59 protein-coding genes, 1 tRNA gene, 1 other RNA gene and 2 pseudogenes (2 of these 63 cut by a window edge) are annotated in these 57,412 nt (G+C 39.7%); 27 read left to right on the forward strand and 36 right to left on the reverse strand.

Translation table 11 applies throughout. The features are described from left to right. The 8 genes in view from OFN67_RS02260 to OFN67_RS02295 are tightly spaced (at most 14 nt apart) and all read left to right on the forward strand, a layout consistent with a single transcriptional unit that may run on beyond the window. Positions 1–290: the 3' portion of a quinone-dependent dihydroorotate dehydrogenase gene (locus tag OFN67_RS02260; protein ID WP_270868013.1), read on the forward strand. 769 nt of this gene lie to the left of the window's left edge; 290 of the gene's 1,059 nt are visible here — the last part of the coding sequence; the start codon falls outside the window, past its left edge; it ends in the stop codon at positions 288–290. A gap of 7 nt (positions 291–297) precedes the next feature. Beyond that, positions 298–1,551: a M16 family metallopeptidase gene (locus OFN67_RS02265; protein WP_270868014.1), complete on the forward strand. Its 1,254-nt coding sequence runs from the start codon at positions 298–300 to the stop codon at positions 1,549–1,551. After that, positions 1,544–2,440, forward strand: coding sequence for a 4-hydroxy-tetrahydrodipicolinate synthase (dapA, locus tag OFN67_RS02270; protein WP_270859452.1), 897 nt, complete (start codon positions 1,544–1,546; stop codon positions 2,438–2,440). Before OFN67_RS02265 ends, dapA begins: the two co-directional genes overlap by 8 nt. Then, positions 2,440–3,228 (forward strand): enoyl-ACP reductase, encoded by a 789-nt coding sequence (locus OFN67_RS02275; RefSeq protein ID WP_270868015.1) that lies wholly within the window; start codon positions 2,440–2,442, stop codon positions 3,226–3,228. The genes dapA and OFN67_RS02275 overlap by 1 nt, the downstream gene beginning before the upstream one ends. 14 nt (positions 3,229–3,242) lie before the next feature. Then, positions 3,243–3,815, forward strand: a complete 573-nt coding sequence (gene pgsA / locus OFN67_RS02280) for a CDP-diacylglycerol--glycerol-3-phosphate 3-phosphatidyltransferase (RefSeq protein WP_270868016.1) — start codon at positions 3,243–3,245, stop codon at positions 3,813–3,815. Positions 3,816–3,818: 3 nt separating this feature from the next. Next, complete coding sequence (rseP, locus tag OFN67_RS02285) at positions 3,819–4,937, forward strand: RIP metalloprotease RseP (protein WP_270868017.1); 1,119 nt, start codon at positions 3,819–3,821, stop codon at positions 4,935–4,937. Continuing rightward, positions 4,934–5,578: a YggS family pyridoxal phosphate-dependent enzyme gene (locus tag OFN67_RS02290; RefSeq protein ID WP_270868018.1), complete on the forward strand. Its 645-nt coding sequence runs from the start codon at positions 4,934–4,936 to the stop codon at positions 5,576–5,578. Before rseP ends, OFN67_RS02290 begins: the two co-directional genes overlap by 4 nt. Next, complete coding sequence (locus OFN67_RS02295) at positions 5,575–6,003, forward strand: hypothetical protein (protein ID WP_270862413.1); 429 nt, start codon at positions 5,575–5,577, stop codon at positions 6,001–6,003. The genes OFN67_RS02290 and OFN67_RS02295 overlap by 4 nt, the downstream gene beginning before the upstream one ends. A gap of 189 nt (positions 6,004–6,192) precedes the next feature. Here the strand turns inward: OFN67_RS02295 and OFN67_RS02300 are convergent, their stop codons facing one another. The 8 genes and pseudogenes from OFN67_RS02300 to OFN67_RS02335 all read right to left on the reverse strand — a co-directional run bounded on the left by OFN67_RS02300 (position 6,193) and on the right by OFN67_RS02335 (position 13,533). Beyond that, positions 6,193–6,549, reverse strand: coding sequence for a LysR family transcriptional regulator substrate-binding protein (locus OFN67_RS02300; RefSeq protein ID WP_270868019.1), 357 nt, complete (start codon positions 6,547–6,549; stop codon positions 6,193–6,195). Further along, the gene (locus tag OFN67_RS02305; RefSeq protein WP_270868020.1) at positions 6,458–6,865 is read right to left on the reverse strand and encodes an EamA family transporter; all 408 of its coding nucleotides are present in this window, start codon (positions 6,863–6,865) and stop codon (positions 6,458–6,460) included. The genes OFN67_RS02300 and OFN67_RS02305 overlap by 92 nt, the downstream gene beginning before the upstream one ends. A gap of 205 nt (positions 6,866–7,070) precedes the next feature. Continuing rightward, positions 7,071–8,162 carry a glycerophosphodiester phosphodiesterase family protein gene (locus tag OFN67_RS02310; protein WP_270868021.1) on the reverse strand — a complete coding sequence of 364 codons (1,092 nt, stop codon included), beginning with the start codon at positions 8,160–8,162 and terminating at the stop codon, positions 7,071–7,073. 149 nt (positions 8,163–8,311) lie between these two features. Continuing rightward, positions 8,312–8,425 (reverse strand): annotated as a pseudogene (locus OFN67_RS02315) (methionine ABC transporter ATP-binding protein); the annotation flags it as partial. Between the two features lie 162 nt (positions 8,426–8,587). Further along, positions 8,588–9,337, reverse strand: coding sequence for a hypothetical protein (locus OFN67_RS02320; RefSeq protein WP_270868022.1), 750 nt, complete (start codon positions 9,335–9,337; stop codon positions 8,588–8,590). A 65-nt stretch (positions 9,338–9,402) separates the two neighbouring features. After that, positions 9,403–10,386 (reverse strand): diaminopimelate dehydrogenase, encoded by a 984-nt coding sequence (locus OFN67_RS02325; protein ID WP_270868023.1) that lies wholly within the window; start codon positions 10,384–10,386, stop codon positions 9,403–9,405. 116 nt (positions 10,387–10,502) lie between these two features. Further along, on the reverse strand, positions 10,503–10,871 hold the full coding sequence (locus tag OFN67_RS02330; RefSeq protein ID WP_270864912.1) for a DMT family protein: 369 nt from the start codon (positions 10,869–10,871) through the stop codon (positions 10,503–10,505). 43 nt (positions 10,872–10,914) lie between these two features. Further along, on the reverse strand, positions 10,915–13,533 hold the full coding sequence (locus OFN67_RS02335) for a valine--tRNA ligase (RefSeq protein ID WP_270868024.1): 2,619 nt from the start codon (positions 13,531–13,533) through the stop codon (positions 10,915–10,917). Between the two features lie 168 nt (positions 13,534–13,701). Between OFN67_RS02335 and OFN67_RS02340 the strand changes: the two genes are divergently transcribed. Further along, entirely contained in the window at positions 13,702–15,333 is a 1,632-nt protein-coding gene (locus OFN67_RS02340) for a cation:proton antiporter domain-containing protein (RefSeq protein ID WP_270868025.1), read from the forward strand. A 46-nt stretch (positions 15,334–15,379) separates the two neighbouring features. Further along, positions 15,380–16,345, forward strand: coding sequence for a methionine ABC transporter ATP-binding protein (locus OFN67_RS02345; protein ID WP_270859442.1), 966 nt, complete (start codon positions 15,380–15,382; stop codon positions 16,343–16,345). 115 nt (positions 16,346–16,460) lie between these two features. On the opposite strand, the gene OFN67_RS02350 is transcribed toward OFN67_RS02345, so the two are convergent. After that, the gene (locus OFN67_RS02350) at positions 16,461–17,873 is read right to left on the reverse strand and encodes a DegQ family serine endoprotease (RefSeq protein ID WP_270868026.1); all 1,413 of its coding nucleotides are present in this window, start codon (positions 17,871–17,873) and stop codon (positions 16,461–16,463) included. Between the two features lie 166 nt (positions 17,874–18,039). On the opposite strand from OFN67_RS02350, the gene OFN67_RS02355 reads away from it, so the two are divergent. The 3 genes from OFN67_RS02355 (at position 18,040) to OFN67_RS02365 (ending at position 19,779) form a co-directional block, all read left to right on the forward strand. After that, positions 18,040–18,927: a DnaJ C-terminal domain-containing protein gene (locus OFN67_RS02355; RefSeq protein WP_270868027.1), complete on the forward strand. Its 888-nt coding sequence runs from the start codon at positions 18,040–18,042 to the stop codon at positions 18,925–18,927. Positions 18,928–18,936: 9 nt separating this feature from the next. Continuing rightward, the gene (locus OFN67_RS02360; RefSeq protein ID WP_270866408.1) at positions 18,937–19,245 is read left to right on the forward strand and encodes a heat shock protein transcriptional repressor HspR; all 309 of its coding nucleotides are present in this window, start codon (positions 18,937–18,939) and stop codon (positions 19,243–19,245) included. A 156-nt stretch (positions 19,246–19,401) separates the two neighbouring features. Beyond that, the gene (locus OFN67_RS02365; RefSeq protein ID WP_270868028.1) at positions 19,402–19,779 is read left to right on the forward strand and encodes a hypothetical protein; all 378 of its coding nucleotides are present in this window, start codon (positions 19,402–19,404) and stop codon (positions 19,777–19,779) included. Between the two features lie 283 nt (positions 19,780–20,062). Here the strand turns inward: OFN67_RS02365 and ftsZ are convergent, their stop codons facing one another. The 4 genes from ftsZ to OFN67_RS02385 all read right to left on the reverse strand — a co-directional run bounded on the left by ftsZ (position 20,063) and on the right by OFN67_RS02385 (position 24,767). Next, positions 20,063–21,223 (reverse strand): cell division protein FtsZ, encoded by a 1,161-nt coding sequence (gene ftsZ, locus OFN67_RS02370; RefSeq protein ID WP_270868029.1) that lies wholly within the window; start codon positions 21,221–21,223, stop codon positions 20,063–20,065. A 20-nt stretch (positions 21,224–21,243) separates the two neighbouring features. Further along, entirely contained in the window at positions 21,244–22,623 is a 1,380-nt protein-coding gene (gene ftsA / locus OFN67_RS02375; protein ID WP_270873942.1) for a cell division protein FtsA, read from the reverse strand. Next, positions 22,616–24,073, reverse strand: a complete 1,458-nt coding sequence (locus tag OFN67_RS02380; RefSeq protein ID WP_270866418.1) for a peptidylprolyl isomerase — start codon at positions 24,071–24,073, stop codon at positions 22,616–22,618. The genes ftsA and OFN67_RS02380 overlap by 8 nt, the downstream gene beginning before the upstream one ends. A 127-nt stretch (positions 24,074–24,200) precedes the next feature. Beyond that, complete coding sequence (locus OFN67_RS02385; RefSeq protein ID WP_270873943.1) at positions 24,201–24,767, reverse strand: class II aldolase and adducin N-terminal domain-containing protein; 567 nt, start codon at positions 24,765–24,767, stop codon at positions 24,201–24,203. 63 nt (positions 24,768–24,830) lie between these two features. On the opposite strand from OFN67_RS02385, the gene rsmH reads away from it, so the two are divergent. Further along, positions 24,831–25,766 carry a 16S rRNA (cytosine(1402)-N(4))-methyltransferase RsmH gene (gene rsmH, locus OFN67_RS02390; protein ID WP_270873944.1) on the forward strand — a complete coding sequence of 312 codons (936 nt, stop codon included), beginning with the start codon at positions 24,831–24,833 and terminating at the stop codon, positions 25,764–25,766. Between the two features lie 128 nt (positions 25,767–25,894). Beyond that, a complete protein-coding gene (locus OFN67_RS02395; RefSeq protein WP_270866420.1) occupies positions 25,895–26,272 on the forward strand; it encodes a hypothetical protein in 378 nt (125 codons plus the stop codon). 48 nt (positions 26,273–26,320) lie between these two features. On the opposite strand, the gene OFN67_RS02400 is transcribed toward OFN67_RS02395, so the two are convergent. The 13 genes from OFN67_RS02400 to dsbD form a co-directional block, all read right to left on the reverse strand. Continuing rightward, positions 26,321–26,515 carry a hypothetical protein gene (locus OFN67_RS02400; protein WP_270873945.1) on the reverse strand — a complete coding sequence of 65 codons (195 nt, stop codon included), beginning with the start codon at positions 26,513–26,515 and terminating at the stop codon, positions 26,321–26,323. Between the two features lie 148 nt (positions 26,516–26,663). Beyond that, an RNA gene (rnpB, locus tag OFN67_RS02405) (RNase P RNA component class A) lies at positions 26,664–26,990 on the reverse strand. 466 nt (positions 26,991–27,456) lie between these two features. Continuing rightward, positions 27,457–29,277, reverse strand: a complete 1,821-nt coding sequence (gene mrdA, locus OFN67_RS02410; RefSeq protein ID WP_270873946.1) for a penicillin-binding protein 2 — start codon at positions 29,275–29,277, stop codon at positions 27,457–27,459. Then, positions 29,274–29,762, reverse strand: coding sequence for a hypothetical protein (locus tag OFN67_RS02415; protein ID WP_270866422.1), 489 nt, complete (start codon positions 29,760–29,762; stop codon positions 29,274–29,276). The genes mrdA and OFN67_RS02415 overlap by 4 nt, the downstream gene beginning before the upstream one ends. Then, positions 29,729–30,328: a GNAT family N-acetyltransferase gene (locus OFN67_RS02420; protein WP_270873947.1), complete on the reverse strand. Its 600-nt coding sequence runs from the start codon at positions 30,326–30,328 to the stop codon at positions 29,729–29,731. Before OFN67_RS02420 ends, OFN67_RS02415 begins: the two co-directional genes overlap by 34 nt. Next, positions 30,325–30,963 carry a GTP-binding protein gene (locus tag OFN67_RS02425; protein ID WP_270864898.1) on the reverse strand — a complete coding sequence of 213 codons (639 nt, stop codon included), beginning with the start codon at positions 30,961–30,963 and terminating at the stop codon, positions 30,325–30,327. The genes OFN67_RS02420 and OFN67_RS02425 overlap by 4 nt, the downstream gene beginning before the upstream one ends. After that, a complete protein-coding gene (gene lptA, locus OFN67_RS02430; RefSeq protein WP_443101028.1) occupies positions 30,960–31,475 on the reverse strand; it encodes a lipopolysaccharide transport periplasmic protein LptA in 516 nt (171 codons plus the stop codon). Before lptA ends, OFN67_RS02425 begins: the two co-directional genes overlap by 4 nt. Further along, the gene (gene lptC, locus OFN67_RS02435; protein ID WP_270873190.1) at positions 31,439–31,969 is read right to left on the reverse strand and encodes an LPS export ABC transporter periplasmic protein LptC; all 531 of its coding nucleotides are present in this window, start codon (positions 31,967–31,969) and stop codon (positions 31,439–31,441) included. Before lptC ends, lptA begins: the two co-directional genes overlap by 37 nt. Next, positions 31,960–32,448, reverse strand: a complete 489-nt coding sequence (locus tag OFN67_RS02440; protein WP_270869808.1) for a KdsC family phosphatase — start codon at positions 32,446–32,448, stop codon at positions 31,960–31,962. The genes lptC and OFN67_RS02440 overlap by 10 nt, the downstream gene beginning before the upstream one ends. Before the next feature lie 105 nt (positions 32,449–32,553). After that, entirely contained in the window at positions 32,554–32,778 is a 225-nt protein-coding gene (locus OFN67_RS02445; protein WP_270868039.1) for a hypothetical protein, read from the reverse strand. 209 nt (positions 32,779–32,987) lie between these two features. Continuing rightward, complete coding sequence (locus tag OFN67_RS02450; protein ID WP_270868040.1) at positions 32,988–33,950, reverse strand: hypothetical protein; 963 nt, start codon at positions 33,948–33,950, stop codon at positions 32,988–32,990. Between the two features lie 163 nt (positions 33,951–34,113). Beyond that, a complete protein-coding gene (locus OFN67_RS02455; protein WP_270868041.1) occupies positions 34,114–34,920 on the reverse strand; it encodes a hypothetical protein in 807 nt (268 codons plus the stop codon). A gap of 206 nt (positions 34,921–35,126) precedes the next feature. Next, positions 35,127–36,905 carry a protein-disulfide reductase DsbD gene (gene dsbD, locus OFN67_RS02460; RefSeq protein WP_270873948.1) on the reverse strand — a complete coding sequence of 593 codons (1,779 nt, stop codon included), beginning with the start codon at positions 36,903–36,905 and terminating at the stop codon, positions 35,127–35,129. Between the two features lie 101 nt (positions 36,906–37,006). On the opposite strand from dsbD, the pseudogene ppk2 reads away from it, so the two are divergent. The 3 genes and pseudogenes from ppk2 (at position 37,007) to OFN67_RS02475 (ending at position 40,403) form a co-directional block, all read left to right on the forward strand. Continuing rightward, positions 37,007–37,928: pseudogene (ppk2, locus tag OFN67_RS02465) on the forward strand (polyphosphate kinase 2). A 122-nt stretch (positions 37,929–38,050) separates the two neighbouring features. Beyond that, a complete protein-coding gene (locus tag OFN67_RS02470) occupies positions 38,051–39,643 on the forward strand; it encodes a long-chain-fatty-acid--CoA ligase (RefSeq protein ID WP_270873949.1) in 1,593 nt (530 codons plus the stop codon). Positions 39,644–39,851: 208 nt separating this feature from the next. Then, a complete protein-coding gene (locus tag OFN67_RS02475) occupies positions 39,852–40,403 on the forward strand; it encodes a hypothetical protein (RefSeq protein ID WP_270868044.1) in 552 nt (183 codons plus the stop codon). Between the two features lie 93 nt (positions 40,404–40,496). Here the strand turns inward: OFN67_RS02475 and OFN67_RS02480 are convergent, their stop codons facing one another. Both OFN67_RS02480 and OFN67_RS02485 read right to left on the reverse strand, forming a co-directional pair. Then, positions 40,497–40,622, reverse strand: a complete 126-nt coding sequence (locus OFN67_RS02480) for a hypothetical protein (RefSeq protein ID WP_270859421.1) — start codon at positions 40,620–40,622, stop codon at positions 40,497–40,499. Position 40,623: 1 nt separating this feature from the next. Further along, positions 40,624–40,869 (reverse strand): XRE family transcriptional regulator, encoded by a 246-nt coding sequence (locus OFN67_RS02485; RefSeq protein WP_270859471.1) that lies wholly within the window; start codon positions 40,867–40,869, stop codon positions 40,624–40,626. A gap of 338 nt (positions 40,870–41,207) precedes the next feature. Here OFN67_RS02485 and OFN67_RS02490 point away from each other — a divergent pair, with 338 nt between their 5' ends. From OFN67_RS02490 to OFN67_RS02530, 9 genes are all read left to right on the forward strand, one after another. Beyond that, on the forward strand, positions 41,208–41,996 hold the full coding sequence (locus tag OFN67_RS02490; protein ID WP_270859420.1) for an HrcA family transcriptional regulator: 789 nt from the start codon (positions 41,208–41,210) through the stop codon (positions 41,994–41,996). Further along, complete coding sequence (locus OFN67_RS02495) at positions 41,993–42,613, forward strand: nucleotide exchange factor GrpE (protein WP_270868045.1); 621 nt, start codon at positions 41,993–41,995, stop codon at positions 42,611–42,613. The genes OFN67_RS02490 and OFN67_RS02495 overlap by 4 nt, the downstream gene beginning before the upstream one ends. A 54-nt stretch (positions 42,614–42,667) precedes the next feature. Beyond that, positions 42,668–44,539: a molecular chaperone DnaK gene (dnaK, locus tag OFN67_RS02500; protein WP_270866449.1), complete on the forward strand. Its 1,872-nt coding sequence runs from the start codon at positions 42,668–42,670 to the stop codon at positions 44,537–44,539. Between the two features lie 293 nt (positions 44,540–44,832). Then, complete coding sequence (gene napA / locus OFN67_RS02505) at positions 44,833–47,610, forward strand: nitrate reductase catalytic subunit NapA (protein ID WP_270868046.1); 2,778 nt, start codon at positions 44,833–44,835, stop codon at positions 47,608–47,610. Positions 47,611–47,612: 2 nt separating this feature from the next. Next, positions 47,613–48,353, forward strand: coding sequence for a ferredoxin-type protein NapG (gene napG, locus OFN67_RS02510; protein WP_270866451.1), 741 nt, complete (start codon positions 47,613–47,615; stop codon positions 48,351–48,353). Continuing rightward, positions 48,350–49,129, forward strand: coding sequence for a quinol dehydrogenase ferredoxin subunit NapH (gene napH / locus OFN67_RS02515; RefSeq protein WP_270866452.1), 780 nt, complete (start codon positions 48,350–48,352; stop codon positions 49,127–49,129). The genes napG and napH overlap by 4 nt, the downstream gene beginning before the upstream one ends. Then, positions 49,126–49,845: a nitrate reductase cytochrome c-type subunit gene (locus OFN67_RS02520; RefSeq protein ID WP_270866453.1), complete on the forward strand. Its 720-nt coding sequence runs from the start codon at positions 49,126–49,128 to the stop codon at positions 49,843–49,845. Before napH ends, OFN67_RS02520 begins: the two co-directional genes overlap by 4 nt. A 55-nt stretch (positions 49,846–49,900) precedes the next feature. Continuing rightward, positions 49,901–50,803, forward strand: coding sequence for a WD40 repeat domain-containing protein (locus OFN67_RS02525; protein WP_270868048.1), 903 nt, complete (start codon positions 49,901–49,903; stop codon positions 50,801–50,803). After that, entirely contained in the window at positions 50,800–51,138 is a 339-nt protein-coding gene (locus OFN67_RS02530; protein WP_270859412.1) for a chaperone NapD, read from the forward strand. Before OFN67_RS02525 ends, OFN67_RS02530 begins: the two co-directional genes overlap by 4 nt. A 50-nt stretch (positions 51,139–51,188) precedes the next feature. Here OFN67_RS02530 and OFN67_RS02535 read toward each other — a convergent pair whose 3' ends face one another. The 8 genes from OFN67_RS02535 to ftsH all read right to left on the reverse strand — a co-directional run. Next, complete coding sequence (locus OFN67_RS02535) at positions 51,189–51,614, reverse strand: hypothetical protein (protein ID WP_270868049.1); 426 nt, start codon at positions 51,612–51,614, stop codon at positions 51,189–51,191. 14 nt (positions 51,615–51,628) lie between these two features. After that, positions 51,629–52,072 carry a hypothetical protein gene (locus tag OFN67_RS02540; RefSeq protein ID WP_270868050.1) on the reverse strand — a complete coding sequence of 148 codons (444 nt, stop codon included), beginning with the start codon at positions 52,070–52,072 and terminating at the stop codon, positions 51,629–51,631. After that, positions 52,066–52,575, reverse strand: a complete 510-nt coding sequence (locus OFN67_RS02545) for a hypothetical protein (protein WP_270868051.1) — start codon at positions 52,573–52,575, stop codon at positions 52,066–52,068. The genes OFN67_RS02540 and OFN67_RS02545 overlap by 7 nt, the downstream gene beginning before the upstream one ends. 152 nt (positions 52,576–52,727) lie before the next feature. Beyond that, positions 52,728–52,813: transfer RNA gene (locus OFN67_RS02550), tRNA-Leu, on the reverse strand. A gap of 32 nt (positions 52,814–52,845) precedes the next feature. Then, positions 52,846–53,184, reverse strand: a complete 339-nt coding sequence (gene atpE, locus OFN67_RS02555) for an ATP synthase F0 subunit C (protein ID WP_270859398.1) — start codon at positions 53,182–53,184, stop codon at positions 52,846–52,848. 146 nt (positions 53,185–53,330) lie between these two features. Then, entirely contained in the window at positions 53,331–54,848 is a 1,518-nt protein-coding gene (locus tag OFN67_RS02560) for a 2-isopropylmalate synthase (protein ID WP_270868052.1), read from the reverse strand. Between the two features lie 82 nt (positions 54,849–54,930). Beyond that, positions 54,931–55,668: a CDP-diacylglycerol--serine O-phosphatidyltransferase gene (gene pssA, locus OFN67_RS02565; RefSeq protein WP_270859396.1), complete on the reverse strand. Its 738-nt coding sequence runs from the start codon at positions 55,666–55,668 to the stop codon at positions 54,931–54,933. A 1-nt stretch (position 55,669) separates the two neighbouring features. After that, positions 55,670–57,412, reverse strand: partial view of an ATP-dependent zinc metalloprotease FtsH gene (gene ftsH / locus OFN67_RS02570; protein WP_270868053.1) — the 3' portion only. It continues 195 nt past the right edge of the window; only the last 1,743 of its 1,938 coding nucleotides appear in the window; the start codon falls outside the window, past its right edge; it ends in the stop codon at positions 55,670–55,672.

Consider the following 57,412-nt stretch of genomic DNA (forward strand, 5'->3'; position numbering starts at 1 on the left):
TTGGCGGAATTAGCGGCAAGTTAATTACGCAAAAATCACGCGAACTTTTCCGCGCTGTCGCAAAAGAGCTATTTGGAAAAACAGTGCTTATTAGCTGTGGTGGTATCAGCGACGGCAAAGAGGCCTACACCCGCATAAAAGACGGCGCAAGCCTAGTGCAAATTTTCACAAGTTTTATTTTCAAAGGCCCTAAAATAGCCTATAATATCAACTCCGAGTTGGCTTCACTCTTGCGCCAAGACGGCCTTTCAAATATCACAGAAGCAATCGGTTTAAATTTAAAAAAATGAGGTTTTTATGTTTGCAAAATTCAATAAAATCACGCTAGAAAACGGCTTAGCCGTCTATCACATACCGGTAAATTTAGGTAGCGATGTCATCAGCGTCGATCTATTTTACGATGTGGGCTCAAAGGACGAAGTCATGGGCAAAAGTGGCATAGCCCACATGCTCGAACACCTAAATTTCAAATCCACAAAAAACCGCAAAGCTGGCGAATTTGACGCCATTGTAAAAGGTTTTGGTGGCGTGAATAACGCAAGCACAGGCTTTGATTTCACGCACTATTTCATCAAATGCGAGCGCTCGAATCTAGCCACCTGCCTCGATTTATACGCAGATATCATGGAAAATTTAAAGCTCGAAGAGAGCGAGTTTTTGCCAGAGCGAAATGTGGTTTTAGAAGAGAGGCTTTGGCGCACGGATAACGATCCATTTGGGTATCTGTTTTTTAGGCTGTATAACAGCGCCTTTATTTATCACCCATATCACTGGACACCGATTGGATTTAGAAGCGATATAGAGGGCTGGAAAATCGAGGATATCAGGGAATTTCACGCTAAATTTTATAATCCAAACAACGCAGCACTTCTAATCAGTGGCGATATCGATGAAAATAGCGCGTTTGAACTAGCCAAAAAGAGCTTTTCGCATATCAAAAATCGTTGCGAAAAATCGCATGTTTGCGCGCCAGAACCAGAGCAAGACGGAGCTAGATTTAATCTCATACACAAAGACTCTCATGTCCAAATCGTGGCAACCGCCTTTAAAATCCCGCCATTTAACCACGCTGACGCGGCCAGCATAAACGCTCTTTGCGACTATCTTGGCGGTATGAAAAGTTCGCTTTTGCAACGAATTTTAGTCGATGAGAAAAAACTAGCCAATCAAATCGATGTCTATAATCTAGCCAGCAAATATGAAAATTTAATGATAATTTTCGGCGTCTGCAACGCTGGGGTCAGTGGCGAGAGGCTAAGAGATGAAATTTTTGCTATCCTAGAAAATGCCAAAAATTCTCAAATCAGCGATGATGAAATCACAAAACTCAAAAATTCAGCCAAATCAAGCCTAATTTACTCCATGGATAGCGCTAGCAAGGTGGCTAGCATTTATGGCTCATATATCATCAGAGGCGATTTGGACGCGCTGTTTAGACTCCAAAACGATATCGAAAACATCTCAGCGCAAAATTTAAACGAAACTATGAAAAAATATCTCAAATTTAAAAATTCAACCACATTGATTTTACGAAAGGAAAACGATGAATAAAAATGTAATTATCGGTTCAATGACCGCATTAATCACGCCGTTTAAAGATGGCAAACTTGACGAGCAAACCTACGCCAAACTCATAAAACGCCAAATCGATAACGGCATAAATGTCCTAGTCCCTGTCGGCACCACAGGCGAGAGCGCCACATTGACCCACGATGAGCACAAAGTCTGCATAGAAATCGCAGTCGATACCTGCAAAAACACAGGCGTCAAAGTCCTAGCGGGTGCCGGCTCAAACGCTACGCACGAGGCTGTGGATTTAGCTAAATTTGCGCAAGCGCATGGAGCTGATGGAATACTCTCTGTCGCGCCATACTACAACAAACCGACCCAAAAAGGCTTGTATCTGCACTACAAAGAGATTGCAAACTCTATCGAAATTCCAGTGCTTTTATACAATGTCCCAGGCAGAACAGGGTGTAATATCGACACAGAAACCATAATCAAGCTTTTTAACGATTGCGACAACATTTACGGCGTAAAAGAGGCAAGTGGCAGTATCGATAAATGCGTGGATTTGCTAGCGCACGAGCCGAAACTAAGCGTGATTAGTGGCGAGGACGCGATAAACTACCCTATCCTATCAAACGGCGGAAAGGGCGTCATCTCAGTAACTGCAAATTTATTGCCTGATTATATTTCAAAGCTCGTAAATTTCGGACTAAATAGCGATTATATCAAGGCAAAAGAGATCAATGATGATTTGTATGCTATAAATAAAATTCTCTTTTGCGAAAGCAACCCAATCCCGATAAAAGCGGCAATGTATATCGCTGGGCTAATGCCAGCTTTGGAGTATCGCTTGCCACTTTGCGAGCCTAGCAAGGAAAATTTAGCTAAAATTGAAGCTGTTATGAAACAATACAATATCAAAGGATTTTAATGATAGAAACTATCAACGAATTTAAAGGAAAAACCCTAGTAATCAGCGGTGGAACGCGCGGAATCGGTCGCGCGATTGTTTTAGAATTCGCCAAAGTTGGCGCAAATGTCGCCTTTACCTACAACTCAAACGAAGAGTTAGCCAAAACCCAAGCAGCGGAGTTAGAGAAGGAATTTGGCATAAAAGCAAGGGCGTACGGCTTAAATATCTTAGAGCCAGAAACCTACAAAGAGCTATTTGAAAAGATCGATGCGGATTTTGATAGAGTGGATTTTTTCATCTCAAATGCCATTATTTCGGGTCGCGCGGTGGCTGGCGGATACACTAAATTTATGAAGCTAAAACCACGCGGGATTAACAATATCTTTACCGCGACCGTAAATGCCTTTGTCGTGGGCTCACAAGAAGCAGCCAAACGCATGGAAAAGGTAGGCGGCGGCAGTATAATCAGCCTAAGTTCGACTGGAAATTTAGTCTATATCGAGCATTACTCAGGACACGGCACTGCAAAAGCGGCAGTTGAGGCTATGGCAAGATACGCCGCAACCGAGCTTGGCGAGAAAAATATCCGCGTAAATGTCGTAAGTGGCGGACCAATCGAAACAGACGCGCTAAGAGCTTTTACGAATTATGAAGAAGTGCGCGACAAAACAGCCGAACTAAGCCCGCTTAATCGCATGGGACAGCCGACAGATTTAGCAGGTGCGTGCCTGTTTTTGTGTTCGAGCAAGGCTAGTTGGGTTACAGGTCATACATTTATCGTCGATGGCGGAACGACATTTAAATAAAATTTGGAAAAAATATGTGGAATTTACCAAATATATTAGCAATTTTTAGGGTTTTACTAGCGCCTTTGTTTTTTTATCTCATTTTGCTTGCTGGCAATGCCGATAGTAGCGGTATGGTTGGCGCGGTGCATGTCAGCTGGATAAACTACTTCGCCGCCCTAACCTTCGTAATCGCCTCCGTGACGGACTTTTTCGACGGATTTATCGCTAGAAGCTGGAATCAAATCACCAAATTTGGCGGTATCATCGATCCTCTGGCTGATAAAATGCTAACCTTGGCTGGATTTTTAGGGCTTATGTATATTGATAGAGCGAGCCCATGGGCCGTGTATCTAATCCTAATCCGCGAGTTTTTTATCACAGGTTTTCGCACGGTTATGGTGAGCGAAAATATCAGCGTCTCAGCCTCAATGGCGGGCAAGGTAAAAACGGTGTCGCAAATGTTTGCCATAGGATTTTTGACCATGGGGTGGAGTGGCGGAAATTTCTTGCTATGGGTCGCAGTAGCACTCACGCTGTATTCGGGACTAGAATACATTTTAGCTTATGCTAAAAATCACAAAAAAAATGCAAAAGCAACGGAGTGATGTTTGAAAAGCATACTTTTAACCATAGGAATTTTGCTTTGTGGATTGTATTTTTACGGGTTACATTTTTTTGTAACGATTTTAGCCATTAGCTTTTTGATATTTTTCCACGAACTTGGCCATTTTAGCGTTGCACGCCTGCTTGGCGTGGGCGTAAATGTATTTAGCGTGGGCTTTGGCGAGAAAATTTACACCAAACAAATCGGCGCGACACAGTATTGCATAAGCGCAATCCCGCTTGGCGGATATGTCAGCCTAAAAGGTCAAGAGGATTTAGATCCAAGTGCGAAAAATTTCGACCCCGACAGCTACAACACCAAAGGCCCGCTAGCGCGCATTGCCATACTTGTGGCTGGGCCTGCGTTTAATATAATTTTAGCGTTTTTAATCTACATTAGCCTAGGCTATATCGGCGTAGAGCGTATCGCGCCAATCGTAGGCGCAGTGAGCGAAAACTCAGCCGCACAAAGTGCTGGAATCATGGTCGGCGATGAAATTTTATCAATAAATGGCGCGCAAATCAGGGAGTGGGACGATATCTCCAAAAATGTCGTGGCGGGGGATTTAAACCTGCAAATCAAGCGCGCAGGTGAAATCAAAAACCTAAATTTAACCCCAAAAATGGGCGAGAAACTAAACATTTGGCGAGAGCGTATCCAAACCCCGCTAATAGGAATTTCTCCTGGAAAAGAGCCCAAATATATCACGCTCTATCACACGGGCGCTAGCTCGCTTGGCTTCGCGCTAGATGAGACAATCCAATCGAGCAAAATCATCTTGGTGGGGCTTGAAAAACTAGTCTCAGGCGTCGTTTCTCCCAAAGAAATGGGCGGAATCGTCGCTATCACCGATATCACAACCAAGGCCGTAAGCTACGGAGCTTCGGTAGTTTTGCTCCTTGTCGCGCTGATTTCTGTGAATTTGGGCATAATAAATCTATTCCCAATCCCTGCTCTTGATGGCGGACATATTTTGTTTAACCTAATCGAGCTTGTGTTTCGCCGCCCAGTGCCAGAGAAGGTTTTCATCGGCGCTAGCTACGCTGGAATTGCGATTTTGGCAATGCTGATGATTTTTACGATAGTAAATGACTTCGCGCGCATGCTAGGATTTTATCAATGAATTTAGCGCAAATTTTAGAGCGCATAGACAGCGCAAAAATTTCATCTGGCGTGCAGAGCGTGCGTCTAATAGCTGTGAGCAAAAATGTTGATACTGATGCAGTGGAAAATCTCTACTCGCAAGGGCAAATCGAATTTGGCGAAAACCGCGTCCAAGAGATGAAGCGAAAATGCGAAATTTTAAGCAACCTGCCCCTAAAATGGCATTTCATCGGCTCACTGCAAAGCAATAAAATAAATCATTTGCTCTCCTTACGCCCGTGCTTGTGGCAAAGCTGCAACTCTTTTGAGCTTGCGTGCGCCGTGAATAAACGGCTAAATTTCACGCTAGATACGCTTTTGGAGATAAACTCAGCTAACGAAAGTAGCAAAAGCGGGCTTGAAATTTCGCGCGCAATTGATGAGTTTTTGCAGATAAAAGAGAGTTGCAAAAATCTAAATTTATGCGGTGTGATGAGTATCGGCGCACACTCGGACGACTTGGGCGAAATACAAAAAAGCTTTGAAATTACCTATAAAATTTTTGAAAGTCTACGACCGCACGGCGCAAAAATCTGCTCAATGGGCATGAGCGATGACTTCGAACTAGCCATAAAATGCGGGTCAAATATGGTGCGTTTAGGGCGAATTTTGTATCGATGAAAAACGATATCGTAATATTTTTGCTAGGCATTTGCTGTATAGCGTTTCCAGCCCATGATAATTTGTTCATCTGCTTTGAAATTTTGCTTTTTAATATTCTAGCTTGCGCCCTATTTATAGCGATTGCGTATAAATTTCAAATCTTGCAAAAACGCTACTTCGCGTTATTTTTTTTGATTTTGGCAAATCTTGCAACATTGGCGAATATCTGGGGGATGCCGTGGCCTTCTAACGGATACGAAGGCACTATCGTCCGAATCGAGATTTTCAAGGCAATTTCGGTTTTTAACTTTTGGCTAGTTTATGCTGGATTTTGGCTCTTAGCGGTGCCGATTGTCATCTATATATTCTTTTTGGATCTGCTTGGCAGAATTAGCCTAAAAATACTTTCTAGCAAAAAATCTATCCAAAATTCGAATATTTAAAACAAAATTCTGCAAATTTCGCTATCGCAACTTGGGGATACTGCGCCGAAATTTTGCCGAATTTCGCTTTTAAGTGTCATTGCGAGAATTTTTGCTTGCAAAAATTCGAAGCAATCGCAAAAGCAAAAAATATAGGCCGCTAAAATGGCAAAATTCTGCGAAATGCAAAATTTTGCCAAATTTTACTCACTATCTTTTATCTTCAAAGCAAAATTTATAAAACTCTTTTTCAACTCTGTTTAGTTGTTTGCCCTTTTTGTAAGCCAAAACTAGGGTTTTAGCATCGGGTGCGTCTGCAAGTTCAAAAAGCTTAATAAGGCTTGCCTTGTCGGATTTTACCATTTGCGGTATGGTAAAACACGCCCCGCCGCCGCTTGCGACAATGGAGTTTGCGATATCAAAAGTCTCGGTTTCGCACAAAATTTTTGGCTCAAATCCAGCCTTTTTAAACAACTCATTGTAGCCTTTGCGAGAGCGTAAATTTGAGTTTGGCAGGATAAATCTCTCGTTTTTTAGCGCTCCAAGCGAAATTTTGGGCGTTTTCAACGCTTAAAATAACGCTAGAAACGCAGATTAAAATAATGCCAATCCAAAGGCGAAAAGATATAAATTCCTTAAAAATAACCAAAGCAATCACAGCGGTGGCGACTATTTCGAAGTTGCTAAGGAGTGCAGCGTTTGCAGAGTTTGCCTTTAAAATGCCAAACATAAGCAAAATCGGAGCGATAATATCAAGCACAATCATAGCCAAAACATAAGGAAAATCGACTTTTTCAAGGTTTGAAGTGCTTTGTTTTTTGAAATTTAAAAAGTGAATTACACCCATGCCAAAACCTGCACCAAGATACAAAAACGAAGCCAAAAATGTCGCTTATATGGTGTCTAGCAGTATTTTTGAAAATGGAATTCCCGCTCCGTAAAAAAGTGCTGCCAAAAAAGCAAAAATCAAAGCAGGTAAATTTGATTGCATTATTTTCCTTTTATAAAATTTAAATTTGGCTAGTGTTTGTGAAAAACGCAAATTTAAAGAGTGTTAGTTTTCTACAAAACCTCGTTTGTCATATTTACTACTTTTTAGTTTGTTTTTCGTTGTATTCAACCGCATCGTTTATAAACTCGGTAAAAACACCGCTCACGCCGATACTAGATAGCAAATCAAGCATTTCATTTACATTATTTACACCTTTTGGCAAGGCATCTTTTCGTAGTGTCCAAGCGTGAATTTTTACATTTTTTTCCATAAGTTTTTTGGCAAATTCTGTCGGTTTTTTCTGCTTAAAATCGATTAGCGAAGCAAGACCGACGCCGAAATTATCTGTATATTTGAGCACTTCATCGATATTTGTGCAAAATTTATTTTTATAGTTTTTAAATTCACCTACACAACCATCTATCAAAAACACCAAAGGCAAATCCATACCGAGCTTTGGCATTAGCTCTGTTTTAATGCGTTTTAACTCGTTAAAATCAAAAACTTGCAAATAGATTAAATCATTTTTATCTTTATAGCCATATTTTTTCAATGTCTGTAAAACTTGCAAACTTATATCTTTTCCACGCTTGTGAAAAAAATATGGCATTTTGATTTCTGGATAAATTCCGATTTTTTTGCCAGTGGATTTCTCTAAACCACGAATAAATTCGAGCTCTTCCTCAAATGTATGAAACCTAAAATTTGATTTGTGAAGCGGAAATCTATCCTTAAATCTTGGGGTATCAGGTTTCTCTTTTTGAAATTCACTCGTTACATTTAACGATTTTATCTCATCTAGCGTAAAATCAAAAATTGCAAATTTATGATTTATATATTCAACACCAACACTTCTAAGTTCCTTAAATTCCACTGGTGGCGTGGTTTGGTTAGTATCACGCATTTTGTGCGGATACTTCGTATGCACATCACTAACTCGCTCAAATTCATGGGCGACTATGAGATGATTATCGCTACTTAAATACAAATCTTGTTCTAAAAAATCAGCCCCAAGCCCGAAAGCAAGAGCCTTAGCTTCAAGTGTGTGTTCAGGTAAATATCCACTAGCTCCACGGTGTGCAATGACTAAAAATTTATCACTCTCTTTTGAATTTTTGTTTAAATTTAATAAAATTTCCCCACCCACTATAATGATACACACGAATAAAATTTTATAAATATTTGCCATAAATAACCTTTGATTAAATTTCATTTTTCGCCGTGCGAATTCGCCAAATTTGGCATTTCACACGGCAAGTAAATTTACAAAAGCTCTTTTCTGAGCTCGCTAGGGGTTTTTGGCGAGATTAGAGCCGGTGCGATGTCAAAAATGCTAAACGCGCCACTATGCCCCACAATAGCGAAAATTTCGCCTTTTTTAATATCGGCTGAAACACCTTTTATAATCTCGTTATTGCCAAAACTTTTATGCAAATTTTCAATTTTTATCACTAGATTTTCCTTTTAAATTTTCAATCCAATGATTTTAACTAAATTTGCATAAATAGTGAATAAAAGCTAATTTATAGCAAATTTCACATTTATATGAAATGGTGTATGAATTTAAAAATTTTAGAAATCATGATTTTTTAAGAAGTTAGTCATATATTCTATTTAATTAAAATAGAATTTTTTCAAATTTTGTATATCAATATTTTGTATTAAAAACCATTTTTTGATTTCATTATATTCTTTGTCACTAACGCAAATTAGATAATTTCTTAATTTAGGATAAAAAAATCCTTTTTCTCGTATTATTTGTGGCGTGTTAGCTAAAATGGCTGGGAAAAGCGTGAAATTTTTGAAGCTATGATTTATGTTAAAAAAATAAAATAACTTCAATATAAAATTACCTACAAAAATAAAAATCATAAATAGAAATATTTTTATATCTATAAAATAATCTATAATTGTGATTGTAAAATATACTATACCAATTACAACATTCCAAATTCTATCATTTAAACCACTACCCCAAAATGGCTTTATAATATTTTCTTTAATTGTAGAATTATGAATTTGTCGTTCTTGCACACCATTTCTATAAAAAATAATGGAATTTTGATAAAAACAAATTTTGTCATCAAATGACGAACAATGATTAAAAATCACTCGCATAATAACAATAAAAATAAGAGCAAAAATAATTAAAAACCCAACGCTAACTTTATCGTTATTTGGTAAAAACAATGTCGCCACAGATACAAGATAAGCAGAAATCATTACAGATAAAACACACCCGCTTCTTATAAGTATTATAAATAATCTTTCATAATTTTTGATAATTAAAGGCTCTTTATCATAATCTCGCAAAATTTTATTTTTATTAAAAACATTATTTTTTAAATTTTTGTTTTCTACCAAGAAATTCCTTTTAATCTTCGCCGTGCGAATTCGCCAAAATTTGGCATTTCACACGGCAAGTAAATTTACAAAATCTCTTTTCTAAGCTCGCTAGGGGTTTTTGGCGAGATTAGCGCAGGTGCGATGTCAAAAATGGTGAATGCGCCACTTTTGCCGTCCTTATGCAGTCGGTGCGCCGCTCTTGCATACGCCACAAGCACGCTAGCCGTAAATTCAGGGTTTGAATCAAGTTTTAGGCTAAATTCGATTAGGTGTTTTGTCTCACCGTGCTCTCCTGTGCTACCGCTTCTTAGCACGAAGCCACCATGCGGGATTCCGCCGTGTTCGCGTTTAAGCGTTTCAAGGTCGATAAAATGCACGGTCGTATCATAATCAGCGAAATAATTTGGCATTGTTTTGATTTCATTTTCGATTTTTACTTTATCTGCGCCGTCTTCGGCGACCACGAAGCACTCACGCAAATGCTTTTCTCTCGTGCTTAAATTTGGATTTTCGCCATTTCTTACCCTTTTTAAGGCACTTTCTATCGGCACAGTGTATTGTCTAGCATCGACTACGCCTTTGATTCGGCGGATAGCGTCAGAATGCCCTTGGCTCACGCCTTTGCCCCAAAATGTATAGCTTTCGCCACTTTCTAGCACACTTTCGCCCACAAGGCGATTTAGCGAAAACAGACCCGGATCCCAGCCAATAGCGATAATGCCGACATTTCCGCCGCTTTTGGCTGCGTTATCGACATTTGCGAAGTGTTCAGGGATTTTGGCGTGTGTATCGAAACTATCGACGACGCAGAAGTTTTTGGCAAACTCTGGCGTTTGAGTTGGCAAATCAGTCGCCGAGCCACCGCAAAGCACCAAAACATCGAATTTACCTTTGAAATTTAATATTTCATCTATGCTATAAACACTCGCGCCGCAGGTTTTCACGCTAGCTGGCTCACGCCTAGAAAATACGCCGAAAACTTCCATATCGCTTGTGTTTCGCACGGCTAGTTCGACGCCACGACCTAAATTTCCATAACCTAAAATTCCTACTTTTATTTTACTCATTTTTTATCCTTTTTATTAAATTTTATTTTTGAATTTTGCCTATTTTTGGGCTTTCACGGCACCATTTCAAACCGCCAAAATCGTTTTGAAAAACCAAAAAATATCACCCTAAATTCCTATTTTTTAAACATAAAATACACAGCCAAAACTAGGAAAACAAAGCTTATAATGTGGTTTATGCGAAAGGCTTCGCTTTTGAAAATCAGCAGTGCAAACACGCTAAAAACGCTAAGTGTGATGACTTCTTGCAGGACTTTTAGCTGCCAAATGTCAAACGAACCGCCGTTGCCGATGTAGCCGTATTTGTTCGCAGGGATTAGCAGACAATACTCGAAAAACGCCACGCACCAGCCAAATAGAATAATCCCGAAAAGCCCAAGGTTGCTAAAAAACGGGATTTTGGTAAATTTCAGGTGCGCATACCACGCAATCGTCATCAAAACATTTGAAAAAATCAGTAAAATTATGGTGTAGTATGGTTTCATTTTGCGCCACCTAAATTTTTAATTTTATACTCTTTCGCATTTTTCACTTCACTCCCAAATTTGCAAGTTCGGTGCAAACTTTGTTAAACTGCTCTTTTGCGGCGGCAAGTCCATTTTGGTTAGTTTCGATGACGCTAGCAGGGGCTGAGGCCATAAATTTCTCATTTCCTAGCATATTTTCTAGCTTTGTGATTTCTTTTTCAAGCTTGGTTTTTTGCGAATTTAAGCGATTTATGATAGGGTTTAGATCTACGCCTTCAAGCGCAACAAAGCTTTCTAAATTCGCACTCACATCACGCACGGCATTTGCCACAGGAGCGCTTACAAACTCGATTTCATCGCATTTGGCAAGGGTTTTGATATAATCTTTTGCCCCGCTTAAATCAAATGAGCTTAGCACAAAAGCCTTTGCGATTTTAGCATTTCCTAAATCAATCGTCGCTTTTGCACGACGAATGCTCACAATCGCTTCAATCACGCGCTCAAAAAGCTTTTCAATTCCTTCGTTTTGCGCCGAAGTTTTTGGGTATCTCATCATGGTTACGGATTCTCCGCTCTCCAACGAAGTCCCGCTAAGCTCGTGATATAAATACTCGCTGATAAACGGCATAAATGGACTTAAAAGCTTCAAGGCTTCTTTAAAAATCATACCAAGCTCAGGGATTGCGGCTTTGTTTGCTTTACTTAGCTCAATCCCCCAGTCGCAAAATTCGTCCCAGAAAAATTTGTATAAATCTGTCGCAGCGTCGTTGAAGCGGTATGCGTCGAGATTTGCCCTGACCGAATTTACACACGCCTTAAAACGGCTTAGCATATACTCTCCAAGCTTTGTTTTAACCAAATTTTCGTCCAAATCACCGAATTTAGCCGAATTTAAAAGCAAAAATTTACTTGCGTTGTAAAGTTTATTTACGAAATTTCGATAAATCAAAAGCTTATCGTCGCTTAGGCGCAGATCCCGTCCCTGCACGCATAAAACGGTCAGCGTAAATCGCAAAATATCGGCTGAATACTCATCGATTTTATCGAGCGGATCAACGATATTTTTGCTTGATTTGCTCATTTTTTTACCGTCTTTGTCCTTAACTAGGGCGTGAAGATAGACATCTTTAAACGGCAATTTAGAAGTAGCATTTTCGCATTGGAAAAACATTCTTGCGACCCAAAAGAAAAGTATATCAAAGCCCGTAATAAGCATAGTATTTGGGTAAAATTCTTTCAAATCGCTTTCATGCCATTTTTCATCTTTTAGCGCGTCGCCGTTGCCCCAGCCAAGTGTCGAAATCGGCCACAAGCCGCTTGAAAACCAAGTATCAAGGACATCTGGATCTTGCGTAAATTTCGCACTACCGCATTTCGGGCATTGGCTTGGGCTTTCATTTTCGTCCGCCCACTCGTGTCCGCACTCGCAGTAAAACACAGGAATTCTGTGTCCCCACCAAAGCTGACGGCTAATGCACCAGTCTTTTAACTCCCTCATCCACGCATTAAAGCTATTTATCCAGTGCGCTGGGAAAAACTCAGCTCCGCCGTCATTTACCATTTTTATGGCGTTTTTAGCGATGTCTGATTTCACAAACCACTGCTTTGAAATATAGGGCTCGACGACATTTTTACAGCGGTAGCAATACCCGACTTGATTTTCGTAATCTTCGATTTTTTCGATAAAGCCTAGCTCATCAAGTTTTGCGACGATTTTATCTCTGGCTTCAAGGCGTTCAAGTCCAGCAAATTCGCCACAATATTCGTTTAAAATTCCCTTTTCGTCAAAGATTGTGATAAATTCCAAATCGTGGCGATTGCCGACTTCGTAGTCGTTTTGATCGTGAGCTGGTGTTACTTTTACGCAGCCTGTTCCAAATTCCATATCAACATGCTCGTCGGCGATGATTTTGATTTTTCGCCCTATAATAGGGAGCTGGACAAATTTTCCGATTAAATTTTTATAGCGTTCGTCATTTGGATTTACCATTACCGCCGTATCACCAAAGTAAGTTTCTGGTCTAGTCGTAGCCACAACTATAAATTTATCTTTTTCGCCGTCCAAATAATAACGCACATAATAAAGTTTGCCTTTATTTGCTTTGTGTTCGACTTCAACATCGCTAAGGGCGCCGTCGTGAGTGCACCAATTCACCATATAATTGCCACGCACGATTAAGCCCTTTTCGTATAAATTTACAAAGGCTTTTCGCACGGCATTTTTAAGCCCGTCGTCCATGGTAAATCTCTCTCTACTCCACGCTGGACCCACGCCAAGACGGCGGATTTGGCGAACTATCGTGCCGCCGCTTTGCTCTTTCCATTTCCAAACATGTTTTAAAAACTCATCTCTGCCGATTTCTTCTTTTTTAATTCCTTTGGCTAGAAGTTCGCGTTCTACGACATTTTGAGTAGCGATTCCTGCGTGATCAAGTCCTGGTTGATACAGCGCTTTGTATCCGTCCATGCGTTTATAACGCGTCATAATATCTTGCAAAGTGCAAGTAAGAGAGTGTCCGATGTGCAAAACGCCCGTTACATTTGGCGGTGGCATCATAATGCAAAAAGTTTTGCCCTTTTCTTGGATATTTTTGTTGCCGTCGATCTCGAAATAACCGCGTTCTTCCCAAATTTTATAAAATTTTTCTTCAACTTCTTTTGGATTGTAAAAATCTGCCATTTTAACTGCCTTTTTATTTGATTTTAAAAACTGATGATTATAGTTAAATTTCACTAAAAACCAGTTAAAATTCGAAATTTTATCGCCAAATTTGCCCTAAATTTGCGATATTTTAAGCAAAATTTTAGTAAAATTAAAGATTTAAAATTTTCCCCAGAAAGGTTGCAAATGGATTTTGCTATCGAGCTATTTTTGACGATTACTGCACTTGCAATCGTTCTAAACATAGTTTTCAAAGTCTTTGAAATCCCTAGCATTATCGGATATATCGTCGCAGGTGTGTGTTTTACGCAGATTTATAGTCTTACGCGCGACGAGAGTATGTATATGTCGCAAATCGCCGAATTTGGCGTGGTTTTTCTGATGTTTAGCATAGGATTGGAGTTTAGTTTCAAACACTTGATGAGTATGAAAAAAGATGTCTTTTTCAACGGATTTTTGCAGGTTGCAGGCACTGGGCTGATACTCACTCTCATAATAGATCAAGTTTTGAGCGAAAATATCAAAACCGCCATTATTATCGGCCTTGCCCTATCTTTAAGTTCTACTGCTATCGTGCTAAAAAGTCTAAATGACTCTGGCGAAATAAATCGCAATCACGGAAGAAAAGTGCTTGGAATTTTGCTTTTCCAAGATTTGGCGGTGATTCCGATTTTACTGATGATTGATATTTTTGCCTCCACAGATAGCACGCCTGTAAATGAGCTGATTTTGCACACCGCCATAAGTGCTGCGATTGTGATAGTCTCGCTCATAATTCTTGGCAAATTTGTCATAAATAGCCTTTTTACCTATGTCATCAAGGCAAATTCGAGGGAAATTTTTATCGCTACGGTTTTATTCGTGGTAATTGGTGCTAGTTTTTTAGCACATATTTTTGGGTTTAGTTATACTCTTGGCGCATTTATCGCCGGTATGATTATCGCCGAAACCGAATACAAGCGCGAAATTGCAGCCGGCATGAGTTCGCTCAGAGATATTTTGCTTGGTCTATTTTTTATTACCATTGGAATTCAGATTAAATTTGACATTATCGCCAACCACTACGGCGTGATTTTGTTAGGAATTATCATTATAATGGCGCTAAAAGCAGGTATTGTGTATGCGATTTTAATCCTTTCAACCCACAAAAGAATCGCGCTCAAATCAGCCCTATCTCTGGCGCAAATCGGCGAATTTGCCCTAGCGATTTTCGCACTTTTAATCTCCAAAAATTTAATAAACAAAGAAAACGCGCAAATTCTAATCGCAATCGTCGTTGCCACAATGATTTTAACGCCATTTATCCTAAAAAACCTAAACCGCATCGCAAACCGCTTCGAATCCAATGTCGAAAAACTCGAAGACGAGGTGCATAAGGTCAAAATTTCGCCTATGAAAAACCACTTCGTCATCGTCGGATACGGCAGAGTCGGTCAAGAAATACTGCTTAGACTGCGCGATAACGGCCTGCCATATATCGTGGCTGAAAGCGATTTGGAGCTTGTGGATCTTGGTAAATCGCGCGGAGAAAATGTGCATTTTGCCAATATGATGCAAAAAAGCGTCATCGACGAATTTAGCCTGCGTCAGGCATCTGTGATAATACTGACAATCACAAACCAAGAAAAACTCGATATCGTTACAAATATGCTAAATAAGGAAAATTTAAGCGCAAAAATCATTGTAATGTATTCAGGGCCATATCGCAAGGTCGAATTAGAGGGCGAATTCGGAGAGAATTTTATATTTATGAAGGAAGAGCGCATGCTAGCTGGCTCGCTTTTGCAAGAGGCGTTAAGACAAAAATTACAAAGCTAAAATTTTAAAAATTTAAGTAGAATATAGAAAAAATAAAGGAAATTTAGTGATAAAAATCGAAAATTTGCATAAAAGTTTCGGAAAATCCGAAATCATAAAAGGTGTCAGCGCCGAGATCAAAAAAGGCGAAATTTTCGCTATCGTGGGACAAAGTGGCGCGGGCAAAAGCACCCTACTTCGCTGTATAAACGGACTAGAAAATTACCAAAGCGGCAGTCTAAAAGTCGCTGGCAAAGAGGTGGCGGATTTAAAAGGCGATGAAGTGCGCGAATTTCGCAAAAATATCGGTATGATTTTTCAACATTTCGCGCTGATGAGCCGAAAAACGGTCGCCGAAAATGTCGCCACACCGCTTAGGTTTTGGAAATTTGAGGAAGGATATATCAAAGAACGCGTGGCCGAACTGCTCGAACTAGTCGGCCTCAAAGACAAAGCAAACGCCTATCCTAGCGAGCTTAGCGGTGGTCAAAAGCAAAGAGTAGCCATTGCTAGGGCATTGGCGCTAAAACCGCAAATTTTACTTAGCGACGAGGCGACATCTGCGCTCGATCCAAACACAACGACGCAAATTTTAAATTTGCTTAAAGAAATCAACCGCTCGCTTGGCATTACGATAGTTTTGGTAACGCACGAAATGGAGGTCGTCAAAAGCATAGCCAACCGCGCCATGCTCCTAAAACATGGCGTTGTCGTGGGCTCTGGCGATATCGTGGAGCTGTTTTTGCACCCTGATGAGCATATGAAGGAATTCCTAGGCGAAGAGGAAGTGCTACCACCAAATAATATAAATGTAAGGCTGTTTTTCCCGCCAGATGTCGCGTTTGATAGCATTATCACGCACATGGCGCACGAGCTTGGGATAAATTTTAATATCGTCTGGGGTAAGTTAGAGCGCCTGGATAAAAGCGTCGTGGGCTCGCTCGTGATAAATGTCCTACCAACCCAACTCGAAGCCGTGGAGAAATATATCAGCGAAAAGGGCGTGATTTACGAAGTCGTGGAGAAAAAATAATTTTTCCCAAAAAATTATAATTAAAATTAAAAAATAAAATCGGCGAAGTCGTTTGAAATTTGACTTCGCCAAATGAAAATTTGGCAAAGCCTAAGCCCTGCCAAATTTGCCAAATTTAGCGGATTACTAGCCCTTGTGGGATACCGTTTCTAATAACCCAAACTAGGACTTTTTTGCCTTTGTAAGCTTTGATATATTTATTAAAATCATCGATATTTTCGACATCGTTTTGACCGATTTGGATAATTATATCGCCCTTTCTAAACCCATACTCGCTAGCTTTTGAATCAGCTTTTACATTTGTTACGATTGCGCCTTTTAGATCTTTATTTAGCGCATATTTTGAGCGAATTTCATCATCTAGGTTTTTAAGGCTAAGTCCCTCTAATGCGCCCTCATCGACATTTGAGCTACCAGCGTTAGATGATTTATCCATGCTATCTAGTTTAAGGGTTACTTTTTGGTTTTTGCCGTCGCGCTCGAACTCGATTTCGACCTTGCTACCCGGATTCATCGAGCCGACCAAATTTTTAAGCTCGTTTGCATTTTTGACAGGTTTATCATCGACTTTTATAATCAAATCGCCCCTTTTAATGCCCGCTTTATCCGCCGGCAAGCCCTCTTCCACGCTCGAAATCAGCGCACCTTCTTTACTATTGTAAATCTCTTTTTGCTCTTTTGACATATCGCTAATCGTTACGCCGATATATCCGCGCTCGATTTTGCCGTCGCTAATGAGCTTTTTGGCGATATCTTTGACCATATTTGACGGGATTGCAAATCCTATGCCGTTATTTCCGCCACTTCTGCTTAAAATCGCCGAATTTATACCAATGAGCGCGCCACGGCTATCGACTAACGCACCGCCTGAGTTACCCGGGTTTATCGAAGCGTCTGTTTGGATAAAATTTTCGTATTGATTAAGCCCGATATTGTTTTTATTAAGAGCTGAAATTATGCCTTGCGTAATCGTGCCACCCACGCCAAATGGATTTCCGATAGCAAACACTATATCGCCCTCCACAGCCATTGACGAATCAGCAAATTTAATCGCAGATAGCCTTTTTTCCTCGATTTTGATAATCGCCAAATCGGTTTTCGAATCCGTTCCTACGACCTTGGCTTTATACTCTTTGTCATTATCGAGCAGTGTAACTACGATTTCATCGGCGTTTTCGACGACATGGTTGTTTGTGACGATGTATCCGTCATCTGAGATAATCACGCCCGATCCCAAAGAGCTGACCTCGCGCTCTTGTCTAGGCAGGTTAAAATCGAAAAATTGCTTAAAAAACGGATCGTTAAACATCTCCGCCATTGGGTTGTTTGCGACTTTGTGTTTTGATTTGGTCGAGATATTTACGACAGATTTTTTCGCCTCGGCAATCGAGCTGTGGTATGAGAGAACGACATCCTTGCTAAACTCAGGATTTACACGATCAAATTTCGCCCCAGCCTCGCTGATATCAATATTCGCGCCAAAAAGCGAAGCGCTAAGTGCCAAAGATAGCAAAATGGTTTTTTTCATTTAAATTCCTTTTGAATAAAATTTTTGTGCAATTATAAATTTCTAGGGCTAATATTTGTTTAATGTAATTACAAGATTTATAAACAAAATATATTAAACTTGATTGACATAGACTAAACTTTTATGATATAATCAATATAAAATTTAGACAAAAAAGGAAGGTAAAATGGCAAATTCTAGCCTTTATGAGACTCTCGGCATTAGCAAATCTGCCAGTGCTGACGAGATTAAAAAAGCCTATCGCAGGCTCGCTAGAAAGTATCACCCAGATATCAACAAAGACCCTGGCGCAGAGGAAAAATTCAAAGAAATCAACGCAGCGTATGAAATTTTAAGCGATGAGAAAAAACGCGCTCAGTATGACCAATACGGCGATTCTATGTTTGGCGGTCAAAATTTCCACGATTTCGCCAAGGGTTCGGCTGGCATGGGCGATTTAAACGACATTTTAAACAGCATTTTTGGTGGATTTTCTGGCGCAAAAAGCTCTCGCGGGGGCTTTGATTTTGGTGGCGGGTTTAATCCGTTTGGATTCGGTGCTGGGTTTAGTGGCGGATTTGGCGCGGATTTAGACAAACACAGCGCGATCGAAATCCCCTTTGACACCGCGATAAATGGCGGAGAAATGAGTATAAATTTAGGCGGCGAAAATGTGAAATTCAAGATCCCAGCGGGGATTAACACAGGCGAGAAACTGCGCATTAGGGGCAAAGGCAACTCAAACGGCGAGCAAAGCGGGGATTTGATTTTGGAGATTAAAATTTCGCCAAGCGCTGAGTATGAGCGCAACGGCGATGATTTGAGCAAAAAAATCGATGTCCCGCTAAAAACTGCGCTTTTTGGTGGCAAAATCGAGGTCGCCACACCCAAAAAAACAGCCACGATTAAAATCAGCAAAAACACCAAAAACGGCCAAAAATACCGCCTCAAAGGCTATGGCGTGCAAAACCGCAAAACCAAAATTTTAGGCGACCTCTACGCCGTAGTAAATATCGTCTTGCCAGATGCCGATAGCCTAAGCGACGAGGTTCGCGAGGCATTAGAAAGCTTATAAGGAGAGAATATGCACGATTATGACGAGCCGGTTTATCTAATCTCAATCGTAGCCAAAGTCCTTGATATCCACCCCCAAACCCTGCGCCAATACGAGCGCGAAGGGCTAGTCAAGCCGGGCAGGACGGACGGGAAAATGAGGCTGTATTCGGCGCGCGATATGGATAAAATCCGTATGATAGTAAATCTCACAAAGGAGCTCGGCGTGAATTTAGCGGGCGTGGATGTGATTTTTAGACTGCAAGATCAAATCAGCGAATACGAAAAAGAGATCGAAATTTTGCGCGGGAAGATTTTAGAACTCGGCGGGGAGATTTGAAATTTATAAATTTTATTCAGTAAATAATCAAAATGACCCAGTTCGTACTCCACACACGATATTGAACCCAAAAACTTGGGAATATGGCAATCCATTTTATTATCAGCATGTTGAGGCTTATGGTGGAGTTGGAAATGTATTTCAAGGAAGTGAGAAATGAAAAAATATGTATTATTAATTCCTTTTGCGATTTTTTTAAATTCTTGTAGTATAAATAATAAATTTTTAGATTGGGGAAAGTATGGATTTGTCAGCAAGTGTGGTTTTGCAAAACAGACTATTGATGACGAAAAAATTTATATCAGCAAAAATAAAGAATATTTAGATGTTTATGTTTATACGGACTATAAATTTAAAGATAATTTTTATACAAAGATTGATGTTTTTTCTCATCACAACGGCAAATTACCGATAATCCCGATAGAAACTTGCACCAACGAGTGGTGTAAAATTTATTATCCTTGTGGCGATACAGAATATTTTGTAAAAAAAGATGATATAGAACAATACAAAACTTGGGGTCATAAAAAATGACTAAATTTATAAATTTGTTTATAATAATTTTATTGGTTGTATCAAATTTGCAAGCAAATTTAACCCATGAAAACCTAGCAAATACTAGTTTAATAAAGGCTAGAATTTAGGTTTAATGGTGCTTTTAGGAATTCAAATCTCAAAAAGATAAAAAATCGCGTTGCAACTGTATTTGGAGGAATCGCAAAAGGCTTATAAAATTTTCTAAATTTTAAAATTTATCTAAATCAAACCGGTGCGCGGGGTGCACACCGATAATAGAAGAATTGCTTTTAAAGGATTATTAATCCATTTGTTTGCGTAAAAATGTCGGCTCTTCTAACTCATCATAAGTTTCATCGCCGTTGAAATCGCCACTAGCTACTTTTTGTTTAGCGAAAAATGAGCTTCTAGCGTAGCTTTCTAGGATAGCTTGTCTGCTATCAGCGACGCTTTGTTTAGTTACTTGCTTTTTTTCAGCGGCGCTCTTTTCAAAGCCAGTAGCTATCAGAGTTACCTCTACGCGGTTATTTTCGATACTATCATCTGTTGTCGTTCCAAAGATTATGTCCGCGTCCTCGCTGACAGCCTCTTTGACGATATTCATAGCAGACTCAATTTCCCAAAGCGGACAATCAGGTGAAATTTTGCAATGAACCAAAACGCCTTGTGCGCCCTTGATTGAAACATTATCAAGTAGCGGTGATTGGATAGCTGCTTTTATCGCTTCCTCTGCTGCATTCTCGCCCTCGCATACACCTGTGCCCATTAGCGCCATACCGCGGTGTTGCATTACCTTGCGAACATCAGCGTAATCCACATTCATATCGCTATCGCCTGATTCTAAAATCACAGAAATCATACCATTTACAGCTTGTGCTAGGACATTATCGACCTTTTTGTAAGCCTCTTTAATACCTGTTTTTTTATCAATGATTTTCAACAAATTTTGATTTGGGATTACGATTACAGAATCGCACTCTTTTTTAAGCTCTTCCAAGCCCTCTTGCGCTAGGCGCATGCGTTTTTTACCCTCGAAATCAAACGGAGTTGTAACGATACCGATTGTTAGAGCTTTTTTCTCCTTAGCGGCTTTTGCTACGATTGGAGCCGCGCCAGTGCCTGTGCCACCGCCAAAACCAGAGCCTACAAAAACCATATCAGCGTAATCTAGGCGATCTTTTAGATCCTCATAGCTCTCCTCAGCCGCGCCACGACCCATAGTAGGATCCATACCGCAACCAAGCCCTCTGGTTAAATTTGGTCCAAGCTGAATTCTAGTTTTTGCAATTGATTTTTCTAGCGCTTGAACATCTGTGTTAGCTACCATAAGCTCGACATCAGCCTTAGTAAAACCCTCTCTAATCATATGATTAATCATATTGCAACCGCCGCCGCCGACGCCGATTACTTTCATTTTGGCGCCATAAACACCTTTGTTTTCTTCCACAATAAATCCTTTCATTGCAATCTCCTCTATTAAATTTAAAAGCTATTTTTTATCATTGTTATAAATTTTTCAATCATATTTGGCTTCTTTTTCTCTGGAAGCCCAATGCCCAGCCCGCCGTTATTTGCCATAGTGTTAGTGTTAGCAACACTGCTTTTTACCTCTTCTGTTTCTATCGCTTGCGTTACTTCTTTTTCATAGTATGTCGAACTCTCTCTGCCAGTAGAGATTTTTATAGTTTCGTCTTTGTAACGAAGCTCGCCGTTAGAATCAATCTCATACGGCGTAAAATCGCCAAATCCATACATACAAAGTCCAACCGCACAAGCATTAGCGCTATCATAAGAAATCTCAGAAAGCCCACTAACGCTCTTTGGTCTAGCCACTCTAACAGATATGTTATCAAAAACCATAGTGCCTAGGTCTCTGACATCATCTAGCTTAGCCATACCACCAGTGATGACTACGCCAGCGCCAAGCCTGTCTTTGTAGCCACTTTTATCGATTTTATCGGCTAAAAGATCGAATATTTCCTTAACTCTTGCTAATATTACTTGCGAAATAATTTCAAGGGAAATCAACTTACTCTCATCTTCCCTTTCACCCATTATAGGCAAATTTACCTCGCTGTCGCCCTCGTTTATCAAATCATTATATGTGATTTTTATATTTTCTGCATAAGGTAGCGGTGTGTGAAGCGCGCGAGAAAGGTCGTTAGTGATGTTATTCGAACCTAACATAACAACATCGTTATAACGCAATGAATTGCCTAGGTGAATAACCACATCGCAAGTCGCTCCGCCCATATCTATAAGCACCACGCCTAACTCTTTTTCATCTTTTGTTAGCGTAGAAATTGATGAGGCATAGCCAGATAGGACTATATTGCTAACCTTTACCCCTGCCATTTCTACTGATTTTTTCAAATTTTGGATTGAGCTTTTTGGAGCGATTATGATATGAACTGATACTTCTAGCCTCGATCCACTCATGCCAAGAGGATCTTCTATATGCTCTTGCTCGTCGATTTTGAAATCATAAGGAAGCACATGCAAAATAGCATAGTCGTTCGGGACATTGGCTTGCGCTTGGGCTACCTTCATAGCGCGATCTATCTCATGAATACCGATCTCGCGCTCCATAGTGATTACGCCACGCGATTTGACACTTTTGGCATACGAACCAGATATCGAAACCACCGCTCTATCGTAGTTGCGACCAGCACTTTTGATAGCGCCTTTTACAGCTTGTTTGATTGAGCTAGCAGCCTGCTCGATGTTAGTAATCACACCCTTTTTTATACCCAAGGTATCAGCTACACCTACTCCGCTAATGCTCAACTCGCCATCATTTTTGGCTATTAAAGCACGAATTTTGTTAGACCCGATGTCTAAGCCTAAGATATACTCACTCACTATCTCTACCTTTATAATATCTTTCGAGTTTATAACGCTTTTCAAGAAGTTTTAACAAATCGCCTTGGAGATTTGAATTTATCATACCGTCGATTTTTTGCGCTACCATAGATTTGTTTTCGTTTATGCTAGTATCATCGCCTAAGCTTTGTTCTGTGATTTTATAAACCAAAGCCTTATCGTCAAAAAGCACAACGCCCTCTTTGGCAGGTTTAGAAAACATTTCGCTGATAAATTTATAAAATTCATCATCTCTAAGCGAAGTTGTATTTTGTGAATTTAGCGTAAATTTGCCAAATTCGGTTCCTTTAAAATCTTTAAGTGCGTTTTGCGCATTTTCGCTTAAAAGCTCGCTAGCCCTAACCACGCGATAATCAGCCGCCGCTAACTCTTTTGCCTCTTCGAAACTAAGAGGTTTTGGCTCGTCTATGCTAGCGATTTTTACGATTAAATTTCCGTCATTGTAAGCAAAAGGTTTTAAAATTTCACCAACCTTAGCCTCTCCAAGCTCACCCACAGGAAATGTGCTAGGCGTGGCGATAATAGTTTCATTAGTATCAGCTTCGCCTTTTTTGATTTCCAAATATTTTTTTAGCGCTGTTTTTTTGGCTTGATCGATGCTAAAATCCTTTATCACACTATCTTTTGCTGCGGCGAAATCTAGCACCTTATCATCGCTCCCACGATACGCCGAGCGATTTTCGTTATAAAATTTTTCTAACTCAGCGTCGCTAACCTCTGCCATGTTAGTCGGCATAAAGTATGTGCTAAGGGTGTATTTTTTCTCACTCATATAGTGATCTTTTTCGCCCTCCCAAAATTTCTTTAACTCATCGTCGCTAAAACTAACATTATCATCGGCGTAAATCATCTGCGCTTGCACGCTATCTTGCACCAAACCAGAGGCTGTGATAGCCTCGACGATATCCATATTTGGCACGACTTTTATCGCGTCGCTAAGCTTTTCTAGCGTGATTGCTTTTTGCAAATTTCGCTCAAATTCTTTTTTGGTAAGACCTGAATTTTTGACGCTGTTATCATATAAAGTCTGATTAAAAACGCCATTTTCTTGGAAGGCTGGCGCATTTACCACAAACTCGGCCACATCTTTTTCCGTAGCCCTTAGCCCCAAATCGTTAGCGAAATTTAAAAAATACGCCTCTTTAATAAGCTCGTTTGCAGCGATTTCGTCTAGGCGCATTTGATCAGCTTGTTCCCTAGTAAATCTGCCGTCACTCATGCTATAAAGACGATTGTAAAGCTCAGAATATTTCGTATTTAGTTCTTGGTTAGTAACAGAAATTTGTCCTACTTTGGCGATAGAACCAGCTCTGTTTGCGTTCATATCATACGCGCCCCAGCCCACAAAACCAGCACCAACGAAAGCTATCGTGCTAATCCAGATAGTAGGTATGAGCGACTTTTTATGCTTTTGCATCCAATTGATCATAAATTATTTCCCTTTAATCAACTAACAAAATGTGTTAGTATTATACAGATAAAAACCTTATGTAACACTGAAAAATAGGCATTTTTGTCATTTTATAACGCGTTAGTAACATTTTTTTACAAAAAAGTTAATTATGGTTTAGTAAAAGCATTTTGCAACTATTTTCCAAAACCGCGATTTTTTTCGCAAGGCTCTGTGCGCTTCTGGCATACGCAAATACGCCATATCCCCTAACCACGATGATATCACTATTTTCACTCATCATATAATTGTAAATTTCGTGCGGTGCCCTATCGTGCCAATCATCGTAATTTTTCGGATCGTAAATTTCAAGCCGTTTGATGATAGTCGCACCATAATAATCGCGCGGTATGATAAAGTCGTGTTCTAAGGTATATGCAAGCAAATACGGTGGCATAGCGTAAGCAACGAATTTGGCTTCTTTAATATTTTTATATATATTTAAATGTATATCACTATCTATACTCGCCTCTTCCCAGCGATAGTCCTTTTTGGCAAACAACGCCACGAAATCATCTAAACTTAGACTGTCAAAAATGGCATTTTTTTTGTTGATAATGAATTGATTATCCTTAACTTTGGCTGAAATCGAGCCGTGAAAAATGCCAAAAAGCTCCTTTCTAAACATCGAAAGCGAAATTCTACGCAAAATTTCGTAATAATACTCGTCCATTTTTTACCTTTTACCTAAAAAATGCGCTATTATACTAAACTAGAAATTTTAAAAGGATTAAGTTTGCAAATTCCTCATATTCCAGTTTTGTTTAACGAAACACTTAGCGCATTTTCGGATACCAAGGGCGGATACATACTTGATTGCACCCTAGGATACGCAGGACATAGCCAAGGTATCTTGCAAAGCCTACCAAATGTCCATTTAATCGCATGCGATAGGGATAATGAAGCGATAAATTTTTCAAGTAAAAGGCTAGAAAATTTCAAAGATCGCGTGCAAATCCATAAGGCGAAATTTAGTGAAATTTTAAAAATTTTGCCAGATGAAAAAATCAAAAACATAAGGGGAATTTTAGCTGATATCGGCGTTTCATCGCTTCAAATCGACAAAAACGAGCGCGGTTTTGGGCTAGGAAGCGACGAGCTAGATATGCGTATGGACAGCTCTTGCTCAAAAGACGCGAAATTTATAGTAAATAATTATACAAAAGATGAACTTACACGGATTTTGCGTGAATATGGCGAACTTCCAAACGCATATCAAATCGCTGAAAAAATTATCCAAGCACGCAAACTCTCACCTATTACCAGTGCGAAAGATTTGGCGCAAATCATCGGCACTAAACCTGCCAAAAACAGAAGCGTAAGCCCCGCAATCCTCGCATTTCAGGCAATCAGAATAGAGGTAAATAACGAACTTGGCGAACTTAATGAGCTTTTAAATTTAATCGAGCAAAAAGCAAAAAATAAAGTCTTAACTAATGCAAAAATTGCTATAATCTCCTTTCACTCGCTCGAAGATCGTATCGTAAAAACGCGTTTTAAAGAGTGGGAAAAAGCGTGTATTTGCCCAGAATTTGCACTAAAATGTGAGTGTGGAGCTGACCACAATCTAGGCAAAATCATAAGCAAAAAGCCAATCACCGCTAGCAGCGAAGAGCTAGCGCAAAATTCTCGCGCAAGCAGTGCTAAGCTGAGAATTTTTCAGATAAAATAGCCAAATTTAGGCTATTTTAGTAAAATTTTATTAAAAATTATAAGCAAAATTTTATGTAAAATATTATGCTAAATTTTACTTATAATTTTTCGAATTTTGAAAATTTTAAAATTTAAATGGAGAAAATTTTGAATAACGAATATGATTTTATCATAAATAATTCCGTCCCAAACAGGACCAAATCCACGCCCAAGACGAGCGAATATATCAGCGACGAACAAAACCAAATTTTGCAAAACTACCAAACCACAAATTTCAAAGAGGTAAATTTATCCTTAAACAAACTTTTGATGACCTATTTGGTGATGATGTTCGTGTTTTTGCTAACCGTGCCGGCGATTTTTATCCGAAACGAGATTTACTACATTTCGCGCGACATCGCAGAGCTTCGCACCAAACACGAGGTATTGCTCGAAGAAAACCGCGCGCTTAAAAACAATATCGAGTTTTTGCGCTTCAAAAAAGAGATCATCGACGCCGTCAATCTCGATGACAAACCAAACTAACGCCCATTTTGGCTAACTAACGCACTAACTAACAAAAAATTTATGTGATTATTTTAAATTTATTTCGCTACCGCAAGTTTGAAACACTGCCCCGAAATTTTGATTTGCCATTTTGAGAAGCTGTTTTGCTAGGCGTGCAATCCAGAAAAATTCCATAGCCTTTAATCTGTCATTGCGAGAATTTTGCGTTAGCAAAATTCGTGGCAATCCACGAGCTAAAATCACCGAACGATAAATTCGCAAATTTTATAAAATTCCATAAATTTCAAAATTTTAGCAAACAAACTAACCCTAAATTTTACACTCGTAGATTGCACGCTCATTTCACTCGCTCGCAATGACAAATTCAACTACATTTACTATTATTATTGTGGAAATTTTGCAAAAATAAATAAAAGGCGTGGCTATAAGCCGAGTTCTGTCTGTGCGATCATTTATCTACACTGGTTTTTGCAAACCAGTTCTAGCGAATAGTATCTCATAAGACCTTACCTTCTATTCTTGCTGCGAGTTGGGTTTGCACTGCCGCCCATGTCTCCATGCGCGCGGTGGGCTCTTACCCCGCCCTTTCACCCTTACCACAGCGCGAACGCTATGGCGGTTTGCTTTCTGTTGCACTTTCCCTATGGTTTCCCACGGCGTCCGTTAGACGCAACTCTGTCTTATTGCAGCTCGGACTTTCCTCTTGTTTATCACAAGCGACCGCTCGCCACGCCGAAGCGCAATTATAGCCTTTTATGCTTAAATTTCACAAACGCCAAATTTGGGCTATGCGCATAAAATTTTAAAATTCGAAATTCTGCGAAATTTTGCCATTTGCCTGACTTTTAATTTAAACTTTGTAGATTGCCACGAATTTTGCTACGCAAAATTCTCGCAATGACACTTAGGGGCAAATTTTGTTTGATTTGTCATTGCGAGGAGCGAAGTGACGAAGCAATCTACGAATTTAAACAACCAAAAAGCAAAATTTGCAGAATTTTAAAATTCAAAAAATCTGCGAAATTCTGCCATTTGCCCGACTTTTAATTTAAACTTTGTAGATTGCCACGAATTTTGCTAAGCAAAATTCTCGCAATGACACTTAGGGGCAAATTTTGCAAATTTTAAGTAATGAGCCCAAATTTTAAAATTTCGGCGCAGTGTTTAAGGATTGCGTCAGCGAGGATTTTGAAATTTTAATTCTATTTTTTCTTCAAATTTTGCGTAGAATTTGCCGTGGCGTTTGCGTCGATATAGCCCATATCCACGAGCTTTTCATAGATTTTTTTCACCACAGGACCTGCCGCGCTTCCGCCACCGCCTCCATGCTCGACTAGCACCGTGACGGCGTATTTTGGGTTTTCATACGGGCCGAAACTCGTCATCCACGCATGCGAGCGGTGGAAATAATCCATTTGCGACTCTTTTAAGCGTTTGTTTGTCTTTTGCGATAGTCCTACGACCTGCGCGGTGCCTGTTTTGACCGCGAGCGGGACGACGGCGTCTTTCATGATTTTATACGCAGTTCCGCCGTTTGGGTTGTTTCCTACCTCATACATACCGCGCCTTACAAGCGGGAGTTGGTTTTTTTCAGCTGGGGTGAAAAGCTCGCCCGGCTCGAAGCTAATCTCTTCGCCGTCAATGCTCTTTAAAAAATGTGGGATTATCGCCTTGCCTGTGGCGATTTGGGCTGTGTTTTTGGCTACTTGCATAGGCGTTACTAGCACATCGCCTTGACCGATTGAGGCATTTACGGTCTCGCCTTGATACCATGGGCGTTTGAATTTTTGCATTTTCCACGCTTTATTTGGCATGGTGCCGACGAATTCGTTCGGCAAATCCACGCCCGTTTTTACGCCGTATCCCATGCGGTTAAGGTAAGCTGACATATAATCAATCCCCACGATCAGCGAGCCTTCGTAAAAATATATATCACAGCTACTTTTGATAGCCTGCACTAGGCTCACTCTGCCATGCCCTCCACTACTCCAACACCTAAATCTGCGCCCTCCAAGCTCAATCGCACCACCGCAAAACGCGCTCCAATTCTCATTTATCTTGCCACTATTTAAAAAGCTCATACCAACAGCCATTTTGATTACCGAGCCTGGCGGATAGAGGCCATTTACGAGCTTGTTTGTAAATGGGTGGCGCGGATCTTTTATCAGCTCGTCCCACTGAGCTTGCGAAATTCCGCCCACAAAGGTGTTTAGATTATACTCAGGGAAGCTTCCAGCGCCCAGTATCGCACCGTCTTTGAGATCAATCACGATCGCCACGCCGTCTTTGTCTTTGAAAATTTCCTCTAAATATCTTTGGAATTCCAAATCAATCGTCAGCGAAATCTCGCTACTGCTTGGCTCCTCGTATGAAATCTCCTCGACAACCTCATTTAGCGCGGTTACCTTAGTCTTGCGCTCACCCCTTTTGCCCTGCAAAATTTCATTATAATACCCCTCCACACCGCTTCTGCCATTATATCCAGTAAGGGCTGAGAGAGGGTTGGATTTGATATCTTTTTTATTCGCGCGTCCGACATAGCCGATGATATGCGAGGCGAGATGATTGTGCGGATAGTAGCGTTGCGAAGCAGGCTCGACACGGATATTTTCGTGCAGATTCAAATTCGCAAAATGCGTGATTGTTTCGTTGTAATCCAAAAATTTAACCACTTCGATAAAATTTTGGTTATAAACCGAGTTTTCGTCCTTGTAAATTTTGCGCATTTGCGTAGTGTTTAAATCCGCGAAATATTTGCTGATATTTGCTAGCTCAGCATCCAGCGCGCTATCTTTTAAATGTGGCGCAATCAAAAGCGAAAAACCGATATTATTAATCGCTAGCGGACGGTTTTTGGCGTCTAGTATCTGCCCCCTCACAGGCGGGATATACTCGGTCGAGACGACATTGTTTTTGGCGATTTGCTCGTAAAATTCGTTTGATTTGATAGCTAGATAATACACCCTAACCAAAAGCATGGTAAAAAACGCCAAAACAAAGAAAAAGACGAATTTTAATCTCATACAAATCGCCCCTTAAAAAAGAGCAAACTAAGCAAAATATCGACCACGATATAGCTTAAATATTCGCTTCCCACACTCATAGCGTCAGCTTTTTTGATATACGAAATCGCGCCATTTACCCCCAAAATCAACGCATAAGCGATTAGCACATACAAAGCTAGCAAAAAGTTGCGGAATTTGATATTTCGCAGGCTAAATTCGTAGATAAAAGTGTAAAAAATAATGTAAGCTAGCGCAATGCTAAATAGGTTAAATCCGTAAATTTGCTCGGCGCAAAATAGATAAAAAATCGCAAAATAGTAAGCGAAATTGTATTTTTTAAATTTGTTTTCATGCTCGAATTTTAGCACCACCAAAGTCACGAAAAAAAACCCCAAAAGCGGCGGCAGTCCCCGATACATCACGCTTAAAAGCAGATAAAACGCGACGCCAAAGCTCAGGGCAAAATCGACTATAAGGTATAAATTACCGCGACTTCGTTGCATACTGGAAACTTTTTGCAAGATATACAATCTGCCCAAATTTTTTGGGCTGGAAGCTCGTCTTTGCTGATTTCTTTAAAGCCGTTTTGCTCGAAAAAATGCTTTTGATATGTCAGAGCAAAGACATTTTTTAAGCCGTAAAATTTCGCCTCGTCTAATAAAGCTTTGACGATTTTTGAGCCAATTCCTCGCCTGCGAAATTTCGGCGAGACGACAAATGAGCGAATTTCTGCAAGATCTGCATTGAAAATTTTCAAAGACGCATATCCTGCAAGCTCGGCGTTTTGTGGTTTTTGGGCGAAATACTGCGTGTAAGAGGCGCAAATTTGGGAATTTTGATTTGAAATTTCACTAGAATTTGCCCCCAAATTTGCACTATCAAATTTCGGCTCAGTGTTTTCTTGCTTGGCGCACGCCTCATCGCAGACATACGCTAGCGTGTATGAGCGGATATATGTGGCGATTTCATCGTCGCTTCTAGGCAAAATCACACCGCTTTCGACTTCGGCTTTTATCATTTCTTGCATTGCGCCTATGTCGCACAGACGCGGTTTTTCTAGCACTATCATAGTCCAAACGCCCTTTTTATGATTAATTCGCGCGCTTTGGCTATGCCAGAACCTTTTAGCGTCGAGACAAAAAGTGCGCCAGGATCGCTTTTAAGCAATTTTGCGCGCCCAGCTTGATTTAGCTTATCAGCTTTCGTGTAAAGGCGCAAAATTTGCTGATCGCCCCGCAAAAAGCTCTCCACATACTCACGCAAATTTCTATCAATATCCAAATCGAATTGGCGCGAATCTATCAAATGGACAAAAAGCTTGATATTTGGGCGGTTTTTGATAAATTCGTCCAAATTTTTCTGCCAGATATAGTGCATTTTTTTCGACACTTTTGCATATCCAAAACCCGGCAAATCTACAAACATAAGCGAAAAATTCTCGCCTAAATTTGCCAAAGCTTCATCAAATTTTTCATTTTCGCTAAATTTTTGCCCAAATTTTACTTCGAAATAATTCACAAGTTGCGTCTTGCCCGGCGTCGAGCTTGATTTGGCTAGCCCCTTGCGCTGAGTTAGAGCGTTTATCAGGCTGGATTTGCCCACATTTGAGCGCCCCAAAAACGCCACCTCGCTCATCGCAAACTCTGGACTATCGGCAATCCCTGCGGCGGAAGTTATAAATTTCGCGTCGTTTATGTTTATCATTTTTGCTGATCTTCTACTTGAAAGATTAATCTCACAGGCTTTTTGCCAGCACCGCCACTTGGCGCGGATTTGACCTCGTAGGTGCCTTTGGTGCGATTGACCACAATCTGCTCGCCAAAGACCTCTTTTTTGGTCTCAGTTTCGTGCAAATGCGCGTTTCCTTCGAGCGTGTATGTCTCGACTCCTGGCGTGTATGTCAGCACTGCGCCCTGTCCGTCGTAGTGTTTGTCATTTACTAGCACCTTAAATTTCGCATTTCCTGTGGCGACATATTTTGTGGGTTGCTTTTTGGCGTCGAAATAAATCGTAACCTTATCCGAAGTCAGTGTATCATAGGAGCCTTTTTTTATCTTTACATTGCCCGTTAGGGTGCTGATTTGTTTGACCTCGTCAGCGAAAAAATTATCCGCCGTAACCTCGACTAGCTCAGGTGCGCCAAATGCACTCATACAAGCCAAAAGTGATGAAAAAATCGCTAATTTGATGAATTTTTGTCCTGGGTGTAATACCATGCGTGAATTCCTTTTGAGTTTGTTTTTTTATTTTTTGTATCGTAACTGATTTTTTCGCCAGTTACTTTGTTTTCGCCCTGAGTGAGGGTGTATGGCACATCTGAGCGAACGATTTTATTTTTGAGATTGTAGGTGATTTGCTCGGATTTGTAATCTATTTCGTCGCTGTTACGGTAATGCGCCGAACCGCTAAATTTGATATTATCGCCCTTTTTAACGGCTAAATTTGAGCTAATTGTGTGATTTATATCATCTAAAATCACAGCGTCAAATTCGTAAAATTCATCGCGATCTTTGTAGCGAATTCCGTTTTTCGCCCTAAATTCGCCACTGATTTTCTCGCCCACTTGATAATCTCTCACGCCTTGCATTTCGAGATTTGAGACATTTAAATTTTCCTTAAACATCTCCTCAAAATACGGAGTTTGCACGCTTAGAAACACCATAGCGACGCTAAAAATCGCAATTACGACATAGAAAATTTTTATAACCATTTAGAGTTCCAAATCTCTCGCATATTGTTTTTATCAACCAAAATTTCAATCATCTCGCGCACCGCTCCGTGCCCGCCACGCGCATTTAGCGTATAATGGGCCCTTAGCGAATTTAGCGCGTCGCTTGGCTTAAAACTCATGCCAACAGCGTTTAGCAGTTTCGCGTCGTTTAAATCATCGCCAATCGCCGCAGCCTCGCTAAAATCGAGCCCGAGCTCCGCAAGTATTTCGCTAGCTCTGCCGAATTTGTCCTTTTCGCCCTGGAAAACAAAAGGAATTTTAAGCTCTTTTGCCCTATTTGCCACGATTTGCGAGCTTTTGCCTGTGATTATGGCAGCGTAAAGACCGCACCTTTGCCACTCTTGGATCCCAAAGCCGTCTTTGACATCGAATCTCTTCATCGTCTCGCCACTCTCTGCGTGATACAGCGCGCCGTCAGTGAGCGAACCATCGACATCTAAAAAAATAATTTTTATCATAAATTTTCCCATAATTTGTAAATTTAAAAGCTAATGATTTTAGCCAAATTTTGCTTATAAAACAGCCATTTTAAAGTAAAATTTTAAAGCTTTGGTTAATAGAATTTATTTAATAAAAAAGCAAAAAATATATGTTAAACAGAATAATATCGGCAAAACTATCGCAAAAATGCAAAGCGAACTTTTTATTCGCCTTTTGTAATACGCTCTTTGGTCGCTAAAATTCGGCGTGCGCGCAAATCTAAAAATATAATAAATCACAAAACAAAGCGAAATTATCCACAAAAGTGGCAAAAAGCCAAGAAATGCCAAAGCAAGAGTTGTTTGCATTTTAATCCTTTAAATTTCGCTAAATTTTAGCGCAAATTCCATTGATTGTGCAAATATTTTTTACAATTCTCATTACAAAAAACGATAATTCATCGGTAGAAATCATAAAATTTTCATTTTTCTTTAATCTGTTATTGCGATAAAACGCAGTTTTGAAGCAATCTGTGGGTCAAAAAATTTAAAATTCGCAAAATTTCAAATTTTAAAATTTATTTCTTGCTATTGCAATTTTTTCCATTGCTATCACAACGCTCTTTATATCCTAGCTTTTTTAATCTTTCTAGCCCGTCGGTATCTCCTAGATATTTAAATCCGATTTCTACTAAAATTAGCGTCGAAATATCTCCGCCATTGTTTAAATACAAATTCAAAAATTCAAATTGTTTATTTTTAGCATTTATATATTTTTGCGAATTTGCTAACTCTTTTTGTTTCTCGCTTACAGTGGTTTTAGTGTCTATTTTTAATCCATTTTCTTCAAAAAAATATGCGATTTGGAAGCCTATCGTAACCCCAAGCCCATTATAAACAGGCGATTTTGCGTCATTTTTAATTAAAAATTCCATGGTATTGAATTTTTTTGTTGCCAAAGCTTCGGTTATTAGATAAATTGGCAGTTCCGTTGTGTTTAGAATTTTAGGGAATTCTAAATTTAAATTTAAACCCTCTTTTTGCATAATTTGCAAAAGCTTCAAGGTTTGATTATCATCTATATTTTCGCTCATGGTTATAGCAAACGGCAATAAATCGTTTGTATAGAGCTTCGAACGATAACTCATCAAAAGCTTAAAAAATTTGTCATCAAATTCTGCTCTTTTATTTGCATATTTAGCAAAACTGTAAAACCACATATCAATCGGCGTTGCAAAAGGCTCAATATTCAAATTTATCAAACTAGGACTATTATCCAAAATCTCCTTTGTTTTATCATAATCAACATTTAAAATAGCCTCTACAAGTCTTTCTAGTTCGGCTTTTTCTTGCTCTGTTTTTGGGGTATTTCGAACATTTCTATCGTATTTTTCAAGCTCTTTTATGGTTTTATCATCTAAATTGGTTTGTGAAAATTTTGATACCGCAAAATTTGAATTTTCCAAATTTAAACTATCTGCAATCACAAAATTTACGCTAAATAAAATCCCGCACAGTATCCCTAAAATCAGCTTTTTCATAAAATTCCTTTAAATCTGAATTTTTAAAATTCCAGTTTTTGGCTTGAAATTTTAAAATTTAAAATTCCTAAAATTTCAAATTTTAAAATTTACGCTATTTTATAGCCAAGCAAATTCCCGGCTTCTCGTCCGCGATCGTAATCGTTTTGATTTTCTGCCATTTTTATCCTTTTATTAAAATTTCTTTTATTTTGTCATCATTTGTAATTTTATAAAGCAATTCAAGCCAAAATTTGTTTGCTTTATTTAATTCGTTTAGTGATTTTTTTTCTAAAATTTTATCAATTATATATAGCTTGTTATCTCTAAATTTTGCATATTTTTCAGATTTTACAAATTCTATAATTTCTTTTGGAATTGGTTTGTCTTTGTGATAATTGTCGCCACTTGATTGCTCAACAAATCTAATAATATCAAATGCCAAATTCTTTATTTCGTCGAAATTTTCACCGAATTCAAAGTAATTATTTTCTAAAAATAGTAAAAACAATTCTTCGTCATCGTGGAGATAATTAGCTAAATAATCACTATTTACACCATGTAATTTCAAATAGTTTTTCATTATGTCTGGTGTAAGTCCTAGTCTAAAAATATTATTTGTATTTTCATATTTTAACTCGATTGAAGCTGTTTGCATTAAAACACAAAATTCTAATTCTACAAGCTGTATCGGCACAGTAATCTCTAAACCATTTTTTAGCAGAAAATTTGCCATTTCGTTATCACAAGCGTCTGTTTCAAGCACATTTTTTAGTAGTAAATTTGCGCCACTTTTATCTTTTAAATTTATTAAATTTGGTTTTATTTTTAAAATTTCTTGCATTTTTTGATAATTTTTATTTTGTATAGCTTCGTGCAATTCATAAAAATATTTTGAATTTTTATTTGAAATTTCATCTGAATTTTCCCCAAACAAAGTAGTATTTAAACCAAAAATCAAAAATAATAAAATTAAAATTTTGTGTTTCATAATTTTCCTTTAAATTTCAAATTTACGCCACTTTTTTACTGTGACTTTTACTTTTCTTAGCGTTATTTTACATCAAATTAAAAAAATCAAATACTAATTTTTTTGTAAATTCAGCGTCTGTGGTTTTGCGCTTCATAGATTATCTAAACAGCAGCCCTCTTGCGATGACAAATCGTTGGCGTTAAGGCGAATAAATTAGTAAATTTTCAAATTTGAGATAAAATATGCGATAAATTCTCTAAATTTACAGCGCCGATTTGGCGCAGGTTTTCTAACTCACTTCCGTTTTTAAAAAACAAAATCGCAGGCGGTCCCATAACGCCAAATTCTTTTTTAATCTCGCTCATTTGGGGGCTGTTTTGGGTCAAATCAACCTTAATGAGCGTGAAATTTGACAAAATTTCAGCCAAACTCTCATCGCCAAACGCCGCCTCACTCTCTTCGCAGTTTTTGCACCACTGCGCCCAAAAATCCACAATCACTGGCTTTTGCGAGCCCTCAATTATCGAGCGTAACTCGCCCAAATCTCGCACGAAAATAAAATTTTCCCCATTTTTCGCACTTTGCGTCATATCGCCTTTTTGCACAGCTACGCCCTTTTGCACCGAAATTTCGCTAAGTGGCTTAGTAAAATCCCTCGCCCCGCTTGCAAATCCGATTAGCAAAAGCACGCTATAAACTAGCGTTAAAAGCGCGAGTGCGCGTTTTAGTGCGTTTGCGCGCGCATCAAACAAACCCAAAACCCCAGCCATTAAAGCGCACAAAATCGCATAAAATAGCAGTGCTAAATTTTCTCCGATTATGAAGCGCACTATCCAAACCGCCATAAACAAAAGCAAAAATCCAAAGATTTTTGGCACCACTTCCATCCACTCGCCTGGACGCGGCAATGCGCCTCCAAGCCCGATTATAATGAGCAAAACCCCGCTTCCAAGCCCCAAGGCAAAAAGCGCACTAGCCCCAAGTGCTATATTTGCGCTATTTGCGATGTATATTAGCGCAGCACTTAACGGGGCTGAAATGCAAGGGCTAACCATAAGTGATGAAATCGCCCCCATTAAAAAAACGCCCACAAATCCGCTTCCAGACTCGCTTTTGGCACTTAGGAAATTTTGCAATCTGCCAGGAAGCCTAATCTCATAAAGCCCAAAAAGTGAAAACGCCAAAGCCACAAAAATGGCAGCCGTGATGATTAGAGCGATTTTATTTTGCAAAATCCCTTGCAAATTTTCGCCCAAAACCGCCACCCCAGCGCCCAAAACCGCATACGAACTCGCCATGCCAAGCACATAAATCACGCTTACAATCAGGCTTAATTTCACGCTTGGCTTGCTAGCTGTTTTAGCCACGATAATCGACGAGAGTATCGGTATGAGCGGATAAATGCAAGGTGTCAGAGAGAGCAAAACGCCAAAACCAAAAAACAAAATTAAGGTCATAAAAAAGCTTTTGTTTTCAAAAATTTCTAAAATTTGCGATTGGCTTAAATTTGAGCCAAAATTCCCTGAATTTTGCTCTGAATTTTGCTCTAAATTTTGCCCCGAAATACCTGCGCCGGGATTTTTCAACGCCGAAATTTCATAGCCCTCGCCACTTTTATTTAGCGCAAAGCCTCTGTTTTGTGGCTCGTAGCAAAACCCACCCACAGTGCAACCAAGAAATTTCACCAAAATTTGAAAATTTTTGTTATCTTTTGCGTTTGCAAGCACTAGCCCCATAGGCAGGGCAATGCTGAAATTTCCGTCATAAATTTGATGATTTTTATACGCTTTTGGTTGCGGAAAATTTAAAAGTGCGCCAACTTCTGCGCTATCAATGAAAATTTTTATCTCATCTTTGTAAATATAAATCTCATCTGCGACGCGAAAATTTAAGCTAATTTCGCTTTCGCTTGTGTTTGTATCGACGATGAAGGCCTCATTTGGCGCGATTACTTCGCCAAAAAGTGCAATAAAAAATAAAAAAAGAAAAGATAAAATTCTCATTATTTGCCTTAAAATTTTTTCCTAATATTATCAAAAACATATTAAATTTTAATTCTTTTAAATGTATAATCTAAGTTTTATTTTCAAAAAAGGAGAACAAAATGGCTGAACAAACAAGCGATACACAACTCAAACAAATCGCATACGAGGGCAAAAAAATCAAAAAAATGAACAAAGAATTTTACGAAAGCGAGCTTGTAAAATTTCAAATCGAACTACTCAAACTCCAACGCTATGTCAAAGATAAAGGGCTAAAAGTCCTAATCATCATGGAAGGTCGCGACGCAGCTGGCAAAGGCGGCACAATCAAACGCCTAACCGAGCACCTAAACCCACGCGGTTGCCGCATAGTCGCACTCGAAAAGCCAAGCAATGTCGAAAAAACACAATGGTATTTCCAACGCTATGTCGCGCATTTGCCAAGCGCTGGCGAGATTGTGATTTTTGATAGAAGCTGGTATAACCGCGCTATGGTCGAGCCTGTAATGGGATTTTGCTCTGACGCTGAGCATAAAGAATTTTTGCGCCAAGTGCCGAAATTCGAGGAAATGCTAGCGAATTCTGGCATTATTTTGTTTAAATTTTATTTCTCAGTTTCAAAAGAGGAGCAACAAAAACGCTTCGAGGCGCGCCGGCACAGACCCTCTTAAACAATACAAACTCTCCCCAGTAGATGCCAAATCACAAGAGCTTTGGGAGCAATACACTTTGGCAAAATACTCAATGCTACTAGCCTCAAACACCGATATCGCGCCATGGATCGTGCTAGATAGTAATGATAAAAAAGCTGCAAGACTTAATGCGTTTCGCTGCATTTTAGCCAGAATTGATTATGATGAAAAAATCGATCCTAGCGAATTTAAAGTCGATGTGGATTTGGTCAGAACCGGCACAGAGGAAATCATGCTTATGGAAAATAGCCTTAGAAACGAGGGCTTGGAAAAATTAGAAACCCTAAAAAAAGCGCAAAAAGCCGAAAAACAGGTAAAACTAGGCACAGGTAAGCCAAAAGATAAAAAATAACCGAATTTAGACGCCGTTTGTGCGTCTAAATTTATCTTTTCTTAAATTTTTGATTTAATTTAACTAAATTTATATAAATTTTGATAAAATTCGCGGAAAACCAAACCACACAAAGGTAAAACATGACATATAAATTCGAAAATTTATACCAAAATTTAAGTTTCTATGCGAGCGAAAAATCTCGCCATATAGCGATTTATGACGAGGATATGGAGATTAGCTACGCAGAGCTTAAAGCCAAAGTCGATGCAATCGGCGCGTATTTGCAAAATAGCGGAATTCGCTTCGGCGATAGAGTGGCTATGTATGTGCAAAACGGCTATGAGTTTTTCACCATTTTTCTAGGTATTACCTCAATCGGCGCGGTCGCTGTGCCTATGAATACCTTCCTTAAAAACGAGGAAATTGAGTATATTTTAGACAATTCGCGCTCTCGCATGATTTTCGCTTCAACCGCCCTTAGCAAGGAGCTTAAAAGCATTAGCGCACCAGATATCAGACGCATAATTTGGGTCAAGGGCAAAAGCGATGAGCCAACCCCAAACTCAGCCCTTCCAAACGCGCAAACACAAGGCGCACTTAGCGAGCACAATGTCAGCTTTGATACCGTCCTAGCCTGTAAAACCAAGCTAGAAATAGCGAAAACTCCGACCGAAAACGATCTAAGCCATATCGTCTATACCTCAGGCACGACAGGCAGGCCAAAAGGCGCTATGATTCGCTACAAAAACATACTCTCAAACGCCGATAAAGCCACTCCTCGCTACAATGTGAGTGGCAAGGATAGATTTTTGGTATTTTTGCCGATGTTTCATAGCTTCACGCTGACTGCGACGCTGATTTTATCGCTATACAACGGCGCGAGCATAATCGCTCTAAAATCAGTTTTCCCTATCACAAATGTCCTAAATACAGCCCTAAAACGCAAAGCAACGGTATTTTTGGGAATTCCGTCTGTTTATACAATGCTAGGCAAGGCAAAACTTGGCTGGAAATTCAGATGGTTTAATAAGCTTAGAGTATTTATGTCAGGTGCAGCCCCTCTTGCACAACAAACAATCGACGAATTTTACAAAAAATTCCCAAAAGCTCACCTTATCGAGGGTTATGGACTTAGCGAGTGTTCGCCTATCGTATCGTTAAACTACTACGACAAACAAAAAATCCTAAGCGTAGGCACACCGCTTGACGGATACGAGGTCAAAATCGTAAATGATGAAACCATGGAAGTCGCTCGTGGCGAGATCGGCGAGATTATCGTGCGCGGGGATTGCGTCATGGAAGGATATCTAAATATCCCGCCAGAAGAGACTCTCACAAACGGCTGGATTCGCACGGGAGATCTTGCGTATATGGACGATGAGGGATTTATCTATATCGTCGATCGTATCAAAGATATCATCATAGCCAAAGGCATAAATGTCTATCCGCGCGAGGTCGAGGAAATCATCTACAAAATGCCACAAGTCGAGGCCTGTGCGGTCGTGGGTATCAGAGATGAATACGCAGATGAGGAGGTCGTAGCTTTCGTGCAACTCAAAGAAAATCAAAAATTAAGCGAACGCGAAATCAAAACTTATCTGAAAAATCACCTAGCAAACTACAAAATTCCAAAGGTCGTGCATTTCGTACCAGACCTGCCACGCAACGCCACTGGCAAGGTTCTAAAACGCGCCTTAAAAGAGCAGATCGCAAAAGAAGGCGAAAAAGCATAATTTGGCTTTTTAATTTTATTTTAACTTTAAATTTGACCCGTCGCTAACTCTCTTGACGGGTCAAAATCCTAATCAATACCTAAATTTCATCATAAAGCTTGATTTTTTTATATAATATAAATTTTAAAATTCGCAAATTTGATCACTAGGAGTTACTTTAAATTTTGTTTTATAAATTTTTGCAATAATAAAAAAAATAAGGAAAAATATGAAATTTAAAAATCCGATTTACTATGTGGATAAATTTAATAATTTAGTCAAATTTGCTTTTAAAAATAATCATATTTTTTTAGGAATTGTGCTTTTAATGTCGGCACTTTTATCGCCAGTGTGCTTTTTAATGGCGTATAATAATGTTCCAAATGAAAATGAAAAAATGGCTGTTGCTGGAATAATAACAGAGTTAAAATGTTATCCAGCAGGTTTTAAACACTCGGCATTTTGCAGAGTAAAAATAGATAATTATTTTTTTAGAAACGATTTTGTAGATAGTTTTAATAATGGAGAAAACGGTCTTAAAAGGGCAAATTTAAGTGATTTATTGAAGATTGCTTATTATGAAAAGAAGTGTGTATTTATAGAATATTACAATAGCACGATTTTAAAAATGGAATATTGCAATGGCGAAACAATATATTTATTCAGACATTTAAACACATGGATTTTGGAACGCAAGATAACTGCATTTTTAGGAATATTATTACTTTTAATTGCGATTTTTACGGCTATAAAATTAAAAAATTTAAACCCAATGCGTTAGATTTAAATTTGCAAAAATCAAATTCAAACACAAAAGCATCATCGATAGCTAAAAAACTATCAATGATTGCAATTTTTATAAAATTTAGCAAAATTATCTAGCCAAAATTCGTCTAAAAAACGCGCGATAAAATGCGCTAAATTTTGACTCTTTTTTTGCATAAATTGCGCAAAATACGCTTTGTAAATCCATTTTTTCTTGCAATGTAATCTTATACATATCAGTCTCCTAATAATTTTTTTATTTTATGTAGCACAAAAGAAGCCTCGTCGCTATCGAGCTCGCAGAGCATTTGACAAATCGCGGTCGCTGCCTGCGGTTTGGTCGTGCCAAGGCGCCAATCCTGGTATGTCCTCATCGACACGCCAAGCTTTTTCGCCATTACAGCGTGAGAAATCTTTTTGCCCATATTTTTTGCCTCGACGGCATTATGCAAAATATTGAATATATCGCTCGTTTCTAACATGCCAAAATTATACAAGTTTTAGGATTAATTATACATTAATCTGTATAGTTTATCTAAATTTTGTATTATTTATAAGCAAAATTAGTAAATTTTTGCGTTATATCGTGTGAATTATACAGAATTTCTCATAAAACAAACATAAAATTTTACAAAATTTCCAAGAATTTTAAGGGGGAAATTTAGCTATGAAACCGCCGAATTTTGCACTCAAAACCAAATTTTGAAATTTCAAAATTTAGCAAACAAACAAGTAAAGTGCTAAAATTTTAAAAAAACCTTGACATTTTGCCACTCAATGTTGTATAATGTTAGCAATCAAAACGAAAGAGTGCTAATAAATGAAAACAAACAAGCGTGATTTGATACTTGATTCTATCATCGAAGCCTATTTGGACCTCAACGCTCCAATTGGCTCGTCGCAGTTAGGCGGGCGCATGGAGGTCGCTATACCAGCCTCGACGATTAGGGTGTATTTCAAAAAACTCAGTGATGAGGGCGCAATCACGCAGCTTCATGTCAGTGGCGGACGAATCCCCACGGTAGCTACCATGCAAGATTACTGGCGCGCTAAGCTCGATTTTAGCGAGATTTTATCGCTAAGGGACGGCGATGAGCTAGAAGCAATCTTAGAGGATTTTGATATTTATTGTATGATTTTTAGCGCAGAAAGCGAGTGTTTGACCGAGGTCATAAAGCACGATGAGCGTTTTATGATTTTGGTTTTCGACAAAGATGAAATTATTTTGAAATTTGATAACAGAATTTTCGAGCTTTTGTCGAATTTAATCGGAATTTCGCTCAAAGATTTGGAAGTCGCCTCTATGCAAATCGGTCTTAGGGAGCTAAACACCAAAATCCGCGAGCTGAAAAACTCAAAAATCGAGTTTATCGCAAACGAAGTCATGGCGTATAAAATTTTTAAAGATGAGAGATTTAAAATTTTGCTAAACCCCTCAATCGCCGTGAATTTTGATAAAAATTTAATCTTTGCGCCCTATTTCGAGCCTGGTTTTATGGGGATAAAATGCCCAGTAAAATTCGAAAACAAGGACGCTACGATGATTTGCGCTGGAAGTGTTTATGAGGATTATGAAAAATTTTTTAAATTTAGTAAAGGAGTAGCATGAGCCAAGAATTTGACGAAAAAACGCAAAATTCAGCAGGTGAATTTGAGGAAAAAGAGCACAAAAACTGCGGCGCTGGCTGCGGCTGCCAAAGCCCGCTAGCGGACGACGGCGATGAATTTAGCGAAGAGTTACAAAGCGAGTGTGAGTGCGAAAGCGCGCAAGATGATGAAATCACTAAGCTACAAAACGAACTTAGCGAGATTACGGATAAATTTTACCGCGCTAGTGCTGATTTCGACAATATCAAAAAGCGTTTGGAGCGCGAAAAAACCACAGCCGTGGAGTATGCGGCGGAAAAATTTGCAAAAGATCTCTTGCCGATAATCGACGCACTCGAAGAAGCCGCTAAAATCGACATCGAAGGCAACGAACTAGCCGATAAAATCGAAGAAGGCGTGAAGCAATGTATAAATTTGTTTTTAAGCACATTTGAAAAATACGGCATTACGCCAATTTCGACCGAAAGTGGCTACGAGAGCGAAAGCGGTAAATTTTACCCAATCCAACTAGTAGAAAAAGAGGGAGCCAAAACAAACGATATAGTCCAAGTTTTGCAAAAAGGTTACCTTTACAAAGAGCGAATTTTGCGCCCTGTAATGGTTATTTTGGCGAAGTAAATTCGCAAATTTACAAAATTTAAAGAAAACAAAATTTAATAAAAAGGATAAAACATGGGAAAAGTAATTGGTATCGACTTAGGAACGACAAATTCTTGCGTCAGCATTTTTGAGCGTGGCGAAAGCAAGATTATTCCTAACAAAGAGGGTAAAAACACAACTCCATCAGTTGTCGCATTTACCGACAAAGGCGAAGTTTTAGTCGGCGATAGTGCAAAACGCCAAGCCGTCACAAACCCTGAAAAAACGATTTATTCAATCAAAAGAATTATGGGTTTGATGATGAACGAAAAAAACGCGCAAGAGGCCAAAAAACGCCTTCCGTATAAAATCGTAGATCGCAACGGCGCATGCGCAGTCGAAATCGCGGGCAAAGTCTATACCCCACAAGAAATTTCGGCAAAAGTTTTAATCAAGCTAAAAGAGGACGCAGAGGCCTTCCTAGGCGAACCAGTAGTCGATGCAGTCATCACTGTGCCTGCGTATTTCAACGATAGCCAAAGAAAAGCGACAAAAGAAGCTGGCACAATCGCGGGGCTAAATGTCCTTCGTATCGTAAATGAGCCAACCGCGGCAGCTCTTGCATACGGATTAGACAAAAAAGAAGCCGAAAAAATCGTGGTTTATGATTTGGGTGGCGGAACATTTGATGTCACCGTGCTAGAAACCGGCGATAGCGTGGTCGAAGTGCTAGCAACTGGTGGAAATGCCTTCCTTGGTGGCGATGACTTTGATAACAAAGTAATCGACTTTTTAGCAAGCGAATTCCAAGCAGAAAACGGAATCGACCTTAAAGGCGATGTCATGGCTATGCAACGCCTAAAAGAGGCCGCAGAAAACGCTAAAAAAGAGCTTTCAAGCGCAATGGAGACAACGGTAAATTTACCTTTCATCACAGCTGATGCCACAGGCCCAAAACACCTTATGAAAACCATAACTAGGGCTAAATTTGAAAGCATGATTGATAGTTTGGTAGATGAGACAATCGACACTCTAAAACGCGTCGTTAGCGAAGCAGGTCTTGGTATGAGCGATGTCAAAGAGGTCGTCATGGTCGGTGGCTCGACTCGCGTGCCACTTGTGCAAGAAGAGGTCAAAAAAGCATTTGGCAAAGAGTTAAATAAAAGCGTCAATCCAGACGAAGTCGTCGCAATCGGCGCAAGCGTGCAAGGTGCTGTTATCAAAGGCGATGTAAAAGATGTGCTTTTGCTTGATGTTACGCCACTTAGCCTTGGTATCGAAACACTTGGCAGCGTAATGACTAAAATCATCGACAAAGGCACTACAATCCCAACCAAAAAATCGCAAGTCTTCTCGACTGCTGAGGATAACCAATCAGCCGTTACGATTAATGTCTTGCAAGGTGAGAGAGAGTTTGCCAGAGATAACAAATCGCTAGGAAATTTCAACCTAGAAGGCATTATGCCGGCCCCTCGCGGTGTGCCTCAAATCGAGGTTGAGTTTAACATCGACGCAAACGGAATTTTAACAGTTACCGCAAAAGACAAAGCCACAGGCAAGGCAACTGATATTCGCATTACTGGTTCAAGCGGTCTAAGCGACGAAGAAATCGACAAAATGGTAAAAGATGCCGAACTTCACAAAGAAGAGGACAAAAAGCGCAAAGAAAGCGTAGATGCTAGAAATCACGCTGACGCTATCGCTCACCAAACAGAAAAATCACTTGCTGAAATGGGCGAAAAAGTCCCAGGCGAGCTAAGAGCAAATATCGAAAGCGCACTAAATGATCTAAAAGAAGTTCTCAAAAACGAAAACGCGACAAAAGATCAAATAGATGCCAAGGTAAATGCCCTAAGCAAGGCGGCTGAGGATCTTTACAAAGCAGCTAGCGCCAACCAAAACCAAGGCGCAAATTCAAACAACGCTAAAAAAGACGATGATGTCATCGACGCAGAAGTCGAATAAATAAAATTTGAGCTAGCTTGCTAGCTCAAATTTCAGCCCAAATTTCCAAAATATCAAATTTTAATTTTATCCATATACATTAATATTCTATATCAATACAAAATTTCTAGGAATTCGATTATTAGCACAAAATCGTGCTAAATTTATTTAAATTTAAAAATTATAATTTTATACATATTAGAAATTTAGGGATTTATTGCAAATTTTATTGATTTAAATCAATAAATTTGATTAATAATTTGTTATAATTTGCCTTGTGTTTCACAAATTTCTTTGAAAGAAAGGATAATTCTATGGACAGACGAGAATTTATCAAAAGTTCAGCAGCTGCTGCTGCGTGTAGTGCCGCTGGAATTTCTGCCCCAAGCCTAGCTAGTGCCGCTGACGGCGAAAAAGACTGGCGCTGGGACAAAGCGGCTTGTCGTTTTTGCGGAACCGGTTGTGGTATTATGGTTGCCACAAAAGGCGGAAAAATCGTAGCTGTAAAAGGCGATCCACTATGCCCTGTAAATCGTGGTCTTAACTGCATTAAAGGTTATTTTAATGCTAAGATTATGTATGGCGAGGACCGTATCACAAAACCTCTTTTGCGTATGAACGAAAAAGGCGAATTTGACAAAAAAGGTAAATTCGGCGAAGTTAGCTGGAAAAAAGCTTTTGATGTCATGGAAGCGCAATTCAGAAAAGCTTACGAGGAAAAAGGTCCAAGCGGCCTAGCTGTATTTGGTAGCGGTCAATACACTATCATGGAAGGTGTAGCTGCTGTCAAACTTATCAAAGCAGGTTTTAGATCTCACAATATCGACCCGAATGCTCGCCACTGTATGGCAAGTGCGGTTGTTGCGTTTATGCAAACATTTGGTATCGATGAGCCGTCAGGCTGCTTCGATGATATCGAGCTAACTGATACAGTTGTTTGCTGGGGCGCAAATATGGCCGAAATGCACCCAGTGCTTTGGTCTCGCGTAAATGACGCTAAACTTAAAAATCCTGATAAATACAAAGTTGTAAATTTATCAACTTTTTCAAGCAGAACTTCTAGCATTGCTGATATTGAGATTATTTTCAAACCTCATACTGACCTTGCGATTTGGAATTTAATCGCTCACGAGATTGTATATAACCACCCAGAAGCGTTTGATGAAAATTTCGTCAAAGAGCACTGCGTGTTTGCAACAGGTCCAGTTGATATCGGTTACGGTATGAGACCAAATCCAAAACACCCTAAATTTGATCCAAAAGAGGTCGATACAGTAGAAAAAGAGCTATCAAAAGTTCTTAGCGAAAACGAAGGCGTAACACTATCATACCTTGGTATGAAAGCTGGCGACACGCTAGAAAATAAAAGCAATGGCAAAGCCGACGCTCACTGGCTAATCGGTTTTGAAGATTTCAAAAAAGCCTTAGAGCCTTATACACTAGATTTCGTTGCCAAACTTGCCAAAGGCGATGACAACGAAGATTTAGAAACTTTCAAGAAAAAACTTCAAGGCTTAGTTGATTTATATGTCGAAAAAGGCAGAAAAGTAGTAAGCTTTTGGACAATGGGTATGAATCAACACCAAAGAGGAACTTGGGTAAATGAGCAAAGCTATATGGTGCATTTCTTGTTAGGCAAACAAGCAAAACCAGGCGAAGGCGCGTTCTCACTAACAGGACAACCAAGCGCTTGCGGAACTGCACGCGAGGTAGGAACTTTCTGCCACAGATTGCCAGCCGATATGGTTGTAGCAAATCCAAAACACAGAGAAATGACTGAAAAAGTATGGCAAATCCCTGCTGGCACAATCAACCCGCGCCCAGGCTTCCCTTATGTAAAACTAATGAGAGATATTGAAGACGGCGCGGTTAAATTTGCTTGGGTTCATGTAAATAACCCATGGCATAATACTGCAAATGCAAATCACTGGATCAAAGCAGCAAGAGAAATGGATAACTTCATCGTAGTAAGCGATCCATATCCGGGCGTATCTGCAAAAGTAGCGGATTTGATTTTACCAACTGCTATGATTTATGAGAAATGGGGAGCTTATGGTAATGCTGAGCGTAGAACTCAACACTGGCGACAACAAGTATTGCCAGTAGGCGAAGCGATGAGCGATACATGGCAAATTTTAGAATTCTCAAAACGCTTTAAAATTAAAGATTTCTGGGGCGAGAGAAAAATCGATGATAAGCTAACCTTGCCAGATGTTTTAGAAGAAGCGAAAAAAATGGGTTACGATCCAGAAGATACTCTATTTGATGTATTGTTCGCTAACAAACGCGCACTTGAATACAAAGCAGATGATCCAATCATCGCAGGCTTTGACTGCACCGAAGTTTTCGGCGATAGTAGAAATGTCGTAGGAAGCGACGGAGAGGTATTTAAAGGCTATGGATTCTTCGTGCATAAATATCTATTCGAAGAGTATAGAATTTTCGGCGACGGACACGGACACGATTTAGCTGATTTTGATACATATCACAGAGTTAGAGGTCTCAGATGGCCAGTTGTCGATGGTAAAGAGACTCAATGGAGATTTAATACCAAATACGACACTTACGCTAAAAAAGCTAATCCAGACGGCGATTTCGCATTTTATGGTAACCAAGGCGCACTTCCGACAGGCGATATGAAAAGCGCAACCTCAGGCGATGAGAAAACTTCGTTTAAAAACAAAGGTAAAATTTTCTTCCGCCCTTACATGGATCCATGCGAAATGCCAAGCGAAGAGTATCCGTTCTGGCTATGCACAGGACGCGTCCTAGAACACTGGCACTCAGGCTCTATGACAATGCGTGTTCCTGAGCTTTACCGCGCTGTTCCAGAAGCTCTATGCTTTATGAACAAAGCAGACGGCGATAAAATGGGCATAGCTCAAAATGATATTGTATGGGTAGAATCAAGAAGAGGAAAAGTTAAAGCAAGAGTAGATTTCAGAGGTAGAAATGTTCCGCCTGTGGGTCTTGTTTATGTTCCTTGGTTTGATGAAAATGTATTTATCAACAAAGTTTGTCTAGACGCGACCTGCCCTCTTTCAAAAGAGACAGACTATAAAAAATGCGCAGTAAAAATTTATAAGGCATAATTATGGAAAGACGCGAAGTTTTAGGTTTATTAGGACTGCTTGTAGCAGGCGGAAGTGGATTTTGTGAATTTGCCAGAGCAGAGGATAAAATCCGTCTAAGACCGCCAGGTGCCCTTGATGAAAAAGAATTTATGAGCAAATGTATTCGTTGCGGGCTGTGCGTCGAAGCATGTCCATTTGATACACTAAAACTAGCAGAATTTGGCGATAGCGGAGTGCCAAACGGAACTCCGTTTTTCCAGCCAAGACTAACTCCATGCTATATGTGCCAGGATATACCTTGCACAGTAGCGTGCCCGACTAGCGCGTTAGATAAACAAAAAGTTAGCGAAAATGACAAATTAAATATCAACAAAGCACAAATGGGCGTTGCGGTAGTAGATCAGAAAAACTGCGTTGCATATTTTGGAATTCAATGCGACGCATGTTATAGAGCCTGCCCTGTCATGGATAAGGCACTATTTATCGAATACAAACGCAACACAAGGACAGAAAAACACGCGTTTTTACTACCTGTTGTAGATAGCGATTACTGCACAGGGTGTGGAAAATGCGAAAAAGCCTGTATAACCGAAAAAGCAGCCATTACGGTGCTACCACGAAATTCGGTTTTAGGCAAGGTAAATGACAACTATGTCAAAGGTTGGATCGAGGGCGATGACGCGAAGCTAAAAGACGCTGATAGCCAAATCAACTTAAATTTGAAAAAAGGTATTGATTACTTAAACGGAGGCGAGCTATGAAATACACACTTTTAAGAAGATTAGTTCAATTCCTAATCCTTGGCCTTTTCATAGCTGGAAACTGCTATGGATTTAAAATTTTGCAAGGAAATTTAAGTTCGTCAGTGCTTTTTGGAGTTATAAATTTAAGCGATCCTTTTGCCGTGCTTCAACTATTTTTGGCAAGTTTTAGCCTAGGTGCGCTTAGCATAGTTGGCGCGTTAATCATATTTGCGTTTTACGCTTTGATTGCGCCACGAGCTTTTTGCGGTTGGGTATGTCCTATCAATATCCTAACAGATTTGGCAGCTTGGATAAGAAAAGTTTTAAATATCCAAACCAAAATATTTAGCGTCAGCAAAAACGCTAGATACTATTTGTTAGTTTTAGTCCTACTTTGTAGCGGATTGTTTAGTATAGCAGCCTTTGAGATACTAAATTTCGTCGGATTTTTCACAAGAGCGGTCGTTAGCCTTAGCGTTAGCGCATTTAGTATAGCCGCAATCATTGTGATATTTGAAATTTTCGCAGGAAATAGAATAATATGTTCCCATATATGCCCACTAGGGGGATTTTGGGCGATAGCAAGTAAATTTAGCTTAATTCGCATTTATCATAATGCAAACAAATGCACTAAATGCAACAAATGCAAGAGCGTTTGCCCTGAGGTACAGGTGCTAAAAATGGTCTCAAAAGAGAGTTTTAAAATCGATTCTGAGTGCATAAGTTGCGGTAGATGTGTCCAAATTTGCGATGATGATGCGTTAAATTTTAGCATACTAGGAGTAAAAAAATGAAAAAGAAATTTGCTTTTTTAAGCCTTGTTGCAGCTACAATTTGTTGTTTGGGTTTGAGCGGTTGCCAAGATGAAAAAGGCAAAGCGAGCTCAAATACAAACCAACCAGTAGCGCAAACACAAGCCGCCTCAGCACCTGCTGCTACTGACGAAGTAAAAGCAGAAGCGCCTAAGGCAGAGGTAGCGCCAGCTGCTGCACCACAAGAGCCAGCCGCACCAGCGCCGGTTGTCGAGAAAAAGGAAGATATACCAAATTTAGAGCTTGCGCAAAGTCCTAAATTTAGAGAGGATTACACTAACGAAAACCTAACCTTGCCTACCTATGAGGTAAAAGGTGGCGCACCAGGCGAAAATATGGTATTCGAGAGAAGCTTCGAGAACGCTCCTCCGCTAATCCCACACACTTTGGACGATATGCTACCTATCACAGCCGAAAACAACATGTGCACCACATGCCACCTTCCAGAGGCTGCACAGGCTATGCAGATCAAATCAGTCCCACAAAGCCACTTAGCTGATTTGCGTGATGAGAATCAAAAGAGCCTTGATGGCGCACTTTCTATGGCTAGATATGACTGCGTTTCTTGCCATGTTATTCAAACAAACGCAACCGAGCTAGTTCAAAACAAATTTGAAGCAGATTTTAGTCGCTTTGCAGACTCAAACACTAGCTCAAATTTGCTTGACATTTTAAATCAGGGTGCTGATATCAAATAACCATTTTGTTGTGAGTTTGGACCTCCAAACTCACACAAAATTTACGAGGTAAAAAATGAAAAAATTATTCGTTGCTTTTATCTTTTTAGCAACCTTTCTTTTTGCAAATGACAAAGTCATAGTAGATGGCAACATCGCGATTTTAAAGCAAATGGATGAAAAAATCTATGCTGGCACGGACACCGGAAAGCTTTTTAGTATAAGTGGGAGCGATGAAAACGCTACTCTTGTTTTAGCTCTTCCGCAAGTCAAAAGCTATGTCGATGGCGATATCGATTCTAAGGTCATCGATGTCGATAAACTAGGTGAAAAATTTGCCCTTTTGATAAATGGCGATTATATGCACAAAAAACTCGCCGTGTATGAAAATGGCACGCTTGACACCTTTGATTTACCGATAACTGGTATCAAAAGACTATTTTTGCTAGATAGCAATACTATCGTTTTACTAGGCGTGGGAAGCGAAATTTTATACTACGACATAACCTCAAAATCAGTGAAATTTGAGCACAAAATTTCAGATTCGCCTTTTGGTGGCGTGAGCTTTGACCGCGAGAAAAATTTATTGCTTCTTTCAAACGAAGGCGGTATGATTTACTTTTTTGACACAAAAGAGAAAAAATTCTTACGCGAAAAAAGTATCCACAAAGACAATGTCTTCAATGTAGCCTTTGTAGGCGAAAGGGTGATAACTGGCTCAAACGACAAAACCTGCTATTACGAAAACGCAAGAGAGTCTAAGCTTTTCGAAACTGGCTTTATCGTGTATAGCGTGGCATTAAGCGAGGATTTTGGCGCATTTACGACACTTGATGGCATAAACATCATAAACAAAGCCGGAAGCATCATCAAAAAAATCCCTTACGATGGCGAAATCATAAACAACATGACATTTTATGGCGATCACTTAGTTGGCGCAGGATACGACAAAACAATTCATTTTTGGAGCTATAAATGAACATTTCAAGTGTGATAATCTACACAGATAATAAGACGAATTTGGACGAACTTAGCGCTCTCGTGGCAAAGATAGAGTTTTGCGAAGTCGTAGCTGCACAAGATGGCAAAATCGTAGCGACTATCCAAACCGAGAGCCTAGATCAAGAGCTGGGCGCATTTAAGGCCATGCAAGCCCTAAAAGGCGTAAGCGATGTAGCTATGATATACTCATACCAAGACCTAGACGAACAAATCGACGCCGCGAACAGCAACAATATAGAAGAGATTATGCAAAAAATCGACGAAGAACCAGAAATCAAAAAAATCAAATACGGTGGTAGTTTAAATATCTAAATTTACCTCTTTTTAAAGGCTGAATTTGGCAGAATTTGGCCTTTAAAAATTTAGCGACAATCAGAGAGACCTAGTGTAAAATCCATGAAATATTCATTATCAAAATTATAAGTAAATGTAGCCTTGAAATTTTTATTTTTAATATCTGAATTGCAATATTGTTCTTTTACGCCGTTTTTAAAATTTTGTTTAAACAAATCAAAATCTTGCTCCACGAAATCCCGCCAAGAGATATTTTGCATATTTTGCACATCGTTTAAATCATAAAAATAACTTACTTTCTTTGTTTTTGGATTACACTCTATATTTGTTAAAGTGGTTGCATCATCTAGTCTAGTTGGCAATTTTGTCTTTATTTCATTTTGCAATCTGCAAATTTCCTCATCACCCATAAATTTTTGTTTAAACTGTATATATCCGAATTTTCCCAGCATAAAAGCCATAAATAATATAACAATACTAAATAAATTTTTCATTTTTTCTCCAAATTTTATTTTTTAATAATGCTAGAAAATAAATTTTTAAAACAATAAACTATATTTTTTTGCCCCAAAACTACTATTTGAAGGACATATACTATACCAAACACTATCGCAGATGTTTTTACTCTACCCAAATAATACCAAGCACTTCCTCTATATTCTGTCAAAGACCAACGGATAAGAAAATAGCAGAAACATACAAACACAACAAAATATAAAACCCTAAAAATATTTATCACAAAATTTTCATTAAGTTGTAAATTTGAAATTTTCTGCTTAAATTTTTCTGTTTTATCTAAAATTTTAAAATTTTCTTCTTTTTGAGTGTCGGCGACATTGATATATTTCGCTGAGTAATTTGTATCATTTTCTTTAAAATTCTCTTGTTGTTGCGCACCTGCTCTTGTAAAAATCATAACGACAAACTCGCTCGCAAAAGCTAAAATTAGCAAATACCCCAATACTCCTCGCTCACAATACCCAAAGCAATAGCGAAAAATGGGATATAAAATAGCTTTTGAAGAAGAATTTCAACCATTTCTTTGTAAAAAAGAAAGCAAGTAACACCACATATTCCAGCGACGATAGAAATAGATAAGGCTGATTCTTGCGTTACTAAAATTGCGCCTCCTAGCAAGTTAGACCCTATGCCTGATGCTATGAAAAATGCAAATAGTTTTTTGCTGCTTGCAAATTTGCCAATCATATAAATCACATAAATTCTACATAACCCCCCAATGAATAGAAAAAATTTACCTATACTCGTATCATCTGAATTTTCAAAAAACACTTTAAGAACCAAGCCGAAAATCAAAATCGCATTAGCAACTAAAAAATCTTTTTTGATTTTATAAAATTCATCTATCTTTGAAGTTTGCTTAGGTTTTATCGTTTGAAATGATTTTTTATTTTTTATTTCATACACAACATGACCTTTTTTAAAAAATTCAGCCATTATACCCCCCCCTTTTTTTTTTAAATTAGATTTAAAAATTAAAACACATAAATTATATTTACATTATTGTTTTTTGACATAGGATAGAAATGTGATTTTTGTTTAATTTCGTTAATGGGCGAATTTGAAATAGTAAATTTGAATAAAATTTATGGTGCGACCAGCGAGATTTGAACTCGCACACGCGAAGCGCACTACCCCCTCAAGATAGCGTGTCTACCAATTCCACCATGGTCGCATGAGAAAGCCCGCGAAGATGCGGGCGAGTGATTACGCAGCTGCTTTTGTAAGAGCGTCTGTAACGAAAGGATTAGCGAAAAGCAAGATAAATGCGATAACAAGCGCATAAATAACTTGTGCTTCGATCATCGCTAGCGAAATATACATTGTAGTTGATAGTTTGCTAGCTACGCTTGGGTTGCGAGCGATACCAAGGATTGTTGCATTAGCTGCATTGCCCATACCAACAGCGCCACCAAGAGCGGCAAAACCAAGAACGATACCAACAGCGATTGCTGAGTATGATACGATTTGAGTATAAGCGCTAAGCTCCTCACCTGCGAATGCTGCGCCACAAAGCGCGAAAAGTAAAACCAAAACTTTTTTCATAAAAGTCTCCAAAATAAAATTTCAAAACGCCTTTCGGATCTGTCCCCTACTAAGAACATTTTGAGTGCGGTATTCTAGTGAAATTTTGCTTTTAATTAGTTTAAAAAAGTGGCAAAATTCGCCCAAATTTCGCCACTTTATGAATTTTATTTTTTCGAAGCTAAATATGTATTTAGTGCGCCGACATAAGCCTTGGCTGAGGCCAGCATCGTATCGACATCAAGCCCATGCCCCATAATCGCGCCAGTGCCCTCAAATTCGACCTTAACGGTTACTTTGGCAAGAGCATCTTTGCCTTTGGATACGGCCTTGACTTGATAATCTTTGAGCTCACCGCTAACCTTGCTTATGCGATCAATCGCTTTAAAAATCGCATCAACCCCACCATTTCCAAGCGCGCTATCGCTTAGCAAAATTTCATCGTGATTTAGCGTGACAGCCGCGCTTGCGTGGCCTTTATTGCAGCCATTTGAGCTAAGAAGTGCAATCTCGTAAGCCTTGGTTTTAGCGCCCATAAATTCGTCATTTACAAGCTCTCTTAAATCCTCGTCATAGACATCTTTTTTGCTATCGGCTAAAATTTTAAATTTCTCAAACGCCACTTGCAATTGTTCGTCGTCTAACTCATAGCCAAGGGCGATTAATTTGTCCTTGAAAGCGTGGCGTCCGCTGTGTTTGCCAAGCACGAGAGAGTTTTTATCCAGCCCGATATCATCGGCCTTCATAATCTCGTAAGTTTCGCGGTGTTTTAAAACGCCGTCTTGGTGGATTCCGCTTTCGTGCGCGAAGGCATTTTTGCCCACGATTGCCTTATTTGGCTGTGGTTCGATACCTGTGATACTTGCGACTATACGGCTTGAAGGATAAATTTCTTTGAAATTTATATCCGTATAAAGTGGCGAGAAATGGTCATTTCTGGTTTTTACGACCATTGCAATCTCTTCGAGCGCAGTATTTCCAGCCCTCTCGCCAAGGCCATTTATAGTGCATTCGACTTGGCGCGCGCCAGCTTCAATGCACGCTAGTGTGTTTGCTGTGGCAAGCCCTAAATCGTTGTGATTGTGAGCTGATACTATCGCTCTACCATCTATAAATTCGACCATTTGTTTAAAAATAGCGTAAATTTCATTTGGCAAGCGATATCCCACGGTGTCTGGTAAATTTATCGTAGTTGCGCCCACGCCGATAACCGCCTCGCAAATTTCCTTCATAAAGCCCACATCGCTTCTACACGCATCCTCGCAACTAAACTCCACATCATCTGTGAAAGTCTTCGCGTATTGCACAGCCGCAACTGCGCGTTTGATGACCTCATCGGGCTTCATTTTTAGCTTAAATTCCATGTGAATCGGGCTAGTGGCGATGAAGGTGTGTATGCGCTGAAATTTCGCTGGCGCGATAGCCTGTGCTGCGGCCTTGATATCGTTTTCGAGCGCGCGAGATAGCGAACAAACCCTAATCTTGCTAGTAGCCTTTGCGATTTGATTAATCGCGTCGAAATCCCCCGGACTAGCCGCTGCAAACCCAGCCTCTATAACATCGACGCCGAGTTTTTCTAATTGGAGTGCAAGGCGGATTTTTTCTTCTGTATTCATCGAAGCGCCCGGGCTTTGCTCGCCGTCGCGCAATGTCGTATCAAAAATAATAATTTTATTTTTATCCATAACCTACCCTTTCATTTGATAAAATTTGGCGATTATAGCAATTTTAGGCTTAAATTTAGTTGGAATTGATAAATTTTATTATTTAGTTCTCTTTGCTTTGTTTGTTAAATTTAACCCCGATAAGCGTTAGCCCCGCGCGCACGAGCCCGTATCCTATGTATAGCAAAATGATAAATGCAGGGAATTCGAGCTTAAAAAGATACAGACACGAAAAAAACACCACAATGAGTAAAACCAAAATTTTAATCGCATTTGGCCGTTTTAAATTTATCTTTTTAAAGCTTGGAAAGCGGATATTGCTAACCATTAAAAACGACAAAATTGCCATGCCGATGATAAATACGCCACCCCACACGGACGAAACCTCGTATTTGAGGTAAATCCCAATCCACACAGCAATCGTAATAGCCGCAGTTGGGATCGGCAGACCGATGAAAACATTAGGCTCGTAGGTGCCCACAGTGACATTAAATCTCGCTAGCCTCACAGCGCCGAAAATCACATACAGCGCGCTAATTAGCGTGCCGACCTGCCCATAATCCTTGCCGATTACGAAATAAAATAGCACTGCTGGCGCCACGCCAAACGCCACTATATCGGCAAGGCTGTCAAATTCTACGCCAAATTTGCTCGTCGTGTGCGTGAGCCTTGCCACGCGCCCGTCAAGTCCGTCAAAAATCAAAGAAAAAATTATATACGCAATCGCGCTAGCATAATGGCCGTTTATCGAGGCAAAAATGCTAAGCATAGCCAAAAATATACTAGCTGCGGTGAAAAGATTTGGCAAAATATATACTAATTTTCCTCTTTCTTCTTCCATTTTACGCCTCTTCTTCTGAATTTTCTTTGGCTAAATTTCGCACCAAACGCGTCGGCAAGTTGTTTTCTTTTTCGAATTTATCGATAATCTCCACGATAACCTCGCCAGCGACGGTCTCTTTTTCATACAGAGTTTTTACCATTTCCTCGATTGCAGGCGCATAAACTCGCAAGGTCTCTTTCACAGCTTTATAGCGTTCATCGAGCTTCGTGCGGACATAGTTGTCGATTTTGACAGCTGTTTCCTCGCTATAATCCTTAATGCTCTGACCGCCATTTAAAAACGAATATTGCTGTTTTTCAAGCACGATTAAACCTAGCTCGTCTGTCATACCGACCTTGGCCGCCATAAATTTTAGCCAATCAGTAGCGCGTTGTAAATCATTACTAGCCCCGTCTGTAATCTCGCCCAAAAATACCTCCTCGGCCGCCCTACCAGAGAGTAAAACATCAATTTCAGCGAAAATTTCATATCTTTGGTGCAAAAACCTATTTTCAAACGGCGAATTTAGCGTATATCCAGCTGCACCAAGCCCGCGCGGAACAATCGTAACCTTGCTAACTGGCATTGCGCCTTTGGTAAGCTCGGCGATGAGTGCATGACCGCTCTCGTGGTAAGCGACGATTTTTTTCTCCACAGGATTTACGCGGCGCGATTTTTTTTCTAATCCTATCGCCACGCGCTCGATTGCTTCAAGCAGATCTTTTTGCTCGACCTCTTTTTTCGCCTCTCGACCTGCCAAAAGCGCAGCTTCGTTTATGATATTTGCCAAATCCGCTCCCGCAAAGCCCACGGTAAGGCGCGCAATATCTTCGATATCGATATCACGGGCAAATTTGACATCTCTCATATGCACCTTTAAAATCGCGATTCTGCCGTCATAATCAGGTCTATCGACCAAAACCTGCCTATCAAATCTACCCGGGCGCAAAAGCGCAGCATCAAGCGTTTCTGGGCGGTTTGTCGCAGCTAGGACGATGACTGGGCTAGATTCTGTGCCAAAGCCGTCCATTTCGGCTAAAAGCTGGTTTAGAGTCTGCTCTCTCTCGTCGTTTCCGCCGCCGATTCCACCTGAATTTCTACTTTTTCCAATCGCGTCAATCTCATCGATAAAAACAATCGCGGGCGCCTGTTTTTTGGCTGTTTCGAACAAATCTCTAACCCTACTTGCGCCCACGCCCACAAACATCTCTATAAAGCTAGAAGCCGAAATCGAAAAAAACGGCACATCGGCCTCGCCTGCGACAGCCTTTGCAAGCAGTGTCTTACCCGTGCCAGGAGGGCCTACAAGTAAGACGCCTTTTGGGATTTTCGCTCCCAAGCTTATGTATCGCTCAGGATTTTTGAGGAAATCGACTATCTCTTTGACCTCTTCTTTGGCCTCTTCGACACCGGCGACATCGCTAAATTTGACATTTGGCTTCTCTGCGCTCATTAAATTTTTCGAACTGCCGATTCCTAGCATACCGCTACCCATATTTTTTTGCATGCGATTTGCCAAAAACATCCAAATTCCAAAGAAAATCACAAGCGGTAAAACCCAGCTAAAAAGCAAATCTGTGAGTAAATTTGTTTCGTTATATGCGCCATAAGGGATATTTCTGCTCTCTAAAATACTCACAAGCTCGTTATCATCGACCCTTTGAGCCACATACATTGTATCGCCACTTTGGGCTTTTATCGTGGTTTTGCCGATAGAAACCATTGAAATTTGAGCTGTTTTAAGCTGTGATTTTAGCTCTGA

Origin of the sequence: Campylobacter sp. JMF_11 EL3, assembly GCF_027736965.1 — a bacterium.
GTDB lineage: Bacteria > Campylobacterota > Campylobacteria > Campylobacterales > Campylobacteraceae > Campylobacter_B.

Bases quoted from the DNA above. Each gene is read 5' to 3' on its own strand.
- OFN67_RS02265 (WP_270868014.1), top strand. From the start codon at position 298: ATGTTTGCAAAATTCAATAAAATCACGCTAGAAAACGGCTTAGCCGTC.
- dapA (WP_270859452.1), top strand. From the start codon at position 1,544: ATGAATAAAAATGTAATTATCGGTTCAATGACCGCATTAATCACGCCG.
- OFN67_RS02275 (WP_270868015.1), top strand. From the start codon at position 2,440: ATGATAGAAACTATCAACGAATTTAAAGGAAAAACCCTAGTAATCAGC.
- pgsA (WP_270868016.1), top strand. From the start codon at position 3,243: ATGTGGAATTTACCAAATATATTAGCAATTTTTAGGGTTTTACTAGCG.
- OFN67_RS02290 (WP_270868018.1), top strand. From the start codon at position 4,934: ATGAATTTAGCGCAAATTTTAGAGCGCATAGACAGCGCAAAAATTTCA.
- OFN67_RS02295 (WP_270862413.1), top strand. From the start codon at position 5,575: ATGAAAAACGATATCGTAATATTTTTGCTAGGCATTTGCTGTATAGCG.
- OFN67_RS02310 (WP_270868021.1), bottom strand. From the start codon at position 8,162: ATGGCAAATATTTATAAAATTTTATTCGTGTGTATCATTATAGTGGGT.
- OFN67_RS02325 (WP_270868023.1), bottom strand. From the start codon at position 10,386: ATGAGTAAAATAAAAGTAGGAATTTTAGGTTATGGAAATTTAGGTCGT.
- OFN67_RS02330 (WP_270864912.1), bottom strand. From the start codon at position 10,871: ATGAAACCATACTACACCATAATTTTACTGATTTTTTCAAATGTTTTG.
- OFN67_RS02335 (WP_270868024.1), bottom strand. From the start codon at position 13,533: ATGGCAGATTTTTACAATCCAAAAGAAGTTGAAGAAAAATTTTATAAA.
- OFN67_RS02340 (WP_270868025.1), top strand. From the start codon at position 13,702: ATGGATTTTGCTATCGAGCTATTTTTGACGATTACTGCACTTGCAATC.
- OFN67_RS02350 (WP_270868026.1), bottom strand. From the start codon at position 17,873: ATGAAAAAAACCATTTTGCTATCTTTGGCACTTAGCGCTTCGCTTTTT.
- OFN67_RS02355 (WP_270868027.1), top strand. From the start codon at position 18,040: ATGGCAAATTCTAGCCTTTATGAGACTCTCGGCATTAGCAAATCTGCC.
- OFN67_RS02360 (WP_270866408.1), top strand. From the start codon at position 18,937: ATGCACGATTATGACGAGCCGGTTTATCTAATCTCAATCGTAGCCAAA.
- OFN67_RS02365 (WP_270868028.1), top strand. From the start codon at position 19,402: ATGAAAAAATATGTATTATTAATTCCTTTTGCGATTTTTTTAAATTCT.
- ftsZ (WP_270868029.1), bottom strand. From the start codon at position 21,223: ATGAAAGGATTTATTGTGGAAGAAAACAAAGGTGTTTATGGCGCCAAA.
- OFN67_RS02380 (WP_270866418.1), bottom strand. From the start codon at position 24,073: ATGATCAATTGGATGCAAAAGCATAAAAAGTCGCTCATACCTACTATC.
- OFN67_RS02385 (WP_270873943.1), bottom strand. From the start codon at position 24,767: ATGGACGAGTATTATTACGAAATTTTGCGTAGAATTTCGCTTTCGATG.
- mrdA (WP_270873946.1), bottom strand. From the start codon at position 29,277: ATGAGATTAAAATTCGTCTTTTTCTTTGTTTTGGCGTTTTTTACCATG.
- OFN67_RS02415 (WP_270866422.1), bottom strand. From the start codon at position 29,762: ATGCAACGAAGTCGCGGTAATTTATACCTTATAGTCGATTTTGCCCTG.
- OFN67_RS02420 (WP_270873947.1), bottom strand. From the start codon at position 30,328: ATGATAGTGCTAGAAAAACCGCGTCTGTGCGACATAGGCGCAATGCAA.
- OFN67_RS02425 (WP_270864898.1), bottom strand. From the start codon at position 30,963: ATGATAAACATAAACGACGCGAAATTTATAACTTCCGCCGCAGGGATT.
- lptA (WP_443101028.1), bottom strand. From the start codon at position 31,475: ATGGTATTACACCCAGGACAAAAATTCATCAAATTAGCGATTTTTTCA.
- lptC (WP_270873190.1), bottom strand. From the start codon at position 31,969: ATGGTTATAAAAATTTTCTATGTCGTAATTGCGATTTTTAGCGTCGCT.
- OFN67_RS02440 (WP_270869808.1), bottom strand. From the start codon at position 32,448: ATGATAAAAATTATTTTTTTAGATGTCGATGGTTCGCTCACTGACGGC.
- OFN67_RS02445 (WP_270868039.1), bottom strand. From the start codon at position 32,778: ATGCAAACAACTCTTGCTTTGGCATTTCTTGGCTTTTTGCCACTTTTG.
- OFN67_RS02450 (WP_270868040.1), bottom strand. From the start codon at position 33,950: ATGAAAAAGCTGATTTTAGGGATACTGTGCGGGATTTTATTTAGCGTA.
- OFN67_RS02455 (WP_270868041.1), bottom strand. From the start codon at position 34,920: ATGAAACACAAAATTTTAATTTTATTATTTTTGATTTTTGGTTTAAAT.
- dsbD (WP_270873948.1), bottom strand. From the start codon at position 36,905: ATGAGAATTTTATCTTTTCTTTTTTTATTTTTTATTGCACTTTTTGGC.
- OFN67_RS02470 (WP_270873949.1), top strand. From the start codon at position 38,051: ATGACATATAAATTCGAAAATTTATACCAAAATTTAAGTTTCTATGCG.
- OFN67_RS02475 (WP_270868044.1), top strand. From the start codon at position 39,852: ATGAAATTTAAAAATCCGATTTACTATGTGGATAAATTTAATAATTTA.
- OFN67_RS02480 (WP_270859421.1), bottom strand. From the start codon at position 40,622: ATGTATAAGATTACATTGCAAGAAAAAATGGATTTACAAAGCGTATTT.
- OFN67_RS02485 (WP_270859471.1), bottom strand. From the start codon at position 40,869: ATGTTAGAAACGAGCGATATATTCAATATTTTGCATAATGCCGTCGAG.
- OFN67_RS02490 (WP_270859420.1), top strand. From the start codon at position 41,208: ATGAAAACAAACAAGCGTGATTTGATACTTGATTCTATCATCGAAGCC.
- OFN67_RS02495 (WP_270868045.1), top strand. From the start codon at position 41,993: ATGAGCCAAGAATTTGACGAAAAAACGCAAAATTCAGCAGGTGAATTT.
- dnaK (WP_270866449.1), top strand. From the start codon at position 42,668: ATGGGAAAAGTAATTGGTATCGACTTAGGAACGACAAATTCTTGCGTC.
- napA (WP_270868046.1), top strand. From the start codon at position 44,833: ATGGACAGACGAGAATTTATCAAAAGTTCAGCAGCTGCTGCTGCGTGT.
- napG (WP_270866451.1), top strand. From the start codon at position 47,613: ATGGAAAGACGCGAAGTTTTAGGTTTATTAGGACTGCTTGTAGCAGGC.
- napH (WP_270866452.1), top strand. From the start codon at position 48,350: ATGAAATACACACTTTTAAGAAGATTAGTTCAATTCCTAATCCTTGGC.
- OFN67_RS02520 (WP_270866453.1), top strand. From the start codon at position 49,126: ATGAAAAAGAAATTTGCTTTTTTAAGCCTTGTTGCAGCTACAATTTGT.
- OFN67_RS02525 (WP_270868048.1), top strand. From the start codon at position 49,901: ATGAAAAAATTATTCGTTGCTTTTATCTTTTTAGCAACCTTTCTTTTT.
- OFN67_RS02530 (WP_270859412.1), top strand. From the start codon at position 50,800: ATGAACATTTCAAGTGTGATAATCTACACAGATAATAAGACGAATTTG.
- OFN67_RS02535 (WP_270868049.1), bottom strand. From the start codon at position 51,614: ATGAAAAATTTATTTAGTATTGTTATATTATTTATGGCTTTTATGCTG.
- OFN67_RS02545 (WP_270868051.1), bottom strand. From the start codon at position 52,575: ATGGCTGAATTTTTTAAAAAAGGTCATGTTGTGTATGAAATAAAAAAT.
- atpE (WP_270859398.1), bottom strand. From the start codon at position 53,184: ATGAAAAAAGTTTTGGTTTTACTTTTCGCGCTTTGTGGCGCAGCATTC.
- OFN67_RS02560 (WP_270868052.1), bottom strand. From the start codon at position 54,848: ATGGATAAAAATAAAATTATTATTTTTGATACGACATTGCGCGACGGC.
- pssA (WP_270859396.1), bottom strand. From the start codon at position 55,668: ATGGAAGAAGAAAGAGGAAAATTAGTATATATTTTGCCAAATCTTTTC.